Annotated in this window: 37 protein-coding genes and 1 pseudogene (1 of these 38 running past the window's edge); 18 read left to right on the top strand and 20 right to left on the bottom strand. The window is 47.2% G+C overall.

Annotated features, from left to right (window positions below):
• On the bottom strand, nucleotides 1-1073 hold the 5' portion of the coding sequence (locus ABIO93_RS09075; protein WP_348066730.1) for a thioredoxin fold domain-containing protein. 121 nt of this gene lie to the left of the window's left edge; only the first 1073 of its 1194 coding nucleotides appear in the window; it begins with the start codon at nucleotides 1071-1073; its stop codon lies beyond the left edge, outside the window.
• Between the two features lie 359 nt (nucleotides 1074-1432).
• Here ABIO93_RS09075 and ABIO93_RS09070 point away from each other — a divergent pair, with 359 nt between their 5' ends.
• Nucleotides 1433-3925 (top strand): glycoside hydrolase family 95 protein, encoded by a 2493-nt coding sequence (locus ABIO93_RS09070; protein ID WP_348066728.1) that lies wholly within the window; start codon nucleotides 1433-1435, stop codon nucleotides 3923-3925.
• 32 nt (nucleotides 3926-3957) lie between these two features.
• On the opposite strand, the gene ABIO93_RS09065 is transcribed toward ABIO93_RS09070, so the two are convergent.
• From ABIO93_RS09065 to ABIO93_RS09050, 4 genes are all read right to left on the bottom strand, one after another.
• On the bottom strand, nucleotides 3958-5085 hold the full coding sequence (locus ABIO93_RS09065) for a metallophosphoesterase (protein WP_348066726.1): 1128 nt from the start codon (nucleotides 5083-5085) through the stop codon (nucleotides 3958-3960).
• Nucleotides 5082-8837 carry an ATP-binding protein gene (locus ABIO93_RS09060; RefSeq protein ID WP_348066724.1) on the bottom strand — a complete coding sequence of 1252 codons (3756 nt, stop codon included), beginning with the start codon at nucleotides 8835-8837 and terminating at the stop codon, nucleotides 5082-5084. Before ABIO93_RS09060 ends, ABIO93_RS09065 begins: the two co-directional genes overlap by 4 nt.
• Nucleotides 8834-9226, bottom strand: coding sequence for a response regulator (locus ABIO93_RS09055; RefSeq protein WP_348066722.1), 393 nt, complete (start codon nucleotides 9224-9226; stop codon nucleotides 8834-8836). Before ABIO93_RS09055 ends, ABIO93_RS09060 begins: the two co-directional genes overlap by 4 nt.
• 161 nt (nucleotides 9227-9387) lie before the next feature.
• Entirely contained in the window at nucleotides 9388-11595 is a 2208-nt protein-coding gene (locus ABIO93_RS09050; protein ID WP_348066720.1) for a phospholipase C, phosphocholine-specific, read from the bottom strand.
• 175 nt (nucleotides 11596-11770) lie between these two features.
• Here ABIO93_RS09050 and ABIO93_RS09045 point away from each other — a divergent pair, with 175 nt between their 5' ends.
• The 12 genes from ABIO93_RS09045 to ABIO93_RS08990 all read left to right on the top strand — a co-directional run bounded on the left by ABIO93_RS09045 (nucleotide 11771) and on the right by ABIO93_RS08990 (nucleotide 32656).
• A complete protein-coding gene (locus tag ABIO93_RS09045) occupies nucleotides 11771-12145 on the top strand; it encodes a hypothetical protein (RefSeq protein WP_348066718.1) in 375 nt (124 codons plus the stop codon).
• 215 nt (nucleotides 12146-12360) lie between these two features.
• The gene (locus ABIO93_RS09040) at nucleotides 12361-12738 is read left to right on the top strand and encodes a hypothetical protein (protein ID WP_348066716.1); all 378 of its coding nucleotides are present in this window, start codon (nucleotides 12361-12363) and stop codon (nucleotides 12736-12738) included.
• Between the two features lie 99 nt (nucleotides 12739-12837).
• The gene (locus tag ABIO93_RS09035) at nucleotides 12838-17193 is read left to right on the top strand and encodes a CusA/CzcA family heavy metal efflux RND transporter (RefSeq protein WP_348066714.1); all 4356 of its coding nucleotides are present in this window, start codon (nucleotides 12838-12840) and stop codon (nucleotides 17191-17193) included.
• Nucleotides 17194-17205: 12 nt separating this feature from the next.
• Nucleotides 17206-18354, top strand: coding sequence for an efflux RND transporter periplasmic adaptor subunit (locus tag ABIO93_RS09030; RefSeq protein WP_348066712.1), 1149 nt, complete (start codon nucleotides 17206-17208; stop codon nucleotides 18352-18354).
• A 105-nt stretch (nucleotides 18355-18459) separates the two neighbouring features.
• The gene (locus tag ABIO93_RS09025; RefSeq protein ID WP_348066710.1) at nucleotides 18460-19332 is read left to right on the top strand and encodes an AraC family transcriptional regulator; all 873 of its coding nucleotides are present in this window, start codon (nucleotides 18460-18462) and stop codon (nucleotides 19330-19332) included.
• Between the two features lie 310 nt (nucleotides 19333-19642).
• Nucleotides 19643-21955, top strand: coding sequence for a DPP IV N-terminal domain-containing protein (locus ABIO93_RS09020; protein ID WP_348066708.1), 2313 nt, complete (start codon nucleotides 19643-19645; stop codon nucleotides 21953-21955).
• A 386-nt stretch (nucleotides 21956-22341) separates the two neighbouring features.
• Entirely contained in the window at nucleotides 22342-25857 is a 3516-nt protein-coding gene (locus ABIO93_RS09015; protein ID WP_348066706.1) for a PVC-type heme-binding CxxCH protein, read from the top strand.
• A 51-nt stretch (nucleotides 25858-25908) separates the two neighbouring features.
• Nucleotides 25909-28902, top strand: coding sequence for a TonB-dependent receptor (locus ABIO93_RS09010; RefSeq protein ID WP_348066704.1), 2994 nt, complete (start codon nucleotides 25909-25911; stop codon nucleotides 28900-28902).
• Between the two features lie 19 nt (nucleotides 28903-28921).
• Nucleotides 28922-30508, top strand: a complete 1587-nt coding sequence (locus tag ABIO93_RS09005; RefSeq protein ID WP_348066702.1) for a RagB/SusD family nutrient uptake outer membrane protein — start codon at nucleotides 28922-28924, stop codon at nucleotides 30506-30508.
• Nucleotides 30509-30619: 111 nt separating this feature from the next.
• Nucleotides 30620-32002 (top strand): aminopeptidase P family protein, encoded by a 1383-nt coding sequence (locus ABIO93_RS09000; RefSeq protein WP_348066700.1) that lies wholly within the window; start codon nucleotides 30620-30622, stop codon nucleotides 32000-32002.
• Nucleotides 32003-32045: 43 nt separating this feature from the next.
• Nucleotides 32046-32507, top strand: coding sequence for a hypothetical protein (locus ABIO93_RS08995; RefSeq protein WP_348066698.1), 462 nt, complete (start codon nucleotides 32046-32048; stop codon nucleotides 32505-32507).
• Nucleotides 32504-32656 (top strand): hypothetical protein, encoded by a 153-nt coding sequence (locus tag ABIO93_RS08990; RefSeq protein ID WP_348066696.1) that lies wholly within the window; start codon nucleotides 32504-32506, stop codon nucleotides 32654-32656. Before ABIO93_RS08995 ends, ABIO93_RS08990 begins: the two co-directional genes overlap by 4 nt.
• Nucleotides 32657-32796: 140 nt before the next feature.
• Here the strand turns inward: ABIO93_RS08990 and ABIO93_RS08985 are convergent, their stop codons facing one another.
• Entirely contained in the window at nucleotides 32797-34269 is a 1473-nt protein-coding gene (locus tag ABIO93_RS08985; RefSeq protein ID WP_348066694.1) for a TlpA disulfide reductase family protein, read from the bottom strand.
• Between the two features lie 307 nt (nucleotides 34270-34576).
• On the opposite strand from ABIO93_RS08985, the gene ABIO93_RS08980 reads away from it, so the two are divergent.
• Nucleotides 34577-34807: a hypothetical protein gene (locus ABIO93_RS08980; RefSeq protein WP_348066692.1), complete on the top strand. Its 231-nt coding sequence runs from the start codon at nucleotides 34577-34579 to the stop codon at nucleotides 34805-34807.
• Nucleotides 34789-35178 (top strand): type II toxin-antitoxin system VapC family toxin, encoded by a 390-nt coding sequence (locus tag ABIO93_RS08975; protein WP_348066690.1) that lies wholly within the window; start codon nucleotides 34789-34791, stop codon nucleotides 35176-35178. Before ABIO93_RS08980 ends, ABIO93_RS08975 begins: the two co-directional genes overlap by 19 nt.
• 26 nt (nucleotides 35179-35204) lie before the next feature.
• Here ABIO93_RS08975 and ABIO93_RS08970 read toward each other — a convergent pair whose 3' ends face one another.
• The 7 genes from ABIO93_RS08970 to ABIO93_RS08940 all read right to left on the bottom strand — a co-directional run bounded on the left by ABIO93_RS08970 (nucleotide 35205) and on the right by ABIO93_RS08940 (nucleotide 43117).
• Nucleotides 35205-36752, bottom strand: a complete 1548-nt coding sequence (locus ABIO93_RS08970) for a M61 family peptidase (protein ID WP_348066688.1) — start codon at nucleotides 36750-36752, stop codon at nucleotides 35205-35207.
• 8 nt (nucleotides 36753-36760) lie between these two features.
• Entirely contained in the window at nucleotides 36761-38533 is a 1773-nt protein-coding gene (locus tag ABIO93_RS08965; protein ID WP_348066686.1) for a DUF885 family protein, read from the bottom strand.
• A gap of 140 nt (nucleotides 38534-38673) precedes the next feature.
• The gene (locus tag ABIO93_RS08960; protein WP_348066684.1) at nucleotides 38674-39933 is read right to left on the bottom strand and encodes an FAD-dependent oxidoreductase; all 1260 of its coding nucleotides are present in this window, start codon (nucleotides 39931-39933) and stop codon (nucleotides 38674-38676) included.
• 31 nt (nucleotides 39934-39964) lie between these two features.
• Nucleotides 39965-40903 (bottom strand): dihydrodipicolinate synthase family protein, encoded by a 939-nt coding sequence (locus tag ABIO93_RS08955; protein WP_348066682.1) that lies wholly within the window; start codon nucleotides 40901-40903, stop codon nucleotides 39965-39967.
• Between the two features lie 161 nt (nucleotides 40904-41064).
• Nucleotides 41065-41799 carry a LytTR family DNA-binding domain-containing protein gene (locus ABIO93_RS08950; RefSeq protein WP_348066750.1) on the bottom strand — a complete coding sequence of 245 codons (735 nt, stop codon included), beginning with the start codon at nucleotides 41797-41799 and terminating at the stop codon, nucleotides 41065-41067.
• 41 nt (nucleotides 41800-41840) lie between these two features.
• On the bottom strand, nucleotides 41841-42896 hold the full coding sequence (locus ABIO93_RS08945; RefSeq protein ID WP_348066680.1) for a sensor histidine kinase: 1056 nt from the start codon (nucleotides 42894-42896) through the stop codon (nucleotides 41841-41843).
• A gap of 38 nt (nucleotides 42897-42934) precedes the next feature.
• Entirely contained in the window at nucleotides 42935-43117 is a 183-nt protein-coding gene (locus ABIO93_RS08940) for a hypothetical protein (RefSeq protein ID WP_348066679.1), read from the bottom strand.
• 82 nt (nucleotides 43118-43199) lie between these two features.
• On the opposite strand from ABIO93_RS08940, the gene ABIO93_RS08935 reads away from it, so the two are divergent.
• Complete coding sequence (locus tag ABIO93_RS08935) at nucleotides 43200-44243, top strand: substrate-binding domain-containing protein (RefSeq protein WP_348066677.1); 1044 nt, start codon at nucleotides 43200-43202, stop codon at nucleotides 44241-44243.
• A 181-nt stretch (nucleotides 44244-44424) separates the two neighbouring features.
• Here the strand turns inward: ABIO93_RS08935 and ABIO93_RS08930 are convergent, their stop codons facing one another.
• Both ABIO93_RS08930 and ABIO93_RS08925 read right to left on the bottom strand, forming a co-directional pair.
• Nucleotides 44425-44823, bottom strand: a complete 399-nt coding sequence (locus ABIO93_RS08930) for a nuclear transport factor 2 family protein (RefSeq protein WP_348066675.1) — start codon at nucleotides 44821-44823, stop codon at nucleotides 44425-44427.
• Nucleotides 44824-45149: 326 nt separating this feature from the next.
• On the bottom strand, nucleotides 45150-46871 hold the full coding sequence (locus ABIO93_RS08925) for a phospholipase D-like domain-containing protein (RefSeq protein ID WP_348066673.1): 1722 nt from the start codon (nucleotides 46869-46871) through the stop codon (nucleotides 45150-45152).
• 365 nt (nucleotides 46872-47236) lie between these two features.
• Between ABIO93_RS08925 and ABIO93_RS08920 the strand changes: the two genes are divergently transcribed.
• Nucleotides 47237-48736, top strand: coding sequence for a choice-of-anchor I family protein (locus tag ABIO93_RS08920; RefSeq protein ID WP_348066671.1), 1500 nt, complete (start codon nucleotides 47237-47239; stop codon nucleotides 48734-48736).
• A 181-nt stretch (nucleotides 48737-48917) separates the two neighbouring features.
• Here the strand turns inward: ABIO93_RS08920 and ABIO93_RS08915 are convergent, their stop codons facing one another.
• From ABIO93_RS08915 to ABIO93_RS08895, 5 genes are all read right to left on the bottom strand, one after another.
• Nucleotides 48918-50762, bottom strand: a complete 1845-nt coding sequence (locus ABIO93_RS08915; protein ID WP_348066669.1) for an alkaline phosphatase — start codon at nucleotides 50760-50762, stop codon at nucleotides 48918-48920.
• A gap of 105 nt (nucleotides 50763-50867) precedes the next feature.
• Nucleotides 50868-53051, bottom strand: a complete 2184-nt coding sequence (locus ABIO93_RS08910) for a xanthine dehydrogenase family protein molybdopterin-binding subunit (RefSeq protein WP_348066667.1) — start codon at nucleotides 53049-53051, stop codon at nucleotides 50868-50870.
• The gene (locus tag ABIO93_RS08905; RefSeq protein ID WP_348066665.1) at nucleotides 53052-54050 is read right to left on the bottom strand and encodes a xanthine dehydrogenase family protein subunit M; all 999 of its coding nucleotides are present in this window, start codon (nucleotides 54048-54050) and stop codon (nucleotides 53052-53054) included.
• Complete coding sequence (locus ABIO93_RS08900) at nucleotides 54047-54691, bottom strand: (2Fe-2S)-binding protein (protein WP_348066663.1); 645 nt, start codon at nucleotides 54689-54691, stop codon at nucleotides 54047-54049. Before ABIO93_RS08900 ends, ABIO93_RS08905 begins: the two co-directional genes overlap by 4 nt.
• A 109-nt stretch (nucleotides 54692-54800) precedes the next feature.
• Nucleotides 54801-57047, bottom strand: coding sequence for a GH92 family glycosyl hydrolase (locus ABIO93_RS08895; RefSeq protein ID WP_348066658.1), 2247 nt, complete (start codon nucleotides 57045-57047; stop codon nucleotides 54801-54803).
• Nucleotides 57048-57239: 192 nt separating this feature from the next.
• On the opposite strand from ABIO93_RS08895, the pseudogene ABIO93_RS08890 reads away from it, so the two are divergent.
• A pseudogene (locus ABIO93_RS08890) lies at nucleotides 57240-57671 on the top strand (galactose oxidase); the annotation flags it as partial.

Genomic DNA, 57671 nt, shown 5'->3' with positions numbered 1-57671 from the left:
GTTTTACGTTGGAGTTGCGCCAGGAGGAAGAGGTTTTCGTAGCTTCTTTCGGTCATGATGACTTTCTCCATCAACTGGATGCCGATCACCAAAGCTTCCTTTTCCTTCGCGAAATGTTTGAGATACACGGCAGTATCATGCAACGTCCTCCAATCATTTCCTGCCAGCTCGTCGCTGTATTTCTTTGTTGCCCTGGCGTATTGGATCCAGTCTCGCCGGCCGCCATAGAAGTGAATATCCGTTAATAAAGAAAATCGGGCATTACCTTCGAATTCCCTGGTAATCATATTTTTAACATCTTTCAAGAGGATAGTATCCTTAGCGCCTCCTGCCCTGTTTGCTGTTTGCGTCAGGATACCCACCGCCCTGCTTTCTACCTCGTCTGCACTGAAAATGGTTGTAAACTTCTCATGGTTTTGCAAAAAATATTGTGTCGTCGGAGACTGGTAGGCCAGGTATTTTGTAAAAATAAAACGAAGGTTCTTCTCAGATTCCAATTCACTAGCGGACTGCGTCGCCAGGTACTCGCCAGCCACTTTCTCCTGGGGATTGCTGGCATCTGCATAAAAGTCGAGTGCGGTGCTGTAATTGTAAAGAAATGCAGCAGACCGGTCGCCTCCGTCGTATTTTTCTTTCAATGTAAAGAGTGCCGTCTCGGGGTTGTGCGCGTTTTTGCCATCCATAATAAATCCGTCAGCAGGTTTCATACCACTGCTCTGGTGAACCCGCTTACCGGCGTTATCGAAGTACATATAGGTAGGAAAACCGACGATGCCATATTGCTCGGAAAGTGCCTGCCCGCCTGCTCCGTCCTCAATATTGATTTTATAACTCACAAAACCGGAGTTATAGTAATCAATGACCTCCGGTTTGGGGAAAGTCTCTTTCTCCATTTGCCGACAAAAACGACAGGATTTGGTATAGGCATACAAAAAGACATATTTGTTTTCCCGACTGGCTTTTTGCCGCACTTCTTTCCAGGATATGTCCTGAAAATCAATTCCTTGCTTTTCCTGGGCCTGACCAGCCAGAAATGTGAAGACTAGCAGAATACTGAGTAAAATCCATTTCATTGGAAAAGTATTAGTTGTTGATTTTGAAGGTAATAATATCAAAAATATCATTTTCTGTCATTCGGTCAAACAGTGGAGCGCGATATGAATTAGTACTCCCAAATTCAGTCATTTTATGTCTTTATGAAAATGATATTTTATCTCAATCAATAATGGAAACACCAATTTTACATTAAACAATACGAAGGAATAATAGATTTTTATAAAGATATGCGCTGATTTTACCAAAACAGTAAGCTATTTTAACATCAGCTGTTATTTGCAAATTCAAATGGCGTACTTGAAACGCCGGTTCGATTTCAGCCTTTTACCGGCAAACAAAATGATCCTGAACAAGCATTTTCAGCTTAGTAAAATCAATGAAAAAAACGCTACTGTTTTCCGTTTTCTGTTGCCTGGTCTCACAGGTTTTTGCACAAAAACAAAATCTTAAACTCTGGTATAACAAGCCAGCCACGCAATGGGTAGAGGCCCTGCCCGTCGGCAATGGCCGCATCGGAGCAATGGTGTTCGGTGGTGTGGAACAGGAGCTTTTACAGCTCAATGAAAGCACATTATGGTCGGGCGGACCTGTTAAAACGAAGGTGAACCCTGAGTCTCCCTCCTACCTCCCCCAGCTCCGCGAAGCATTATTAAAAGAGGAGGACTATCAGAAAGCCAACCAGCTGGCCAAAAAAATGCAAGGGCTTTTCACCGAATCCTACATGCCGATGGGCGACGTCAAAATCGTACATGATTTGCAGGGTGCCAAGCCTACTGCCTACTACCGTGACCTCAACATTGACAATGCGATCGCATCTACCCGATTTACGGTCAATGGCGTGGAGTACAAAAGGGAGGTGTTCACATCGGCACCTGACAATATCCTGATCGTTAAGATCAGTGCCTCTCAGCCTAAAAAGCTCAATTTTGTGGTATCAGCGAGTAGTCAGTTGAAATACTCGCTCTCTACCTCTGCTACCAGGGAGCTGATCGTGAGTGGGAAGGCGCCTTCGCATGTCAATCCCAATTATTACAATCCAAAAGGCCAGCAGCCGATCATTTATGACGATCCGGCGGGTTGCGGCGGCCCCAGGTTTCAGTTCAGGATCAAAGCGGTGAGCAAAGACGGGCAGATCGCGACGGACACGGCTGGTATTCAGGTAAAAAACGCGACGGAAGTGACTATTTATCTGTCCGCAGCGTCCAGTTTCAATGGTTTTGACAAATGTCCTGACAAGGATGGCAAAGATGAAAAAGCATTGGCCCAAAACTATCTGAACAAAGCGTTAGCCAAACCTTACGCGACATTACTGAGTGCCCATACCGCCGACTACCAAACTTATTTTAACAGGTTGGTACTGAATGTAAAAGACACCACGATTAACAACCCGAATATCAAACTGCCCGCCGACGAGCGCTTAATGAGCTATTCCAAAGGTACTTATGATCCCGGACTGGAAATGCTCTATTTTCAGTTTGGTCGGTATTTGCTCATTTCTTCTTCTCGTCCGGCTCAAAAAGGTGTTCCAGCCGGGCCACCAGCCAATCTTCAGGGAATCTGGAATAAAGAAATGAGACCGCCTTGGAGCTCTAATTATACGATCAACATTAACACGGAGATGAATTATTGGCCGGCAGAAGTCGCCAACCTTTCCGAAATGCACGTGCCGCTGCTCGATTGGATCAAGGATCTTTCTGAAACGGGCAAAGTAACAGCCAAGGAATTTTACGGCGCGCGCGGCTGGGTAGCGCATCATAATGCAGACATCTGGGGCATGTCCAATCCCGTGGGTAATGTGGGGGACGGCGATCCCGTGTGGGCCAACTGGTACATGGGCGGAAACTGGCTTTGTCAGCATTTGTGGGAACATTACCGCTTTACCGGCGACAAAACCTTCCTGCGCGAAAAGGCTTATCCGATCATGAAAGAAGCCGCTCTTTTCAGTCTCGACTGGCTGGTTGAAGGCAAAAACGGCTACCTGGTAACAGCGCCGTCCACCTCTCCTGAAAATAAGTTCAAGCAGGAAAATGGCGAGGAAGCGGCTGTCTCCATCGGTACTACCATGGATATGTCGATTATTTATGATCTTTTTTCAAACCTCATCGATGCGGGTAAGGACCTGGGCGATGATGCTGAGTTCACCAAACTTCTGACCGAAAAACGCGCCAAATTGCTTCCATTGCAAATCGGCAGCAAAGGCCAGTTGCAGGAATGGTACAAGGATTTTCCGGAAACAGATCCGCAGCACCGCCACGTTTCGCACCTTTTCGGCCTTCATCCCGGACGCCAGATTTCTCCGACATTAACACCCAAGTTTTTTGAAGCGGCCAAGAAAACACTCGAAATCCGTGGTGACGTGGGCACCGGTTGGAGTAAAGGTTGGAAAATCAATTTTTGGGCGAGGTTATTGGACGGCGACCATGCCTACAAGCTCATCCGCCAGCTGATGCAGTATACCAATAATGTCGAAGGCAGTGTACTCGGTGGTGGTACCTATCCCAATTTCTTCGATGCGCACCCTCCGTTTCAAATCGATGGTAATTTTGCTGGGACCGCCGGAATGTCAGAAATGCTGATCCAGAGCCATTTGGATGAAATCAGCCTGCTACCCGCATTGCCTTCCGTTTGGAAAGAGGGTCATGTGAAAGGATTAAGGGCCAGAGGTGGTTTTGAAGTGGGTATGGATTGGAAAAACAACAAACTTGCCAAATCTTCCATCAAGTCTATCAATGGTGCGAAATGTGTCCTAAGAACGTCTGTTCCGGTTACTATTCAAGGTGTTGTGACTAAAAATGAAAAGACGGCACTGGGTTATGTCAATGCATTTGCGACCGAAAAAGGCAAGGTTTATCAGGTGACAGCGAAGTAGGCTATCATTATTCTTGTTAATAACCGTACCTGCTATTTTATTTCCCGAAAAGGTAATGTAAAATCGAAAACAGTGCCCATTACCTTCCTGGAAAGCGCATAATAGGTGATCCGCAGCTCCTTTTTGCCTAACAGATCAATGGTAACAAAGCCCTGTCTCGTGTCAGAAAACAGCGAATGTTTGCCCATTTTGGCAAAAGAACGCTTTGAACCTGAGCCGCTCACTACCTGCAAACGCTTGTCGCGGATCAGTTGAAGGCCATGCTCGTGACCTGCCACAAAAACGACATTAGGATCATCCTCAAAAACACCGCCTACTTTACTGATCATATCTTTGTACAAAGTATGGCCCAGGTCCTCAGGATTTCTGAAAATCGTTCGCAAGGCAGGATACAATGATCCGATCACGGGCAATGGAATGTATAGCCATTTTTTGACAGCTGTCAACGGAAAAATATGATCTTTCAGACTGTATTTCCCGCCATGCGTGCCGTAGCTCTGGAACGGATGGTGAGATGCGAGCAAAATAAATTTTCCGGCGTTCCGGGTTTTCAGTTCCTGCATACGGGACAGTACTTCTTCTTTCGTATGGCAAGAGCAAGCGTCCGCAGTATCAGTTTTTAAGTATGGAAATAACCACCATTCACTGTCGAATGCAATCACTACTACGCTATCACCGAGGTTAATTGCAACCGGATCAGGGCATCCGTTGGGCGGTACCAATGTAAGTCCGGGATCTTGCTGGTTGCGCAGAAATTCACCCATTTGCCTGATCCTGGCAAGCCCGTCCCGGCCGGAACGGTCCCAATCGTGGTTACCTGGAACAAAATAAACCGGAGCTCCTTTTGCCCTCATCGGTTCAAACTGAGCACGCAGTATCTGCTGTGTAACCGATTCATCAGCGCTACCCGGCAGACCTATTCCGTGGGGATATACATTGTCGCCGAGAAACATCACCGTGGTTTTTCCGGCAATAACATTTCCCGCTGCATCATGTAGCGCGTAAGATTGTTTTGGATTGATTTCCCCGGCATCGCCGATCAGGATAATCCGTCGCCGAACGCTGTCCTGCTGTGCAACCGAAAAAGACACAGCGACCAACACAAGGGCAATGACTGTCAGGTATTTCACAAAAATCAGGTGGCAATTACAATGCATCATTCTAAAACCGGTAGCCAAATATTAAAAACCGCGCCCTCTCCCGGCTTCGATTCTGCCACAATAAATCCATCATGCTGCTCTACGATTTTTTTAACAATGCTAAGCCCGATACCCGTTCCCGAATACTCATGCTTGCCATGCAGCCGCTGAAAAAGGCTGAATATCTTTTCGCTGAACTCCTGCTCAAAACCAATACCATTATCCGAAAAAGTAAGCCTTACAAATCGTTCGGATGGATCAACAGCGTTGCTAACGGTTATGTCACGAGCAGTGGTCAATTCAGCAGCAATGTGTATGTGCGGTTTGTTCTTTGAAAATTTCAGCGAGTTGCTGATCAGGTTTGAGAATAGCTGGTTGATCTGAAATCCGTTGGCGCGGATCACCGGCAAATCATCGCTGGTAATGGTAGCGTCTTTCTCTGCCAGCAAGAGTTCAAAATCAATTTTAATATCATTCAAAATCTTGTTCAGGTCTGTATCCGTATACTCCTCCCCGGTTTTAGCAAGTCGGCTGTAACTCAGTACGGACTGGATCAGGTCGCTCATGCGCTGGGCCGAAGCGTATATTTTGTGATAGTACCGCTGCACAGCCTCCGTATCATTGCTGTTCTTTTCAATGAGATTGATGAAAGTCTGTATCTTACGCAACGGCTCTTGCAAATCATGGCTAGCAATGTAATTGAACGATTCCAACTCCTTATTCGCCTTCACCAAGTCCTCGGTTCGCTGCTCTACCTTTCTTTCCAGCTGATCGGTAAAGATCCGCTGGTCGTGGATATCGGTAAATGCCCCAATCCAGTTGATAATGTCCCCTGCCTCGTTACGGATAGGCTCACCTCGCCCGGAATGCCATCGATACTCGCCTTTTTTATTCTTCAATCTGACTTCGACCCTGTAGGTTTCACCCGTTTTCAGGCTTTTCCCCCACGCCAGTACAATGTTTTGAATGTCGCTTTCGTACACGATTTTCATCCACGAATCCTCGTCAGTAGGTACAATGCCCGTGTACTCCGTCCAACGACGCGACGCAAAAAGCTGCACGCCATTTTCGTCTGTCATCCATACCAGCTGCGGTAGTGTTTCCGTGAGGGTACGGAATTTCTTTTCACTTTCTTCAATATTTTTTCGTGCCAAAACCTGCCCGGTCGATTCCACTGCATGTAACAGTAATTCCGTCAACTCTTCTTTTTCATCTTTGATCGGATAAATCACCATATCAAAGTAACCAGTCCGGATTTTATTCTCATACCGCCAGGAAATCGGCAATTCATATCTGGTCACCGGCTTGCCGGATCGATATACCTCATCATACATTTGCATCAGTTCCTGTCCGGACAATTCCGGGAACGACTGCTCAATGGTACTTCCTATCAATTCAGCACTGGTCTTGCCAGCGAGCTTCTGAAACATCGAATTGACAAGCGTAAACCGGTAAGTCGGCCCTTCTACGACCGATACAGCCGCAGGCATTTGCATTAAAAATCCTTGCAGCCGCTGCTCGACCTGCTTCCGCGCTTTTGCAATTCTGATCTGCGCTTTAATCCTGGCCAGCAGCTCATTGGTTGAAAACGGCTTGACGAGGTAATCGTCCGCCCCAATCTCATAACCTTCTATCTTCGATTCCTCTCCGGCCCTGGCGGTGATGAGGATCACGGGAATCCGGGCGGTTTCCTCTCCTTCTTTCACATGCCGGAGCAGCTCGATACCGTCCATTTCAGGCATCATAATATCACTCAGGATCAGCGAAGGCTTGTATGCTGCTATTTTAGGTAAAGCATCCAGGCCGTTGGAAGCAGTAATTATGTCGTATTTAGTTCCAAGCAGCGACTTGATGTGTTGGCGCATATCCGCATTGTCGTCGACGACGAGTACCAGCTCGCGCCCCGCTCCATCCGAAACAAGGAAATGATTATTCTGATCCAGATCGTCATTCCCGATTTCCAGGAGCGTCGATGCCTCCTCCACAAAAACATTGGAAATAATATCTTCAAAATCGGTCTGGTCTGTATGGACCTGAGCTGATGGTAAATGCTCTTTACCAAAAGGAATGGCGACTGTAAAAATGCTTCCTTTTCCTTCCATACTCTGCACCTCAATAGTGCCCTGATGCAGCAGAACCAGTTCTTTGATCAGCGATAGCCCAATTCCGGTACCTTCATAGGTTCGTCCGGCGGTGTTCTGCACCCGATGAAACCGATCAAACATGCGCGGCAATTCCTTTTGCGGAATACCCACGCCGGTGTCTTCCACCGATAGTACCAGCTGACCGTTCTGCGAAGTAAGTGTGAGCGTGATCGTACCTTCCAATGTATATTTAAATGCATTGGACAAAAGATTGAAAACGATCTTTTCCCACATTTGCCTGTCCACATACACCGGCTCGCTGATTTGCTCCACGTTCAGTTTGAGCTGTAAATCAGCCTTTTCAATCACCGAACGGAAATTAGAAGCCAGGTTTTTCGTGAATGCACTAATTTCGGTCGACACAAACCGAGCCTCGTTCCTGCCACTCTCAATCCGGCTGAAGTCCAGCAGGGTATTGACCAGCTTTAACAACCGCAGCGCATTCCGATGGGTAACTTCCAGGTTTTGTTTTTCCAACAAACTCAAATTGATGCCTGTCTTGTTCAGCAGCTCTTCGAGCGGGCCTAATATGAGCATCAAAGGCGTACGGAACTCATGGCTGATATTGGTAAAAAATAGCGTTTTCGCCTTGTCAAGCTCTTCCAATGCTTTCGCCCGCATCCGCTCCTCTTCGTAGGCGAGTGCATTGTTCACGCCCAGCGAGATCTGATCCGCAATGAGCTGGATAAAATTCCGGTAAGCATCATCAAACTTTCGGTAAGGGTTCAGCGCGACGGTCAGTACCGCTAGTGGGTACTTCTTATTGGCTGACTTGATAGGCACATCCAGAAAATTTCTGGGTGCCACATCCCAGGCTCCCTGAGGCAGTTGCTGCCATCTGCCATCACTTCCTGACTCTACGATCCTGTTTTCTGATACCGCCGTCGAAATGGTATCAGCCTCTTCGCCAGGCACCTGTAAATCGATAGTTTGAGAAAGTCCGGGGTGGTCTTCGGTAATGCCGGTGGTAGCGACCATCTTCGCTTTTTGCCCGTCATCCGTAATTTTGTATATGATCGCAAAAGGGAAATCCCTCGTGTTGACCGATAGCGCTTTGGCAGCCTGTCGGTATACGTCCTCTTCCGTTTTCTTTTGCCCCAGCGTATCCAGCTGCTGCATGGTTTTCAGCGACCGTTCATTGATGATACGAGCGGTATCCGCAGTATTGTAGCAAATTATCCCCGCAGGCCGCCCGTCGTCCCCCAGTACCGGTGTATAAGAAAATGTATAATAAGTCTCTTCCGGGAACCCACTCCGCTCCATAATGAGCAGCTGCGACTCCACATAAGTACCTTCGTCCCTGTCCATTGCCCGCGTAAGCAATGGCTCAATATCCTTCCAGATATCCTTCCAAACCACAGACGCAGGCTGGCCCAGCGCGACGGGATGTTTACCGCGGACAATGTCAATGTAGGCGTCGTTATAAAGTTTAATGAGCCCATGTCCCCATCCGATCCAAATCGGTTGTTTGGAACTAAGCATGATCCTGACACAGGTTTTAAGGCTTTGCGGCCAATGCTGCGGGTCCCCGAGCGTGTTTTGTTGCCAGTCGAAATGGCGGATCCGCTCTCCCATTTCCCCGCCTCCGGCAAGAAATTCAAGGGTCTTATTCAAGCCGGCTTCCATCATCCGTGTGCGTTCAGGTTGCTGAAAATCTGCAGAAACTCTCTCTTAACCTCATCCGTATCAGCATATTTTTTTACAAAACCCGTGGCGCCAAGGTTTTTACACCGGGCTACAATTTCCTGTTCGTAGGAAGTGGAATACATAAAAACTGGTGTGTTTGATAGCCTGGACATTTTTTTCAGCTCCAAAAGAAATTCCGTGCCATTCATCCGGGGCATGTTAATGTCAACGAAAATAATATCGGGGAGAAATGAGGTATCCCTCAACTTTTCGAGTGCCTGTATGCCGTCCTGCGCCAATATACATTCAGCCTGAGAATAGGCTTCCTTCATGACAAAGAGAAAAATTTCCTGATCATCGATGTCATCATCAACCAGAAAAACGGTAAGCATACTCGGCATTGTCAATCAGTTAGGGGGGTGTCAAACAATTGTAAAAATACAGCAGATTTAGAATTTACTTCCTCCACTCCCAATAAAAATCATGAATTAAATGCCACACATGTGGATTTAACATTTATATATAAAATCGCGCCTGACTCTCACCTCCTCAACTATACCGCAGGATCGCTGATGCTATGCTTGCCGGTTTCGACCCTACCCGCGATCCTGCGCACAAAGCCATTCTCCTCCGAAGCCCTCACCGAGAAATCATACCAGTTACCCGATTTAGCCAGCGGCCATGCTTTTGTCACATGACCATGAGCCGGCACCAGCAGCGACCACGGTCCGCCATGATCATAAGCATTGGAAGTAACGGTGAGGCTTATGGGTGTGTTGCCGGCATTTCGCAGTTCCAGATTCAGTATGCCTTTTTGATGATCATAACGCACGGCGATTTCAGGTCCCACATGCTTTCTGCTGCCTGCAAACTTGCGAAAGTATCCATTCGGACCGTAAACTTCGAGATCGTAATCGCCACCATCCAGCGAAACGTCCCATTCATCGACGAGTTCCTTACCTGCTTCCACCGTGTACCGTTTTGGAATACGGTCCAGATGTTTGAGGTCATAAACATGAAACACAGCTCCCGCGGATCCTGAATTTTCAAATTTCAACCGGATTTCGTTTGAATGGGTTGTCAGTTCCAAATGCGTGTGCAAACGGTAGGGTAATGCGCGTGAGAACCGCGTCCCTTTTTCGTAAAACAAGGGCGCAGACGACTCCGGCGCGGCAGCTTTCGGTAGCAACTTCGACGATGCTTCCAGATCAGCGTAATTCGCAGTGTCAGGTAGTTTTGGAAAAACAGGATCATTCGGATTTACAAAATCAAATGCAGAAGAAAGGTCGCTGCTGACCGCTCGGTGCCATGGACTGATCGCCGGAATGTTGACTTTAAAACGCTTTTCAAGAAACTGCCCGACAGAAGTGTGATCGGCCACCTGGGAATCGACCCAGCCGCCTTTGCTCCAAGGTGATATGATGTACATAGGTACCCTCGGCCCCATTCCCCACGGCCGGATGTTTCCGCTGATCGTGTCCCTTTTGTCCTGATAAATCCTTTTTTTTACTTCCCCACCCTTTTTCATGCTGGCTTCCAGGAAAGGACTGGGAAACGGCGTGGTACCTTTATCATTGTTGAAATACATGCCCGCCAGGTCGCGTGTGGCCTTGCCTGCAAGCGTACCGTCGATATTAAATGATGGCACCGCGGGTGCTGGCAAATGATCAAACAGTCCGTCGTTTTCATCAAATGTGAGAAAGAAAACCGTTTTGCTCCAAACCTCGGGATTGGAGGTAATGGCCGTCAGTACCTGGTGCGTAAAATCTCCGCCCCGGTTGGGGCTCGACGGCCCGCTCGGATGCTCGGAATTGCTCTTAGAAGGCAAAATCCAGCTTACCTGTGGCAATGTACCATCCGTTACTTGTTGGGTCAAATCGTCGAGCGACCAGTGTTTCATTCCATTTTCGTAGATCGGCGATCCGGGTTTTGCGGTGCGAAAACTCTCAAAAGCCAGACAGCCGTGCATCGCACCCTCCCAGTTATCATTCGGGTCCTGATAAATCCGCCAGCTGACACCTGCTTTTTGCAAAACATCAGGAATGGTATCCCATTTGAAGGACGAACCGCGGTACACGTAGCCGGGCTCGGGCATCAAATGGGGCTTGTCAGTACCGTCGGCATGTTCCGGCCAGCAACGCAGGTTAACAGGCTCAGAGTCAGCATCGGTACAATTGATACCAGCCGCTCTTTTTTCAGGATCAAAATTAGAACCAGACCAGAAAACAATGCGGTTCGGATCAGTGCCTGTCGCTACGGAGCAATGATAGGCATCTGATATCGTGAAAGATTCCGCCAACGCATACTGGAATGGGATCTCTTCGCGGGTGTAGTAAGCCATCGAGTAAGGCGTCTTGAACAACGGCCAGCAGCCATATTTCCCCTGGTTCCATGCGGCCTGCGTATCCGGGAAATCATGCGGTGTGCCATTTACCAGGGCAGCATTCATGGTCTTTTTATCCGCCCGGTAAGGAGCCACCTCCCGCTTTCCGTCTGATTGAAAAAATACATTTTTCCCACTTTCCAGCGGAATAGGGAACCGGTCGCCGAAGCCTCTTACCCCGCGCATTGTTCCAAAATAATGATCAAAAGAGCGGTTCTCCTGCATCAGGATCACCACATGCTGCACATCCTGAATACTCTTCGTAGGATTGTAAGCGTCCACTGCAAGTGCTTTTCTGATCAATGGAGGCAATAAATTCAATGCAGCACCCGCACCTGCGGACATTTTGATAAACTTTCGGCGGTTAATTTCGGTCATAACGGGTTTAGTAACGTGCGAAAAAGTAGTCAACCAATTGATTTATAGTATTGTAATTTATTTATCAAAAATATAACATAGTTGGGTTTGTTTCATAAACCCAATTCTCTAATTTGGCCTCCGATGCGGTGACTTATGTTGCATCAAACAAAAACATTTAATCCAATCTATTAACATGAAAAAGGTAAATTATTTATTAATTCTGCTCGTGACCATTAGCATGTTCTCCGTAGCAGCTCGAAAGGCCATCGTTGCTAACGATCTGCTGGGAACCTGGAAATACACGGTGACCAATGTACCGCCGGAATACGAGACAGGGGTTATGACATTTGAACAAAAGGATGACAAGACCATTGGTTACCTGGGATCAACTGAAAAAATGGAAATGAAGGAGTTGACCATTGATCAGAGCAAAGTCACATTTAAACTGGATTTCCAGGGTGGCTTACTGACTTTTACATTGACTCAGGATGGCGAAAAACTAAGCGGTACCATCGTGTCCCAGGATGGCGAATTCCCGATTTCGGCCGTGAAGGAGGCAAAGAAATAACGGCACCTCGCTGGCAGAGATCGGCCTGCGACTGTAAACTGTTGAATCACAAACAAAAACTCCCTGGGTCATGCGAAACCGCATTAGCCCGGGGAGTTTTTGTTTAAAGGTACTATTCTGTCAATGATGTAACCATCTAGCCACAGTAGTTTACATTGTCAAAAAACTACCAGGTAATACTTGCAAAGACAACTGTCCGGACGTATTTTAGGGCCGTGAAAAGGTTTATCCTACATATTATGCTGACGATCCTGATACTTGACACCACGTCATTGTACCAGGTGTTCAAGGTACCTTCTCTCATCAGTCATTTTGTGGAGCATAAGGCATTAAACCACGATATCAGTTTCATGGATTTCCTTTCCATGCATTATTGGGGCGATGATCTCAATGATAATGACGACGATAAAGACATGCAACTGCCTTTCAAGAAGTTTGAAATACAACACACCAGCTTCCTTTTTACTCCCTTTTCTACCAGCTTTACCTTCAAGAATACCACCTGGCCCGTCAAGGCCGACTATGGCCCTCATAAGCCTCAGTTGCACTATCACGCTGCTTTGCGCTCACTCTTCCGGCCCCCGCAAGTTTAAATACATACGCAGTACAGGATTTGAATGCCTGTAAATCTATGTGCGCATCCATTTATGCGTCCATAGCCCTTTTGCTATGTATTTATATTTCAATTCGTTATGCTAAACAGAATTATCAGGTTCTCTGTGGAGAACAAGCTGGTAATCGGCATATTCATGTTGCTGTGGATTATCTACGGCAGTTATGAAGTGAGCCGGTTACCCATAGATGCAGTGCCCGATATCACCAATAATCAGGTCCAGATCATTACCACGGCGCCTTCGCTCGGGGCAGAAGACGTCGAACGCCTTATTACTTTCCCGATCGAGCAGGCAATCAGCAACATTCCGGGGCTCAAAGAAAGCCGCAGTCTGTCCCGCTTTGGCCTCTCGCTGATCACCATTGTGTTTGAAGACGGCTCTGATGTATACTGGGCCAGGCAGCAGGTGACCGAACGTCTTTCCCAGGTGGAAATCGATGAAAATGCGAACAAACCAGAACTGGCGCCCGTCACGACCGGACTGGGAGAGATTTACCAGTATGTGATCAAGCCGCGTGACGGTTTTGAGAAGAAATACTCGCTCTCCGACCTGCGTACTACTCAGGATTGGATCGTGCGCAGGCAGCTGCTCGGTACCCCTGGCGTGGCCGACGTTTCCACATTCGGCGGGGAAGTGAAGCAGTATGAAGTTGCCGTAAACCCGTCGAGCCTCAAAGCCGCCAACCTGACGATCAGCGACGTATTCACTGCATTGAGCAAAAATAACCAGAATACCGGCGGCGCGTACATTGAAAAAGGCCCGACGGTGATGTACATCCGCAGCGTCGGCCTGGCTCGTACTACCGACGACATTCAAAATATTGTGGTCAAAAACAACAGTGGCGGCACGCCGGTTCTGATCAGCCACATTGCAGAAGTCCGCATGGGCTCGGCGATCCGATATGGTGCCTTGACGATGGCTGGAAAAGGTGAACTCGCCGGCGGAATCGTGATGATGCTCAAAGGCGGTAATTCCTCGGAAGTGATTGAGAATGTAAAAAACCGCATCGCCGAAATCCAGAAGACATTGCCGGAAGGTCTTGAAATAGAGCCTTTTCTGGATCGTACCAAAATGGTCAACAATGCCATTGGTACTGTGCAAAGTAACCTGCTGGAAGGTGCGCTCATTGTGGTTTTGATCCTGGTACTCTTTCTTGGAAACCTGCGTGCAGGGCTCATTGTGGCGTCTGTGATCCCCCTTTCCATGCTCTTCGCCATTGCTATGATGAACATTTTCGGTGTCAGCGGTAACCTCATGAGCCTTGGTGCGCTGGACTTTGGACTGATTGTCGATGGGGCCGTCATCATTGTGGAAGCGATTTTACACCATATGCATTTTTCCAAAAAATACCGAACTGTTGATACTGTTTCGCAGGAAGAAATGGACGCCGAGGTAACCGGTTCGGCGTCGCGCATGATGAATGCCGCTGTGTTCGGGCAGATCATTATCCTGATCGTGTACCTGCCGATCCTTTCATTATCCGGCATAGAGGGTAAAATGTTTAAACCGATGGCGCAAACGGTGGCGTTTGCGATTCTCGGCGCATTCATTCTTTCGCTCACTTATGTACCGATGATCAGCGCGATGTTTATCAGTAAAAAAATCTCGCACAAGCCTAACCTGTCCGACCGCATCATGTTAAGACTGGAAATTGGCTATCACAAAATGCTGACCAGGGCATTAATGGTCAAGAAAACATTGGTAATGATCGCTTTTGGCTTATTTGGAGGTGCTGTTTTTTTGTTTTCCCAAATGGGCGGCGAGTTTATCCCGCAGCTGGAAGAAGGTGATTTTGCAACGGAAACCAGGCTGCTTGTGGGTACCAACCTGAGTACCACCATTGAGGCGATCAATCGTATTTCGAAAAGCTTAAAAGACCATTATCCCGAAGTTGAAAAGGTCGTTTCCAGAATAGGAAGCGCTGAAATACCGACCGATCCAATGCCGATCGAAGGCGGCGATATGATCATTGTTTTGAAAGATAAATCGGAATGGACCAGCGCGAAAACTTTCCCGGAACTGGCGGGCAAAATGGCCGCCACAGCCCAGGAAGTCATGCCCGGCGTCACGACCGGTTTCCAGTACCCGGTTCAAATGCGGTTCAACGAACTGATGACGGGAGCCAAGCAGGATGTGGTTTGCAAGATCTTCGGGGAGGACTTGGATAAACTGGCCACCTACGCTGAACAACTGGGCGCTATTTCCAAAACGGTGGACGGTACTGCCGACTGGTACATTGAAAAAGTGACCGGTATGCCGCAGATCGTCATTGAATTCAACAGAAGCGAAATCGCGAAGTACGGCCTGAACATTGATGACGTCAACCGTACCATTAATGCCGCATTTGCAGGCGCGGCCGCTGGCCAGATCTACGAAGGAGAGAAGAAATTTGACCTCGTAGTACGCGTTGGTAATGAAGGAAGGAAGAACATCAATGATGTACAAAACCTACCTATTTCAACACCTTCCGGCATTCAAATCCCACTTTATCAAGTGGCTTCCATTAAAGAAATTGAGGGCCCGAACCAGATCCAGCGCGAAAATACCAGACGGAGGATCATTGTCGGGTTCAATGTGCGGGGCCGCGATGTGCAGTCCATTGTGGAGGAGCTGCAACGAAAAGTAGATGCCAAAATCAAGTTTGAAGCAGGTTATACCATCACTTACGGTGGCGCTTTTGAAAATCTGCAACAGGCCAAGGCCAGACTGATTGTTGCCGTTCCGGTGGCGCTGCTGCTGATTTTTATCATGCTGTATTTCGCATTTTCATCGGTCAAAGAAGGTGCGCTCATTTACACGGCCATTCCTTTGTCAGCGATTGGGGGCGTTTTTGCGCTGGCTTTGCGGGGCATGCCATTCAGCATTTCGGCGGGAGTTGGTTTTATCGCGCTGTTTGGCGTGGCGGTACTCAATGGTATCGTGCTCATTTCTGAATTTAACCGGATCAAACTGGAAGGCGTCATCACCGATTCGCTTGAACTGGTGTTGACAGGCACACGTAACCGGCTGCGCCCTGTGCTCATGACTGCCGCTGTGGCATCGCTGGGATTCCTGCCGATGGCGCTCAGCAATGGAGCCGGGGCCGAAGTACAGCGACCGCTCGCGACCGTGGTCATCGGCGGACTAATCACCGCTACCCTACTGACTTTGTTTGTGTTACCGGCGCTTTACCTGCTTTTTGAAACAAAGATCAAGGTTCAAATCCCGAAAAAAGTGGTGGCCATAATCCTCGCACTGTTGATTGCGAATGTGGGTTACGCGCAAAATGCTGAGAAAACAATTGATCTCGATCAGGTCATTCAAATTGCTTTACAAAAAAACCTTCGGGCGCAAACTTCCAGACTGAATGAAAAGGCCAGCGATCGTTTGCAGTCCACTGCATTTGACCTGGCCAAGACGAGCATTACAGCAGATTTTGGCAAAGTCAATAGCATTAACAACGATAATCGCATTGGTATCAGTCAGACATTCAGTTTTCCGGCTGTGTATTCCAATCAACGTAAAATGCTGGAAGCTAACCTTTTGGTCTCCCGTGCGCAAACCCGCATGACCGAGCAGGACATACGCGCCGGTGTGCGGCAGTTGTTTTATGAGTACGCCGCATTGACGGAACGTAAAAAGTTGCTGATGTTTGCGGATAGCATTTACGGTCTTTTTGAATCTAAATCCAATCTGCGTTTTGAGAAAGGGGAAGCCAATGTATTGGAAAAAACCGCCGCCCAAACACATCGCCAGCAGATCACTAATCAGCTGAATTTGCTTCATAAAGACCTGATTATTACTGTTAAACAATTCAATCTGTTTGTACAGGATTCCTTGCAATATGTGCCGCTAACCAGTCGCCCTAAGATTGAAAACGTGTCGGTTTTATCGTCCACGGATCAGTTACCGGCCGTTGAACTGGCAAAGTCTCAGCAGGAAGCAGAATGGTTTCGCTGGAAGACCGAAAAATCCAAGCAGTTGCCGGACCTGATGGTTGGATATAGTAACCAAAGTCTGATCGGGTCGCAGCTAGTGAATGGTAGTGAGCTATACTATGATGGTAAGGACCGGTTCAGTTATGTCAGCGCGGGAGTGAGTGTGCCATTGTTTTTTAAGGCACAATCCGCCCGCGCCGCTGCTGCGAAAATCGATTGGGAGCGCAGTCGGAAACAAACTGAGTACATTCAATTAGTATCGCAAACAGGACTGCAAACCGCAACTGATCAGGCTCAAAAATACCTTGAAAGTTTGCAGTACTACGAAACCCAGGCCCTTCAAAACGCTGATCTGATCATTACCACAGCGGATTCGCAATTCCAGGCCGGCGATATCAATTACCTGCAATGGGTGATGCTGGTTGACCAGGCCATCACCATTAAGAGCGAACACATCCAGGCGCTGGCCAGCTACAATGCGGCTGTGATCGAATTATTGAAGTTAAACAATCTGTAAAAAAACATTAAAATGAAACGATACAGCATCATTTGTCTCACTTTCTGGTTGTTAATTTCCTGCGGAAGTGACCCCAAAACTGGTACCGCCGACGAACCAGAAAACGTCGATTCGACTGGCTCCGGCCAAACTGTTTCCTTCAATGCGCAACAACTCAAAAGCGTCGGCGTGGAAGTAGGAACGCCGCAACTTGAAAAGATCAGCGGTACATTAAGCTTACAGGGAAAAATCGACGTGCCGCCGCAGAGCACGGTGAGTCTCAGCTTTCCACTGGGCGGATACCTGAGATCGACCACGATGTTACCCGGAATGCATGTCAAAAAAGGACAGATTCTGGCTCAGTTGGAGGATATGCAATTTATCCAGCTACAACAGGATTACCTGACAGCGAAGGAAAAATTCATGCTGGCAGAAACTGAGTTCAGTCGTCAAAAAGACCTGAATGCGAGCAAAGCCGCTAGTGACAAAGTGTTTCAGCAAGCCCGCGCCGAAATGGAAACGCAACGGATCCTGACGAGTGCTTTGGCCCAAAAGCTGGAAGTGATCGGTATTGATCCGGCGCGCCTCAAATCGGATAACATTTCAAAAAGCGTCGCCATTGTTTCCCCGATCAATGGTTTTGTTTCCAAAGTCAATGTGAACGTAGGCAAGTACACGTCACCCACGGACATGCTTTTCGAGCTCGTGGACCCACGCGACATTCATTTGGCATTGAATGTATTTGAAAAGGATTTGAATACATTATCGGTCGGCCAGCATGTGGTGGCTTACTCCAATAGTGAGCCCGGTAAAAAGTTTCGTGCAGAAATTATCCTGATCAGTAAAAATCTTGATCAGGACAGAATGGCCGAAGTACATTGTCATTTCGAAAAATATAATCCTGCTCTCGTTCCTGGCATGTACATGAATGGCGAGGTTTCTGTCGATAACAAAAAGGCGTTAACCGTGCCGGAAGAGGCCGTCGTGCGCTGGGAAAATAAATTTTACGTCTTTACTGATGTAGGCAGCGGCACATTTGAAATGATGGAAGTTACCCCCGGCGTGATCAGCCAGGGTAAGCAGCAGATCGAAGCAAAAGGCGTGAACGGTGACACGCGGCTGGTGGTCAAAAATGCTTATGCATTGCTCATGAAAATCAAAAATACGGAGAAAGAAGGCTAGCGACCGGAGCTACAATTTGTTGGGTGATGTGAACAAATTGTAGCTCCTTCCTTATATTGGCCCCCTCAATTCCACTTTGATCCTCGGAATTACATTTCGGTTAATATGAAAGTCGTACAGTTTACTATTCCTGTTTCTAAGGAGCATACCATTGTGGTACAGGAAGATGTGTTGCCGCATTACTACAATCACCTCCATCGGCACCGCGAAGTGCAGATCGAGTGGGTGGTGGAAGGCACCGGAATCCTGATCGCCGGAAACTACATGCAGCGCTTCGAATCGGGTGATGTGTACATTATCGGGGCCAATCAGTCGCACATTTTTAAAAGTGACGAGGTATATTTTCAATCCGAAGAAGACAAAAAGATCCATTCGATTTCCATTTTTTTCGATCCCCGCCAACTTTCCGAAAACCTGTTACGACTGCCGGAAATGACCGGCATCAGAAAATTCGTCGATAGCCTGCACAATGGCATGCAGCTACCGGAATCCGATGTGATCAAAAAAACCATTACCGAGATCGTACACAGCAAGGAAAGTATGCGGGTAGCTTCATTTATCAGGCTGCTCCACCAGGTTTCCACGGTCCGGAATATCAAGCCGCTGGCGACGAACAACAGTGAACAGATCATTTCGGAGGTAGAAGGTATCCGTATGGACCAGATCTTTCAGTACCTGGTCGCGAATTACAAAAAACACATTTCCCTCACCGAAATTTCCGAGATCGCCAGCCTTACCCCACAGGCATTTTGCCGGTATTTCAAAAAACATACGGATAAAACCTTTGTGAGTTTCCTCAATGAGCTGCGAGTGAATGAAGCCTGTAAAATGATCGTTTCGGGTAAATTCGACAGTTTCTCGGACGTTTCCTACCAGACAGGATTCGATAATGTGACGAATTTTAACCGTGTGTTCAAAAAAACGATGAGCCAGTCGCCGAGAGAATATCTCAAAGATTTCCGCGAAAGGCTGATTTAATGCCAATTTTGTGAAGTTTCAGCCTCATTTTCACCTACTCATTATTCTACTATTCGGGCAAATAGCCGAATAAAATCCTTCAAATTAACCTTTGAGCCAAATTCCTGAGACAAATAAGTTAATATCGGTAAAAAAGCCGCTAAATAACACCAAGTTTTTAGTTTTGGTTAATGCTAATTTTACAAATAGATAACAGAAATGTTATCGGAGCGTCAAACAGAAATACTTATTAAGCATTCAAAAACTGCCGGAAATGGCGGGAGGAATTCTATTGCTTATGATTTCCGTAATGTCCACATAAACCCATGCCATGAAGATTTTTACATTGAAACAAAAGACATTATTATACCTTCAAACCCTCACGCTTTCAGCGCTTTGCCTGACCGGCATGGCGCAAAAATCCGCATTGCCCGCCTACCACCCTACCTCAGCCGAAATCGCTGATTCCTATAAAAGAATGGAGCTCATGGACTCGCTGACAAAGGGCACCGTGCTGAAAGCGACCATCCAGGCCAACTGGGCAGCAGACGGTCAATCGTTCTGGTATCGTAATTTTTTGACAGACAGTCTCGCAGAGTACATTTATGTAAACACGGTACAGGGTAAGAAAAGCAAGGCATTCGATCACGAAAAATTGGCCGCGGCACTATCCAAAGCTTCGGATTCGACATTTTCAGCCGCAAAGCTGTCTGTTCATGACCTTCATTTTGACCTGGAAAAACATACTGTGGTCATGCAGGCCAAAGGAAAGTGGTACTCCTATGATACGGAAAGCAATGTGGCGCAGAAGATCGAAAAACCTACATTTCCAAAAGCCAAGGAAATCGGCTGGACGCGGCAGGTAAGCCGCTGGCAACCGTTCCGCGCAGACAGTGTTTCGCCCGATAAAAAGACCAGGGCATTCGTCAAAAACGGTAACATTTACATTGGTAACAAAGAAGGAAAAGACGCCAAACAGCTTACCTACGACGGAAACCCGCTGAAACCTTATGGCGAACTGAGCTGGTCGCCGGATGGAAAATACCTGGTATGCTATCGCATTACACCGCAGGATGAACGGCAGGTGAGCATTATTTTTTCCTCGCTGCCCAACACTACTCGCGGCGAGGTCAAAACCAGAGGTTATGCGCAGCCTGGCGACGAATTCACGAGTTATGAAATGCATGTGATCAATGTGGGCACACGTGAGATCGTGAAAGTACAATCGGAAGTCATTGATTTTTTCGATGCGCCTGTGATTCGCTGGCGGAATGGTGATGACAAGCATTTTACCTACGAAAAGGCAGACCGCGGCCACCAGCGATTCAGAGTAATCGAAGTAGACGCTACGAATGGGCATACCAAAAATATCATTGACGAAAAAACGGATACATTCATTTACCAAAACCTGATCTACACCCACTACCAGCCCGAAAAGCACGAAATTATATGGTCTTCCGAAAAAGACGGCTGGCGGCATTTGTACCTGGTCGATGAGCAAACGGGCAAGATCAAAAACCAGATTACCAAAGGCGAATGGGTCGTAAGGGAGATTGACAGCATTGATACCGAGAAAAGGGAAGTATGGTTTCGGGCCAATGGTATGAACGCGAACGAAGACCCGTACCACATTCATTACTACCGCATTAAGTTCGACGGAACCGGTCTGGTGAAGCTTACGGATCACGCCAAAGCACACCATAACCTAGCGTTTTCTCCGGACCGGACTTACTACATTGATACTTATTCGACGATGACTAGCCCGCCTGTCTCGGAACTCAGAAAAACGGCCGACGGCTCGCTGGTAACGACATTAGAACAGGCTGATATTTCGCAATATCTCGCGCTAGGCTTCAAATTGCCCGAGATTTTCAAAGCGAAAGGCCGCGACGGTAAAACGGATATTTGGGGAATTGTGTACCGTCCGAGCAAATTTGACCCGAAAAAGAAATACCCGATCATTGAAAACATTTATGCTGGCCCGCACGACTCATTCGTACCGAAAGCGTTCCGGTATTACGGCGAAATGCAGAGCATCGCTGAACTGGGGTTTATCGTAGTTCAAATGGACGGAATGGGCACTGCTAATCGCTCGAAGGCATTTCACGACGTTTGCTGGAAAAATATCGCCGACGCCGGCTTTCCCGACCGCATCGCCTGGATGAAGTCGCTTGCTACCAAATACCCACAGGTTGATTCCACCAAAGTGGGCGTTTATGGCACATCAGCAGGTGGGCAAAACTCGCTGGGTGCATTACTATTTCACCCCGGATTTTACGATGCGGCAGTATCTGCCTGCGGCTGCCATGACAACCGCGTCGACAAGCAATGGTGGAATGAGCAATGGATGGGCTACCCGGTCGGTAAGCATTACGACGAACAATCGAATGTGACCAATGCTGCCAAACTAAAAGGAGACTTGCTGCTGATCGTCGGGGAGGTTGACACGAATGTGCCGCCGGAGTCAACCTATCGGGTTGCCGATGCGCTGATCAAGGCCAATAAGGATTTCGAACTGCTTGTGGTGCCCGGAATGGGACATAGTGACGGCGGGCCTTACGGTCGCCGGAAGAAAAGGGACTTTTTTGTAAACAAACTATTGGGGGTAACTCCTCCGAACAGGAATAAAATTGCATTGAAATAGTAACCTAACCTCCTCTGGAAAAAGTCTGAAATAGGTTTTGGACGGCATTGCGGGCGCAATTGCTGGGTGGGAGAGGTATGGCTTTTCTTGACGACTGACGAAGCATTGTCACCTTGAGCGCAGTCGAAGGGAATATGCACTGTGCAAAACCCTTCGACTGCGCTCAGGATGACAAAAGCGACTGCGCTCAGTGTGACAAAGTAATACTAAAGTTGGGCGTAGTTTATAACTACGTCCGAGCGATAGCCGGTCTCCGACCGGCACGAGTAGGGCGTACCGAAATCGGTCGGAGACCGACATCACCCAGACGTATCGGGCCGCCGGGCGGTCGCAGACTACGCCAAACGCCTAACTTAAAGATATGCATCAGTTTTAATAATAGTTGTATGAAAAAGCTTTTACTCAATCTACTCTGTTTCCTGATCATCGCCAGTTGTGCCAAAAAGTCCGGCCCGGCAACTGCGGTGGTTACCGCTACTACATCCACCGAAGGCCGCCGCCTGGAAATCCTGTTCCTCGGCCACGACAGTAAGCACCACGACTCTGAGAAATACTTTCCATCACTTGCATTCCCTCTTTTCCAGAAAGGCATCAACCTGACCTATACTTCCGATCCCAATGCATTAAATGCTGAAAACCTCAGCCAATACGACGGGTTGGTCATTTATGCAAATCATAACACCATTACCCCGTCGCAGGAAACTGCATTAAAAGATTTTGTAGAAGGAGGTAAAGCGCTCATTCCTTTACATGCTGCTTCTTTCTGTTTTCAAAATTCCGAATGGTATATCAAAGCCGTCGGCGGGCAATTTGAAACACATCAATATGGGACTTTCACAGCTCCTATCATCAAGCTTGAACATCCGGTCATGGCTGGTTTGAAGACGTTTGAAACCTGGGACGAAACCTATGTGCATACCAAGCTAAATCCCGACATAATCGTTTTACAAGAACGCATTGAAGGAACCCATCATGAGCCCTGGACCTGGGTGCGGACGCAGGGAAAAGGGCGGGTTTTCTACACGGCTTATGGCCACGACGAGCGTACCTGGAAACAAAAAGGCTTTCAGGATCTGGTCACGAATGGTATTCTCTGGGCTGTGAATGATGAGGCCAAAGAACAGTTTGCAAGATTGAAATTACCGGTTCCCGAGTTCAAAGATGCCGAGGTTCCCAACTACGAAAAACGTGATCCTGCCCCCAAATTCCAGCTTCCCCTCTCCCCTGGCGAATCTCAGAAACTGATCCAGGTACCCGTTGATTTTGAACTGCAACTGTTTGCATCAGAGCCTGATATCGTGAAACCCATCGCGATGGCGTGGGATGAAAAGGGGCGGTTATGGGTCATTGAAACAGAAGATTATCCGAATGAGATCCGTACCGAAGATGGTACCGGCAAAGACAGGATCAAAATATGTGAGGACACGAATGGAGATGGGAAAGCGGATAAATTCACCGTGTTTGCGGACAAGCTGAACATTCCTACCAGCCTCACCTTTGCCAATGGCGGTGTGATTGTTTCGCAGGCACCGCATTTCATTTTTCTCAAAGACACCAATGGTGATGACAAAGCCGATGTCCGTGAAAATATCATCAGCGGCTGGGGCAAAAGTGATACCCACGCCGGGCCATCGAACCTGAAATACGGATTGGACAATAAGGTCTGGGGTGTACTCGGCTATGCCGGTTTCAGAGGTACAGTGAATGGGAAGGCTACTAATTTCAGTCAGGGTATTTACCGGTTTGACCAGGACGGAAAAAATCTGGAATACATTGGAAGAACCTCCAATAATACCTGGGGACTGGGCTTTTCCGAAGACTTCGAGGTTTTTATTTCTACGGCCAATGGTAATTACAGCGGCCATTTCGCAATGCCGCTCGAATATCTGAAACGCACGGTGGCCGACGGTTCTGGTAACAGCGTGTATCAGCTGGATTCGCATTATGACATGAACTACCTTACGCCAGGCCTGCGCCAGGTTGACTTTCATGGTGGTTTTACGGCAGCGGCGGGACACAATTTGTATACAGCCCGAAACTTCCCGAAAAAGTACTGGAACGCGGCGGCATTTGTCTGCGAACCGACGGGCCGACTTTTATACCAGGCAATGCTCAAACCAAAAGGTGCAGGTTATTCAGAGAAAAACGGTTTCAACCTGCTGGCAAGCTCCGACGAGTGGTTCTCCCCCGTACACGCGGAGGTAGGCCCGGACGGGGCCGTGTGGGTGGCCGATTGGTACAGCTTCATCATTCAGCATAACCCTACCCCGCGTGGATATGAAAACGGAAAAGGCAATGCGTACATCAATCCGTTGAGGGACAACAAGCATGGACGTATATACAGGGTCGTTTACAAAAAGGCAAAACCATACACACCACTCAAACTCGACAAAAATGATGCAGTCGGATTATTGGCCGCGCTGAAAAATGATAACATGTTCTGGCGCACTACGGCACAGCGTTTGATCGTGGAATCGCAGAACAAAACGTTGATACCCGAGTTGATCAAATTGGTGAATGATCCTGCGGTGGACGAGATCGGGCTGAATAGTGCCGCAGTACATGCGCTATGGACATTACAAGGCCTAGGAGCGCTGGACGGATCGAATGAGAATGCGTATCATACTGTGGTACGCGCCATGCGTCACCCGGCGGCGGGTGTTCGCAAGAATGCGGTAAAACTGCTACCTCGTAATGAAAAGACGCTTTCTGCATTGAAGTGGACGAATTCGATCAACGATCCGGATCTGAAAGTAAGGCTTGCGACCATTCAGGCACTGAATGATTTGCCTGCGTCGGAAGAAATTGGCAAAATGTTGTATCTGGCCGGCCAGGACTCAGAGAATGCTGCTGACGAATATTTGTCGCAGGCTATATTTTCAGGGGTGATCAAACATGAGATTGGGTTTAAAAATGCAGCTGCCAAACTGAAAGACAGCACATTAACTGCCCGCATTGAACGCGGCCTCGTGCAGGAAACCTACATACTCAATCTCTGGTCGCCACCGATCTATCATCCTGAGATAACGGCCAAGGAATTGAAAATCAATGCGATTGTAACCAAAGCAGACAAAGAACTGGCCGGTGTGATCGTATCGCAGGGTAACAAGCAGAATGGTTACAGCTTGTACATGCAGGATGGAAAATTGTATTGGCTGGTTAAGCAAAACGGTACTGCTTACCAGATCCGCTCGGAGCAAAAGTTGCCGGACGACCGGTTCAACATCGTGGCGACATTAGCCGACGGTGGTAAAATGACATTGGCTATCGATGATGAAAAACCTGTTGCAGGCCAGGCGGCGGCACTATTTACCATACCGTTTGACCCGGAAGAAATACGGCTGGGCCGCGACCTGAGAGATGAAAACCGGGTGGGTGATTATCCTGAAAATGCAAGGCTACAAGGCTGGCTGGACGTCAAAAGTACATTACACCTCAACCAGGTCGTGAAAGACAAAAATGATATCAAAGTCTCTGTGACGACAACGGAGGAAAAACCAGCGGTAGTCAAAAAAGGCATCGGGACGCCGGTTACCATTAACCTCAAAGTGATTGAGCATGAAATGAAATTTGACAAAAAGACTTTTACGGTCAAAGCAGGGCAAAAAGTAACGATACGCTTCACTAACCCTGATTTTATGCAACATAACCTGCTCATTGCTGCGCCAGGAACACTGGAAAAAGTGGGTGCAGCAGCGGATTTGCTCGCCAGGGAATCCAATGCGATCGCCATGAACTATGTACCGAAAATGAATGAGATCCTGCATTCAACGGAACTGGTGAGCCCGGAAGCCAGTGCTACCATCGTGTTCATAGCGCCCGACAAACCAGGCGATTACCCGTTTCTGTGCACCGTACCGGGACATTGGAGGATCATGAACGGAATTATGAAAGTGCAATAATATTACCCAATAAGCTCAACTAAAATTTACCACCAACTAACGCAATTTTACATGAAAAGAACATTATCCAGATTGATCCGGGAAATACCTCAGCTCCTGCTTTGCAGCATGGCATTGGTACTGTTCCTGTCGGAAAATGCCCTGGCTTTTGCTGACCGCCAGATTACAGGTACCGTAGTATCTGCCGAGGACAAAAATCCCCTGCCCGGTGTGACCATTATTGTGAAGGGAAATAATACGATTGGAACTGCGACTGACACCGAAGGAAAATTCAAACTGACCGTTCCGGAAGAAGCTACATTGATACTGAGCTACATTGGTTATGTGAGCCAGGAGGTTGTGATTGGAAGCCAGAATGACTTTAACATTGAACTTTCATCTGATCAAAAGCAGCTATCCGAAGTGGTCGTGATCGGTTACGGAACTCAGAAAAAGGGTGATATCACCAGTTCGGTGGCTAGTATAAAACGCGAGGACTTTATTAAAGGAACCGTTCGTGACGCTGCCCAGCTGGTGCAGGGAAAAGTGGCGGGTTTGCGCATTACCACGCCCAGCGGCTCGCCTGCGGCTAATACGCAGATCAACCTGCGCGGTATCAATTCGATCAACGGAACGTCGGACCCGCTCATTCTGGTGGACGGTATTCCCGGTGGCCTGAACACGGTCGCTCCTGAGGACATTGAGTCTGTGGACGTGCTGAAGGATGGTTCTGCGGCGGCAATTTATGGAACCAGGGCAACGGGAGGGGTGATTTTGATCACGACCCGCAAAAATAAGGCAGGTTCAAAATCGACGATTGAGTATTCCAATTACGTGAATATTCAAACGATTGCCAGACGTCCCAAACTTCTAACCGGGGATGACTATCGCCAGAAAATCAAGGAAGGCATCGACTACCAGGATTACGGCGGCAACACCGACTGGCTTTCCGAGATCATGCAAAAACCAGTGAGCCATAATCATAACCTGACGCTCTTCGGAGGTAATAGCACCACCAATTTCACGGGTTCTATCAACTACCGTGACTGGGAAGGTATTTTCCTGAGATCAGGGCAAAACAGGTTTACAGGCCGCGCCGACCTGAACCATTCAATGTTTAATAACAAACTAAAAACCAACCTGCAACTGATCAACCGGGTTACCCGTTCCAAAGGGCCTGTAAACCCTACGGACAATGGTGCCTGGGGTTACATATTCCGCCAGGCGATCATTCGCAACCCGACTGACCGCGTCAGAACGGATACCGGCGCATGGCAGGAAAGGGATGGTTATTTTTACGAAAACCCGGTTTCACGTATTTATGAGTCCGATTTTGAAGGTACTTATAAAGAAATGAGAATGAGCGGAAGCCTCGATTACGCACCGATCAATGACCTGAATTTCAAGCTATTAGTTTCAAGCGTGCAGAATAATGGTTTGGAAGGTAGCTCTACTACATTCAAACATACGAACACCAGGCTGAGTAACCAGAATGCGACCGCTGGACGGTTCACTTCCGCAAACGATGAGAAGCTTTTGGAGCTAACCGGTAATTATGCCAAATCATTCGGGAAACATCGCTTGACGTTACTCGGCGGATATAGCTGGCAGGATGCTACTTACGAATCGTTTTCAGCAAGCAACTGGGACTTCCCCACCGATGCTTACGACTGGAACAACCTGGGTGCCGGCGGCGCTTTGCAAAAAGGACAGGCTTCGATGGGTAGTACCAAAAACAAATGGCAGCTGGCGGGTTTCTTCGGTCGCTTCACATATAGTTTTGACGAAAAATACCTGTTCATGGCCAGCGTTCGCCGTGAGGGTTCTTCACGATTTGGTGTAAATAATCAATGGGGTACGTTTCCAGCTGCCTCAGTGGGTTGGAGGATCAGCAAAGAAAGCTTTTTGGAGAACATCGTTGGTAGCGCAGAGATCAAGCTGCGTGCAGGTTTCGGGGTAACGGGTACCATTGCGAATTCACCGTACCTGTCGCAGATCAGCTATAATTTCAGTCGTGACCAGGGTGCATTCATTGGTGGCAAATGGGTACCAGGCTTTGTTCCGGCCCGTAACTTCAACCCGGATTTGCGTTGGGAGAAAAAAGAAGAGATCAATGCAGGTGTTGATTTTGGCTTCCTGAAAAACCGCGTCAGCGGCTCTGTAGACTTTTATAGCAGAAAAGTGAAGGACCTTCTTTACGACTTCCCGGTTCCGGTACCACCTTACCTGACCGGTTCCATGTTCCTCAATGCAGGTACGATGAAAAACGAAGGTCTTGAAATCCTGCTAAACCTGGTACCTGTGCAAACAGCCTCATTCCAGTGGAATTCGGGCTTCACCTACTCTACCAATCGCAACAAACTGGTGAGTCTTTCCAATGATCAGTTTCAGGCTGCCAACGACTTTTTTGACGCTGGATATACCGGCGAGCCGATTCAAATCAGCACGCACCGTGTGAAAGTAGGCGAACCGATCGGACGTTTTTTTGTATGGAAAAGCGTTGGTGTGGACGAAAAAGGCGGCTGGCTGATCGAAAACAAAGATGGCGAGGTCATACCCATTGCGGATGCGCAGCCAGAAGATCGCCAGTACTACGGAAACGGTATTCCGAAACACAATCTGGGCTGGAACAACTCGGTGCGCTACAAAAACTTTGACCTGGCGGTGAATATGCGCGGCGCATTCGGATACGACGTGCTGAATTTCCAAAGCATGTTCTATAATAACCCAAAAAACAAGGCATATAACATGCTGAACACAGCCTACGACCCTATCGACGGCAAGGTTTTGAACAATGACCTGGTATACGTGTCGCATTACATTGAAAATGGCAATTACTGGAAAATTGACAATGTGACGCTGGGTTATACCCTTCCTCAGAACCTGATCAAAGGCATGAAAAACGCCCGCATCTTTGTATCAGGACTAAACCTGGCCACCATCACAGGCTACACCGGAATTGATCCGGAAGGTGTTTCGATGACCGGTTTCGATCCCGGAAGCGACCAACGCGACAAATATGCAACTACCCGCACATTCACTGCCGGACTTAGCGTAACATTCTGATCCACAACAAACATTTGAAATGATGAAAAACAGAAACACCAAATATATTTTGCTTGCATCGGTGCTGGGTGTCACCGCCATGTATTCCTGCACAGACCTGAAAGAAGAGGTGTACTCCGAAGTACTGGCCAGCAGTTACCAGCCTACCGAAAAGGACCTTCCTGCAATCGTAGCGCCAGTTTACTCGTCACTTCGCAGCCTGATGGCGGGTTGGCAGGGCTACTTTGACCTGCAAGAGGAAGCGGCGGATGCCATTATCACACCTTCGCGGCCCAATGGCTGGGATGATGCCGGTACCTACAAAAGGATGCATTACCACACCTGGACGTCGCTGCAGGACCAACCTGCCAACACCTGGTTCAGCTCATTCAGTAGCATTACCACGGCCAACCGGGTTATTTCTCAGATTGAAAGTGGCGAAATTCCGATCACGACCGGCAAGGAAAATACAGTAGCGGAACTGAAAGCTGTACGCGCACTGGCATACTATCTGCTGCTCGACAACCACGGTAATGTGCCGGTAGTGACGGATTTCAAGGATATCAGCCTGCCGAAACAAAGTAACCGTAAGGACGTTTACGATTTCATTATCAAGGAATTGAACGATGCGATCCCGAATCTGAGCGAGAATGCGGCGACTACTTATGGTCAGCTGAACAAATGGGGAGCAAAAGCGCTGCTGGCGAAAATTTACCTGAATGCAGAAGTTTACACGGGTACGCCGCAATGGGCGAAGGCCATTGAGACAGCCGACGAAGTAATCAAAAGTGGTAAATATGTCCTGGATGCTAATTATTCGGACATTTTCACCTGGACGAATTTTAATTCCAAAGAGATCATTTTCGCGATTCCTTACGACGAGATTTACGGAACAGGAAACATCATTCACATGAAAACGCTCGACCCATTGAGCCGCACCGTGTACCCGATGAATGCCGGTCCATGGGGTGGAAACTGTGCAGTACCGCAGTTTATCGATACTTATGACGCCGACGACAGCCGCCTGGCGGATACCTGGATCATGGGACCGCAGAAGAACGCAACGACAGGAGCAGTGGTGATCACTTACGGAAAAGCCGTACCTACCATGGAAAAAACGGCATCTTCGGATGGTTTCCGTATTGGTAAATTCAAAATCAAACCCAATGCAACCGGAAGTCTTGACAACGACTTTCCATTACTTCGCTACGCTGATGTGCTAATGATCAAAGCCGAGGCACTTTTGAGAACAGGAAAAGCCGACGAAGCTGCGGTAATCGTAACGGATGTGCGTAAACGTGCATTCAAAAACGCCCCGGCCAAAGCCACCGTTACCGGTGCCGATCTGGCCAAGGGAAGCAAATATAACTACGGATACCAGGCAGTTGACGGATCCATTACAGAGCGCCAGGGTGGTGACGACATTAAGTTCGGCCGCTTTTTCGACGAGCTGGGCTGGGAGTTTGCAGCGGAGGCACACCGTCGTCAGGATATGATCCGTTTCGGGGTTTTTGGAACAAAAAAATGGTTTAACCACCGTCCACAGGCCGGACAACGCGCATTGTTCCCGATACCACAAAGCGAGCTGGACAAAAACACCAACCTGAAACAAAACCCGGGTTACTGATTTCATCTAGTTAAATTGGTTATGTAATGCAATCTTGCTCGCTAACACATCATGTTTGGCGAGCAAGATTTTTTATTTATAAATTGAAAGCGATTCACAAAACTAAAAGCCATGTTTTCCAAACAAACTTATATTGAAAGACGCAAGACACTGAAAAACAAAGTCGGTAGCGGCTTGATCCTTTTCCTTGGCAACGACGATACAGGTATGAATTACCATGACAATGTGTATCCGTTCAGGCAGGACAGCAGTTTTCTGTATTATTTCGGGCTGGACATTGCGTCGATTCACGCGGTCATTGACATTGATAATGACCAGGAAATCATTTTTGGCGACGAACTGACGATCGACGATATCGTGTGGACGGGGCCAAAAGAGCCGCTTCGTGAAAAAGCCGCTAAAATAGGAGTTACCCAGGTAAAGCCACTTTCTGCTGTTTCGGGTTATTTGCATGATGTATTGTCAAGAAAGCAACATGTACATTTCCTGCCTCCCTATCGCGCCGAGCATCATTTGAAATTGCAGGAATGGCTTCATATAGCTCCGGCCGAAGCGTCACAACTTGCCTCTGTGACGTTGATCAAAGCCATTGTGTCCATGCGTTCTTACAAAACTGCGGAAGAGATCGCTGAGATCGAAAAAGCGGTGGATACTTCGGTAGATATGCATCTGGAATTCATGAAAATCGCCCGACCCGGCATGACCGAAAAAGAGCTGGCCGGAAAGCTACAAAGCATTGCCATCGGACAAGGCGGCGACATTTCCTACCCTATCATCCTGACTGTCAACGGAGAAATCCTCCATACCCACGCACGCGACCTGGCCATTCAGGATGGACAGCTTGGTCTTTGTGATGCCGGAGCTGAAACGGCGATGCGCTACTGCGGCGACCTTACCCGGACCATTCCGGTTGGCAAACGGTTCACTACCATTCAGAAAGAGATGTATGAAATCGTACTACATTCACAAAAATCAGCCATAGCAGCCTGTAAACCGGGCGTATTGTTCAAAGACGTGCATACATTGGCATGTACCAAATTACTGGAAGGATTGAAACAGGTGGGAGTAGTGAAGGGTGACCCGGAAGAAGCCGTCGCGCATGACGTGCACACGCTATTTTTCCAATGCGGACTTGGCCACATGATGGGTATGGACGTACACGACATGGAAAACCTGGGCGAGCAGCACGTAGGTTACACCGAAGATTTGAAAAAAGGAACGGCTTTCGGCTGGAAATCGCTGCGTCTGGGCCGTGCGCTGGAACCCGGTTTTGTGTTCACGGTTGAACCTGGTCTTTACCTGATCCCAACATTAATCGACCGCTGGAAAGCAGAAAACAAACTTTCACAATTTATCGACTACAACAAACTGGAACAATTCCGCGATTTCACGGGTGTTCGTATTGAGGATAATATTGTGATGACGGAAGATGGGAATCGGGTGCTGGGGAAGGAATTGGTGAAGGAGGTAGCGGATGTGGAGGCTTTACGTTGAGGAAATTGACAAATAATTACTGCACACACTATTTAATTTAAAAATGAAACAGGCGAAATACATGTATCGCTCCGAGGGACAGTTACGTTTGTATGAATTTACAAGTGAAGGCCCGAGGGGATCAGTAAAGAAAATAGTAGAATATACAGAAACCAACACTGTGAATGTTTATAACCTTGCCTTTGGAGACTATGACCAGGTAACTCGAAGTTTTAATGATCTGTCAATTACGGACAACGGCGACAGCTCGAAAGTTTTGGCAACTGTCGCATCCACTATTTTTGCGTTTGTCGAAAAATATCCTGACGCATGGATTACGGCTACCGGGAGCACCGTCGTAAGAACACGATTGTACAGGATGGGGATTACTAATAATTTGGCTGAAATTTCAGAGGAATTTGTTATTTTTGGTTATAACAGTCAAGGACAATGGGAAGAATTCGTTGTTGATAAAGACTATCAAGCATTCTTGTTGACAAAGAAAAATAACTGGCTAGCAATATGAAAATGAAGGAATTGAGCAATTCAAAGGTTCCGGCAATTGTCTTCGACAAAAAGCTGGACAAGTTCAGAGGCAAAGTATTGTTTCCTGAAAAGCTGGAAAAAGCAAACGAAATACTATCGAAATCCGGCCTTCCGCAGGTAAAGAAGTGAGTTCTATTGGATTGGTCATATCATTTGAGCCGCACGCTACCCATGTTACGTCCCTAGCGGGAGTGGTTTTACTTCAAGGAAAATAGGTACAGTTCCAACATAAAAGTAGGCGTCGAATTTTAATTCAGAAACCAAAGAACTTATCGCGGAATTAACTTATTCAAACGATTCCTGATCACACTTCCCGATGAGGGCCTGGGGGCTTCCCTGTCACTTATTTGACCGTCTTTGTCGAGAATCATATAGGTAGGGAAGCCTCCAATTTTGAGTTTACTTTTTAACAATTCAGACTGGTCCCGATCAAAAAAATAGTTTTCCCCTGCAATTTTCTGTTTGTCAATTGCCTTTTTCCATGCCGGGCGATCTGAAAATAAGCAAAGGTTTACAAATACAACAGGCTGATCCTTAAAGTATTCGTGCAAATCCATTGCAAAAGGAACCTCTGCCTTGCATGGCCCGCACCAGGTTGCCCAAAAATCAATGTAAATAACCTTTCCCTTGTGCGTTGCCACCAGGTTCTCGATTAGATCTCCTGCCATCTCCGCTTCCTGGCCGGATGCCGCTTTAAAAAACGATATTTGATGATTGGACTGACTTTCCAGCTGCAACATCTGTTCTTCCAACACAGCGGACAGCACTTCATTAGCGACATATCGCTCAACGTCTTTCATTAACTCTTGAAAGTCTGCAAAAGCCCGTTCGGAAAGCGAAAACAGGATCTGATAGCAAATCAAATCACGACCCGTTCCAGCCGTCTCAACTGCCAGAATCTTTTTGAGCGCTGCGGTATAAGCCTGTCCGTATTTTTGCTCTTCCAACAACCTGCTTATCGAAGAATCTGCCTGGATATACTTATCCTGCGCGTATTGCCACACATGGTACTGATACCAGGACGAGGTAGCAGCCCCGCTATCGTTGATCGGGAATAATGCGGTGTCATAAAGGTTTCCCTCAAAGGTGGTTTTGTGGATGTAATGATAGTATTCAAAGTCCACAAGAAAGTTAGCATTCCTATAAACAATATCCTTTTGAGCCCACTTTCGAAATTCTTCCGTCGGATGATATTTTTTATTGAAAACGGACAACACTGAGTCCTCGGAGGTTATCCGTTTTTTCAAATCTGATAAGTACTCGCTCACCGATTTGTTTTCAGGACCCGGTGTGAATTTATTCAGCTTATTGAACAAATGGAATTTCAATATGTCTTTGCTAGCCTCGGCCCCAGTCCCGGTAACCTGGTATTCGGGGTACCTAAGTTTTTGAAATTCTACATCAGACAATTTCACGAATAGGCTATCCAAAGGTCTTACGAATAGTTGCGCTTCTCCTTTTTCATACCATAATGACACATCGTGTGCCTGTAAAATGTCAAATTCAAACTGGAAACGGCCTGTGGAGTCAAGGAGCAACGACAATCGTGTCGGTTTTCCCGATAGTTGCGAGTAAGTCAGCGAAATGACTTTGGAGGAACCCGTGGATCTCTGGACGTGGCCACTAATGATCACCTTGCCCTTTTTAAAATCGGAATCAACTTTTGCAAAGACGGCAGAAGAAATTAAGACGAATACGATAAGCGCTAGAAAACTATTGATAAGCCAATTTGTGATACTCATCTTTACGAAATTACGTTATCAAATTGGATTATATATAAGAATATTATATATAAGACTGATAGACACTTCATATACTTGTTCCTACGTTATCTAGGGGCTGTGGTGAGGTTTCTTAAAAAACGCTATTGCACAGGTTATATGATTCCGACATGTGGTGCGTGTTGAGATAATCAGCTACACGGATAAAATCTCAGAAGAATTTGCTATTTTTGATTGAAACAAATCCGGCATTGATGAGGTAAGAAATAGGCTATAAATAGGAGATTTACGAAATCACTAGACCTACAACTAACAACACATTTGTATTATGCATTTACAAATAGACATATCATTTAAACAGTTAGTAGATGTTGTCAAAACATTGCCAACTAGCCAATTGAAGCAATTAAAGGCTGTAATTGAAAAAGAGGAAAATATAGGATCGCCCAAAGTCAATTTAGAGAAGTTACTCCTAGATGGCCCTACGGCCACAGAGGACGAATTAAAAACCATTCGAAATAATAGAAAAGCAATCAATCAATGGCGGCAAACACTATAATGGTCGACACTTCCATTTTGATTGATTATTATCGAAAAACAGACAAAAATAAATCGGTTTGGATTTCGCTGGTCAGAAGAGGCTTTGGTTTTGCGATCTCCGCCATTACTAAATATGAGATATACTCTGGCGCGACTCCAAATCAATTGGAATTTTGGGATAATATTCTATTAGCAATAGAAAATATACCGCTTGACGAGGCATCAATAGATGTTGCAGTTGTTGTAAACACACGTTTAAAGCAAGGCCGGCAACAGATAGCACTGGCAGATCTTCTGATTGCCGCGAGTGCCATTTCGAACCAAATGCCACTTGCCACTTTAAACAAAAAGCACTTCGAGCGAATTGATACCTTACAAATGGTCGACTAAGGTACTTTCCAACCTTGGGAAAAGCTCTACTTCCCCCGACTCCAACCCTCAAAAATCGCCCGCTGCATAGTACTAGGATTAGACATTGGCTTAATCTCAAAAGTCCCTAAATGGCTTTCAGTGGTAACATCAATGTCCAGTCCCGCGTAGGCCAAATACTTTTTATAATCAGGCTCCGCGGTGGTGTAAATGTAGCTAAACAGTTCGTCGAGTGGCTTTCCGGCAGTGGATTCAATGGTTTGTCTCAATTCTGCTTCCGTGAAACCGCGTTTCTTTTTGATGTAAAAATCATTGTATAACTGCCGCATGACATCGTCCAGCGACTTTTTATTACCTGTTTCATGACGTATCGCCAGGTCAAACAGCAGCCCGACTACCGGACCTTTTTGATAATAGGAAATGGTCTTATTGACAGCGTCGCCGGTGCGGCCAAATGGCCCGTCGGACCAAGTTTCCGCGCTGGCTTGCGCCAATGTCTGAAACAGGCGGCCTGGCTTGGTTTCTACACCGGCAATGTGCTTTTTGAAAAAATCTAAAAATTTCTCCTGACTCAGCATTCCCCCGGCCTTCATGATCAACGGTTCATAGTATACGGTCAGCCCTTCCGAAACCCACAACATATTAGTCTTACTGCCTTTGTCATAGTCAAATGGCCCCAGCTCCACCGGCCGGATGCGTTTGACATTATAATGATGAAAATATTCGTGCGTGATAAAACCCATCATTCCCTCCCAGCCCCTGGAATTGAGCTGATCGCCGCTAAAACTGATCGTGGTAGAATTCAAATGCTCGATGCCACCTTGCCCCGGCCCAATCGCAATGAATGTATAATGCTTGTAAGGAATGTCGCCGATCAATGCAGATGCGTTTTCTACAATTTTCTGAATGTCGGCCATGAATTTTACCTTGTCGAAATTACCCAGCTTGTAACCGATAAACCGATGCGGAATGCCCTTTACGTTAAATGAAGGCAGTTCTTCCAGGTTACCAATCAACATTGGGCTGTCATAGAGCACATCAAAATCCGGTGCTGCGTAGGTGAATTTCATTCCTGAAACCAAGTCCAGACCAGTAGCAACCTGCTTCCAGTTTTTAAAAGGCTTAATGGTAATTTCCAAAGGCAGATCCAGTTTCCCGGACACGTACATGAATGCGCTGGCGGGTGTAATGTAGCCGTGTTCTTCGTCCAGATAACTCGTCGCTACGAATTTCCGTTTGGTCAGTACGTCGTATTCTATCCGAATTTCTTTGCTGTTTTTAATGCTAATATTCCAGCCTGTTTTACCAGACCTGATCCATTTCAATGCATTGCCTTTTTCATTTTTTGGAGAAAAATTCTGAATACCAGAGGCATAGTCCATTAATTGGTAATACCCTGGTGTCCAATCCGGTAACTTCAATAAAATACTATCAGCAGGCTGTGCTTTGTAGGTCAGGGCGACATGGAAGGTATGACTTGCCGGGTCATCCATCGATACCGTAAATTTCAACGGTTCACTCGCTTTGGCGAAAGCGTTCAGTGAAGTAATGAGCAGGAAAATTAATGTTAAGTAACGTTGAGTAAGGGTAGCCATTTTAGCTATCATTTAAAATTATAAAACTTCCATTTCGTCTTAAAATCAGGTTTCAGAGATTGATTGGTCAATGTTGCGCGCAACATTTCGATCGGCATGTTATTCTCCTTCATCACCGTGTCGTGAAATTGCTTGAAGGACATTTTGCCGGAGTCTACCAATTCATTTTTTAAACTAAACAATTGCAAGCCCCCGATCAGATACGCAACCTGGTACAACGGACTGTAACCACCTTCAAATGATCTCCTTACTTCACCTTCTGCATTTGCCCGCTCGTGCCCTACCCGGTCCACGAGGAAATCGATACATTCCTGCGGCGTCCATTTGCCTAAATGATAATTCAATGAGAAAATAATGCGTGCGCAACGGTGCATCCGCCAGAAAAGCATTCCAATTCTTTCCTCCGGTGTTTTGGCAAAACCTTTGTCGTACAGCAACAACTCCCAGTACAATGCCCAGCCTTCGGTCCAGAAAGGGGTCCTGAAATCATTTCTGTATGATTTGTAGCGGCTACTCATGTAGTATTGCAAATGATGCCCTGGTACCAGTTCGTGATGCACCGTCGATCTTGAAAAATAGGGATTATTGCCCCGCATACTCATCAATTTATCATCATGCGCCATCGTGTTGGTCGGGTAGGAAATGATAATGTCGCGGCCACCGAGAAAAAATGGGTTTATCAGCTGCCTTTCCGGCGTCATCATTTGCATGCCCCAGGTTTCATCGGCGATCTCAGGGTAGTCAAGCAGGTTATTTTTGAGAATAAATTCCTTGGCATCATTATACAGTTTCATGATCAGCTCGGGCTGTGCTCCTGCTTTGACATAACTGTTTTTAACCTTTTCCTGCGCCTTTTTCCATTCCTTTCCAAAGCCCATTTCAGCCGAAGCTTTCAACAATTCCTTATCACACCAGGCAAATTCCTTATTAGCCAGCTCGATCAGTTCGTCGGGTGTGTAACTGATCATTTCCGTTCCCAGCTGCCGGATCAGTTCTTCCCGACCAATCGGAACACCTTTGATTCCGCTGATATCGTCTTTCTGAGTGGTATTCAGCTTACCCTTTCCTTTGATGATCTTCGCATAAGCCAGCAGTGTACTGTCCAGCATTTTGTACGGTTTGGGGACCCACCAGGTAAACAATGGATCGTAGCCGTTGTAAAACTCGTAAGTACCTTTCAATCTCGCCTGAATTCCGTTCACCGCCTCTTCACCCATTGTCGCCAGCGGCATATCAATGGATTCCAGCTTTTTAAATGCCTCTGCGGAAGCTTTTACTTCTTTCAAAATATCATTCAAATCTCCTGCTACTTTTTGTCCGTCTAGGGTAGCACCGCGGCGGCGGCTTTTTTCCAGATCATAAATCTTTCCTGCGAAAGGAATGTACTTCTCAATCTGTGCATATTCCTTTGCTTCCTGCGACAGCGTCAGCAAATGGTCATCAATGTTTCTTTTGAGCAAAATGTAATCCACTTTGCCATAAATACTCATCGCATTGAAATCCATTCCCACCAGCCTTTTCAGATAGTCCTGGTCAATGTCGTTTAGCCTTTTCCGCTGTTCCGGTGAGTCCAGTACGTTGGCAGGAGACGCAAAACCGCGGCCTCCGCCAGCCATAGGCGAGTAAAACCCACGCACCGCCCTGATATCCTGTGCATACCGGATCACCAAGCCCGCTGTTTCGCTGGTTTGTTCATAAAGGTTGAATTTGTCCTTGGAGGTCTGAGCGAATGCAGTGGCATTTGCGAGGAAGATTAAGAAAAGAATGGGAAAAATTCTCATAGGGTTCAGGATTTCAAAGTGGGGGGTGAACAAATTGTCATCCTGAGCGCAGTCGAAGGAATTTTTGCACTGTGCATGTGCACTTCGACTGCGCTCAATATGACAAGTCAAGTATCTAACAATGAACTAATTAAGCTAGCTCAATTATATCGTTCAGGATCATAAAGTTTAATGTCAGCGGACAATGTCGTTCTATCAGCAAGCTCGGCTACCATCTTACCGGTAGCAGGCCCGAGGCTGATTCCCATCATGCCGTGGCCCCCTGCCACGATCAGGTTTTTGAGTTTTTTGCTGTAACCCAGGTATGGTAGCCCATCCGGGGAGCAAGGCCTGAACCCGTACCAGATTTTGTCGGTCTGCGGCACTTCTACCTGCAATTCGGGGTAGTACTGCGGAATTGAATGTACGATTCCCTCAACCCTGTTCATATTGACCTTGTTATTCAATGCAGCCAGTTCCATCGTTCCACCAAAGCGTACTTGTCCATTCATAGGCGTTACCGCCACGCGGGCTTCGATCAGCAAAGCTGGATGAATGATCGGGTGTGCTGCATTGGGTTCCATAAAAGAATAGCCTTTTCCAGGCATTACCGGAATCGAAAGTCCGGCCAATTTGGAAAGCTGTGGTAGCCAGGAGCCTCCTGTCATGACCACCAGATCGCCGGAAATAGCCCCATTGCTCGTTTCCACCGATTTGATCTCCCCTACTTGAATGTTGTAACCCGTTACTTCCGAGCTGGTTATCACTTCCGCTCCCTTTTCCTTGATGTATTTCAAAAGCTGGGAAACCAATGCGTACGGATACAAATGTGCATCGCAATGATAATGCACCGCCCCTTTTACATCCAGTTTTATACCAGGTTCCAATTCCTGTACCTGCTCCCTTGTAAGCATTTCAACATCCAGCCCGAGTTTCTGAGCGTCTTTACCTACATGTATTTCCTCTTCCCCTGCTTTTTCCGTTTTGTAAAGCATCAGGATGCCTTTTTTCTCCAAACCAAAGTCAAAACCTTCTTCATTGGCCAGATCCTCGTAAAGTTGCTTGCTCAACAAATGATAATCCCTCAGGTAAGGCGCGGCACGCTCGACATTGGCTTGCGTGGCGCTTTTCATGAATTTAAGCCCCCATGAAATCAACGAAAAATCCAGCGAAGGTTTTACGTAGAACGGACTACGGCTGTTGAACATCCATTTAATGCCTTTTGAAACCATACCCGGAGCCGCCAACGGAATGAAATGGCTGGGGACGATCATCCCCGCATTACCGTGTGAGCAGTTGTCCGACAGGTCGCCTTTGTCGATCAGCGTCACTTTCCACCCGCTTTTCAGCAGGTAGTAAGCTGACGTTAATCCCATAATTCCTCCGCCGATGATGACGGCCTTGCCTTTATTAGAATTCATTTTTTATCAAATGACTAGCCATATCAAAACACTAAGCTACGGTTTCGTCTGCGGCAATATTGAGATATTCCGGCAAAACCGGCTGCGTTTCAATCGCTTTATTGATAATGCTCAGTACGCTTTCTCTTTCATCACCTTTCAGCACCAAACGCGGCGCACGGACGTATTCCGATCCGATACCCATTTGAGCAGCAGCCAATTTAATGTTCTGAACGAGTTTTGGGTGAATGTCCAGTTCAAGCAACGGCAGGTACCAGCGGTAAATGCTGAGTGCTTCTTTATAATTACCAGCTTTGACAAGATTAAAAATCGCTACGGTTTCTTTTGGGAAAGCATCAACCAAACCGCCCACAACTCCGTCAGCGCCTAGCATCACTTCTTCCATGATCAGCGTATCCACGCCGCAGAAGACCTTGAAACGATCGCCAAACCGGTTGAAAATACGGGTCACATTGCTCACATCACGGGTCGATTCCTTGATCGCATGAATGTTCGGCACTTTTGCCAGCTCTTCAAACATGGCAAGGGTAACCTCGATCTTATAATCTACCGGATTGTTGTAGATCATCAATGGCAAAGCAGTACTGTTCGCGATCGTCGTGAAATACGCAACCGTTTCGTCATCATCAGCCTTGTAACGCATTGGAGGCAACACCATCAGTCCGTCCGCACCGATCGACTCAGCTTCCTTTGCAATGTTCACCGCTTCCGCAGTGGATTGCTCGGCGATACACAATACTACGGGCATACCTGCTGGTAATGCTTTCTTAGCCGATTTTACCAGTTCATACTTTTCAGTTTTGGACAATGTGCTGGCCTCGCCCAACGATCCCGCCACGATCACCCCGGAAATCCCTGCTTCCACCTGTGCATTCAAGTTTTTGACAAAAAGATCGAAATCGATGGTATCCTCAGCTGTAAACGGTGTCAAAAGGGCAGGAAAAATGCCTTGCCATAGTTCTTTGTTCATATATGTTTTGTATTAAGATAAAATATCCAAATGTTTTATCAAAAGTAGTGCAACGATCGACAGGAAACATTTCACGTTTTAATCAATAATATACAGATATTAACATGAATATAACTGCGACACGGAAGTTGGGTGAAATTTGCTCGGTCGCGGGACAAAAACTATAACCAGCGTGCTACCATTGCCTTGAAAGCATCTTTATAAAGATCGCCTACCGCAATTTCAACATGACCGATTTGTACCGCGTTTTTGGTAACAGAATCCACTTTGTCGATGGCGACGATAAATGAGCGATGGATCCGCATAAACCGGGAAACGGGCAATTTATCCTCAATGGATTTGAGGCTGCTCAATGTGATGACCGCGCCCAGCGGCTCGGTCAAATGTATTTTCACGTAATCCTTCACTGATTCAATGTAAGAAATCGTATCATAGTCGACCCGGACGAGCTTATAGTCGGATTTAACGAACATATAACGGTCAGAAACTTGCGGCTCCTCACCTACCGCGTTTTCGCCGATGATTTCAAAATACTTCAAACCCTTTAAGCAAGACTTTAAAAACTCGTCATAACCGAATGGTTTAAGCAGATAATCGAGCGCGTCGACCTTGTAGCCTTCCACCGCGAACTGGTTATAGGCTGTTGTAAAAATGATCCTGGTATTCATCGAAGCATTGGTCTGGCTCAATGCCTTTGCCAGCTCCATTCCACTCAGGTCGGGCATTTGAATATCCAGAAAAATGAGCTGAATACTTTGCTCATGCAATGCCTTTAATGCTTCCACCGCATTCCCAAACCTGCCTTTCAGGCTCAGAAAAGGTGTTTGCTCCACAAATGCACTGATCAGGTTCAGCGCCAGCGGCTCATCGTCTACCGTGATGCAATTCAGTTTCATGCGTGGGTCGGGCATTGCTCCTATCATACATTAAAGTAAGTTTAAAGATCTATAGTTAACAATATATGATAGGTTCTGTTTTCGAGATCTTCCTTGATGATCAGGTGATGCCGGTCTGGGTACAGCAGGTTCAGCCGTTTTTTTGTGTTCACCAATCCTATGCCTCCCTTGTCAAAATGGTATTCGTCTTTTTGATGTGATATGTGGTTAAATACCGCAAGTGTCAGCACCTTATTTCGGACAGCCAACTCAATGACAATGTTGGCCTGTGACATGGTACTGGTGCCATGCTTGAATGCATTTTCGATAAATGGCAGCAGCAGCATCGGCGCGATCATATAGTCACCGTCGACGGCAGGTTCTTCAAATTCCAGCCGCGTGTAATCATGCAGGCGCAGGCGCATCAGCGAAATGTAATCTTTCAAAAACAGGATCTCCTGACTCACCGGCGCTACGTCCTGGATCGTGTCATACAATACATATCGCATCATCCGTGAGAGTTTGAGCAACGCCTCGCGGGACACCGGCACATCCGAGAATGTGAGCGAGTAGATGTTATTGAGGGTATTGAAAAAAAAATGCGGGTTAATCTGTGCTTTCAGAAGCGCCAATTCAGAGGTAATGTGCTGTTTTTCAATCCGCTCGTGTGCCTGCGCATCTGCCCGCCAGCGTTCCAGCACAGCCAGTGTGGTACTGACCACCATCACCAGCAGGCATATCATAAACAAATGATAGTCAAGACTATAATTGCTTTTGAGCGGTTTATTATTCAACAATGACATATCTCTGAGCACACCCAGCTGCACCTCAACAATGCGCGCCAGTACCAGGATCAGGACAGTTGCTAACACCATCCAGCCAACATAAGCCGCTGTTTTGTTTTTTTGAAGCAATAAAACAGGAGCGGCATAATACGCATTCAAATAAAAAACGATCGCATAAAGAATGAGATTGAAGGTCTGCTTGACCCAGAAATAAGTCGGTGGTGTGATACTCCAGGCGAAAGGCGGATAAAAAAGCAATGCAAAACCAAGGAGCAACCAAATGATCACATGAACAAAGGTGGTCAGACTGCTTTTTGATTTCTCGGGGGTCATGCTCGGTAGGGAAATGTACAAGATTAGGGTAATTGGCATCAACAACAAACAAAATCGGCAGATGGCCACTTTTTACCGTCCTGCACCCAATTATTAACCGCAAAACCTTTTCCGAATGTATTCTCAGGCAAAGGGTTGACTTTCCCGGTTTCACCCGAAAATTTCAACTCTCCAACCAGGAAAAGCCCTTTTCTGTCATACAGCCCACACAATTCTTGCATTCTACACGTAACTTATTACCCAACATAACCACATTCACCCATTCACTAATTCACTCATTCACTCATTTCAAACTAACGCAGGATGCGTTGCAAGATGGAGAAATACCGGTTTGAAGACCATTTTACGATAAACAAAAATTCGCCGGTACCCGCCTACCAGCAGGTCACCGAGGCTGTGCTGGAAGCGATCAAAACCGAAATGCTTTCGGTGGACGACAAATTGCCTTCGATCAACATGCTTAGTAAGCTTAACCACGTTTCCCGCGCTACCGTCGAGAAAAGTTATGCCGACCTGTGCGAACTGGGAATCCTGGGCGCGCATCATGGAAAAGGATTTTTTATCAACAGTATGATTCCCGCTCCCGAAATCAGGGTTTTATTATTGTTCAATCAGCTCAATTCCTACAACAGGCTCATATACGACTCGCTGATCAACCACCTGGGAACGCATGTGGTCATTGACTTTGACATTTACCATAACAGCGCGGCGCATTTAGGACATATATTAAAAAAGAGGTCGGCCAATTACGCGTTTTACCTCATCATACCCAACTTCCAGGATGATGCCGACCACGGTTACAGGCTTATTAACCGACTCCCCAAAAGCAAGCTGATCCTGCTCGATAAGAACATCAGGGACATTTCCGGGGACTTTGGGATTGTGTACGAAAATTTTGCGGGTGACATTTACAAGGCGCTCGTCCAGCTATTTCAGCAGCTCAGGAAGTACCACACCGTTTGTCTTATTTATGAAGAATCAGGCTACTTCCCGGAAGATATTGTCCAGGGTTTTGTGAGATTTTGTAAGTCTTATAATGTCAGTTACCGGGTTCGCTACGATTTGACTGCCGGTAATGTCCGTGAAGGCGAAGCGTACATTGTGGTTTCCGACGACCGTATGATGGCTTTGCTCAAAGAAATCCATGAACGCGAGCTGGTGATCGGTAAAGAGGTGGGTATCATCAGCTACAATGACAATGGTGCCAAAAAAGTAATGCAAAACGGCCTCACGACGATTTCTACTGACTTTTTCAAAATGGGCAAACTGGCAGCGGAAATGATCAGGAGCGGCTCCATGACCAAAATAGAAAACACATTCAACATTCATTTGCGATCATCGGTCTGACATTTACTGTTGCTACGTCGACCAACTTTCTACCCCAACCCGGGAATGTAGCCCTCAGAAGGCACAGTGTGGTGGTATCGCTGGCTGCTACCATTTGAAATCCAGACTTTTATATAAACAAATGTCCTGTCACTTCTTGGCGACAGGACATTTGCGCCATGCATGATCCCAAAAAACCATTTTACCGGATACCCGAAACCACGCATTCCATCACGGGCATGGCACTGCTGGAAAAGGCAGCTATTTTCCAGCTCCCTTCCTTTCTTTTCCAGACGCGCATGTGTAAGTACCTGCCTTCAACACGCATACTCTTTCTTTTAGCCCTGATTTTTTCAATCACCAAAACCATCGCCGTATTCCCCGTCGTATTAATTTGCCTGTCACAAATATTCGTTTGGTCGAGGTGCAAGTTGCCGAACCGGTAGGTGTAAGGGTCTTTCGGGTCCGTTACGACCTGGCCCCGATGGTCGAGGAAGACCATTTCCTGGTGGAGCAATTGATAGAGGGCATATTTGTTTTCATTCATCACAGCCGCCCATAAGCTTTCCTCCGCCGCCGCGATTTGTTCCTGATCAGTCATTTTATCCTTATCGTTGAGTATTTTACAAACATCGCGTAAAACCGCGACTAATGCATATGACCAGGAGGAAAAAATACTGGGGATCTAGCGAAAAAAGAAAAGGAATATTGTAGCAAAAAGTTGGGCGTAGAATCGTTGGGCGCAGAGTAGTTGGGCGTAGACTCCGTCTACGCCTGAGCGTATTCCGGTCTCCGACCGGAGAATGTAGCATAAAAAAGCAAATTTGTTGGCGCCGTTTTACCGGTCGGAGACCGGTGATCACTCGGACGTAGACGTAGTCTACGCCCAATGATTCTACGCCAATTAGTCTACGCCCAACCGGTACCTTACTTTGAAAACAACACCCGGTCCTTCATCTTTCTGGCATCGGAATAATCGTCCGCCCACCACGCCACCTCACCTGCCGCACGTGGCGGCTTAGCCAGTTCCAGCTTCTTGTGGGCCTCTTTTGCCTCATTTTGCGCTACACGAAAATGGTAATGATCAAAAATCCGGAGTGCCTCAATAGTGTAGGAAACCGCGATCTTGCGGTCTTTGATGAGTAACAGATTCTCTCCGTTTGTTTTGTCAGCAGCACCCGAAAAATTATACGAACCCAGATAGACCCTGGCTGTGGGCTTGTCGAAATCGATGACTACAAATTTGTGATGCATTCTTGTTCCGCCACCACCAGTTACCTCCGATTTGAATGGCTCAGGGACATTCTTTTTAAGTGCCGATGGAAATACCGGGGCCAGGTTACCATCTGGTTTCAGCAAATCCATACCGCCCACCCGTTTGTCGGAAATCCCGTAAACAAACAAATTTGCGTCGGCGGTGACCTTTGTCACCGCATCGCGCACGGCACCCTGTGTTTGGTACAAAAATGCCAGCGAAAAAAACAGACTGGAAGTAACGTGATCGTGAATGTCGCTGGCAATGGAAGCAAGCACTGCATTATCCGCCGAATGCGGTGAAAAGGTAACTTTCGCGTTAATGTTTGTCAGCCCGAGGTCATTCCATTCCGCAGACGGTGTGGCGCCGAAGTCAGAAGAAGCCGAAGACAACCAATATTGCTCAAATGCCTTTTTAAATGGTTCAATGGCCGCTGCACCGCTTAGCACGACCGCATTATTGGCCTGCACGTAAAATCCCCGCCACGAAAAATTGGTAGAACCGCCGATAGCAACCTTCACATTGTCCCCATCGACTACGATCATTTTGTTATGCTGCAACTTACCCATATGCTGGCGCTTGACCTGATCTCTTCCCGCACTGATCACGAGTTTTTCCTCTGCCATATTTTCACCGGAGCCTGCCGCTCCGTGAGCACCGTCGTCGTCAATGATGATCCGCAGCCTGGTTTTGAGCTTTTCCAGTCGGCTGACCATCTCCGGCTCGTTGAGATCATATGCCACTATCAGTACCTTCGCGGTAACGTCCGCAATCGCCTTGTCGAGGACGTCCAGGATTTCAGCCCTCGCCTCAAACCCCATCCAGGTCAATGCTTCTTTTGTTTTGGGATGTGTCGGAATAAAAGTCAACCCCTCGTCCGCTTTTGCGGGTAGTAGCGTGGAAATAGGCCCGGCCGAATCATAAAAATCGACGAACGCTTGTGATGATACGAAACCACGCGTAAAAGTCACATTTAACTGACTGGGATAGGTTTCCCGCATTAGCGCAATGTCTGCCTCCTGAAATTCCCCGTAACTCAGTTCATCCAGCTGGTTCATAAATACCGGCGTGACGCGGTAGGAAAACTTGCCAGGAATGTCCGCATTTCTCGGAAAATGCACCCACCTGAATTTCTGGATCGGCGAAAGCCTGGTGGACAGGCTATTACTGGTAGTACGACCGGCAAATGAAAGACGATTTTTGAGCGCAAAAAACCGGTCCCCGCCGGGCTCACGATATTCAATGGCGAAACCGACAAAGTCCTCCGGCGGCGTGCCGTTTTTCCAGTTCATGGCTAGCAGGCACATACCCTCGCCACGGTGTATTTTCAAACTGAATGATGCAGCTGTATTCTGTCCCCGGACTTCAAATTCGGAATGATCGACGTTTGGCATATGGCTTTTTTTAAATGGTTAAACGGAAGTGTTTTAGAATTTAAAAACTGAAAGCAATGATATTGCAAGTGCCATTATGCCGCCCGTAGTATACTGATTAATAAGTAATTGAGAAGAACTAGATTGGTTCAATAAGTGGGTGGGCAGGCTACAATGGCATTTAAAGGTCTTTAAATTTGATAAAACAGTTGTTACCGTTTAATAATATTCCGGGCACATAAGTGATTCTTAACATTGGGTTAAACTCGGGTTGCGTGTGCGCCTATCCCCTCACGTTAATTTATTGTTAAGCTTTCCCTGGTGCTAGTCACAATTTTTGAGCGGTGAGTACATTTAACTTTTCAAATCTACTCCCAACGCTCATTATGAAGAAAAAAGTTTTACTCGTACTCACGCTGTCGGCAGCATTGCTGAACGCCTGTACGGACCACGTTCCGCAAAATCCTGACCCCGAAAATCCTGCATCATTTAAAGAAGTGGCTTCGACGGACCTGGGCGGTACAGCCGCTTCCGAAATCTCTGCTTATGATCCGGCATCACGCCGTCTTTTTACGGTCAACAATGAGTCTGCCGCCAAAGTAGAGGTGCTCGATCTTTCCGCATTTCCGATGATCACCAAGTTGCAACCGATTGATGTATCTGCACTTGGCGGCGTAGCTAACAGTGTTTCGGTACACGACGGGAAGCTCGCGATTGCGCTGGAAGCGACTAACAAGCAGGCGAATGGCAGCATCATCGTAATCAACACCAGCACATTGGCGACCATTAAACAAGTGACGGTAGGTGCCCTGCCAGATATGGTTACGTTCAGTCCCGACGGCAAATACATTGTATCCGCCAACGAGGGTGAGCCTAATACGGATTACACCAGCGACCCCGACGGATCCGTGTCTATTATCGATGTTACAGATAATTACAGTGTTAAAACATTGAATTTTAGCTCATTTGCAGCAGTTTACAATCTTTTAGCCTTGGATGGTTTCAGGGTTTACGGACCGGGCGCAAGCTTCCAGCAGGACATTGAACCGGAATATGTTGCGATTTCTACGGATTCAAAAAAGGCGTTCGTGACATTACAGGAAAATAATGGTATCGCCGAAATAGATCTGGTAAGTGGTACCATTGTCAAAATAAACCCTCTGGGAACCAAGGACATCAGTCAACTGATCAATGCCATGGATGCGAGTGATAAGGATAGCAAGATTTCGATCGGTACCTGGCCCGTAAAATCGTTTTATCTGCCTGATGCGATCTCCTATTTCAATGTCAACGGATCATCGTACCTCATTACCGCCAATGAAGGCGATGCGCGCGAGTACACTGCTTTTGATGAACAGAAAAGGGTGAGTACGCTTAAACTGGATGCCACCACTTTCCCTAATGCTGCTACTTTGCAAAAGCCTGAAAACCTCGGAAGGCTACGCGTTACAAGTACACGGGGAGACATTGATAATGATGGTGATTATGATGTTTTGTATGGTTTTGGAGGTCGTGGTTTCAGTATTTTCAATGCGGCAAATGTGCAGTTGGTGCATGATTCGGGCAATGGTCTGGAACAAGAAGCGATCAATGCAGGTATTTATGACGACGATCGATCGGATGACAAAGGCGTGGAGCCGGAAGGTGTGACCGTCGGCGTGATCGACAATAAACCGGTAGCTTTCATCGCTCTGGAACGTGCAGACGCCATCGCAGTATACGACCTGAGCAACCCGGCAGCACCGAAATTTCTGCAAATCATCAAAACCGGTGATGCACCCGAAGGCGTATTATTCATCGCATCGGACAAAAGCCCGAACGGAAAAAGCCTGCTGATTACGAGCAACGAAGGTGACGGAACAGTTAAGTTTTTCCAGACGAATTAGTGGCGGGAGGTTAATGTTATAGAAGAAAGTTGGAATGACGCACGCTTTGTCACATTGATTTCTATGATAAAACCAAGTGATCGTTATAGGTTGCTTGGTTTTTTATTAGAGCGCAGTCGAAGTGCATGCACTTCGACTGCGCTCAATGTGACAAAGTAATGTCCGACTGCTCGATACTTAGTTACTCAACTCCTTTCCCACTATATTTCTTAAACACATCAAGAATCTTCGAATAAATCTCCGTGTTTTCATATACCCCTCTAAAATCAAGCGAATGAGGGCCGTAGGCAAATACCGGCACCATCACGGCTGTATGATCATTGGTACTGAAATGCCCGTCGACATACCCTTGCTTTATATTTCCATCTAGCAGCGTAAGTCCACCGGTTTCGTGGTCGGCGGTGACGATCACCAATGTTTGTCCGTCGGCATCAGCCAATCGCATCGCCTCTCCTACCAATTTGTCAAAATCCAGCATTTCCGTTACCACGTAGGAAACGATATTGGCATGACCGCCGTAGTCGATTTGTGCACCTTCGGCCATGATAAAGCTGCCTGCCTTGTTTTGGGTAAGCGATTGATGCGTTTTTTGCAAAGCCGGAATCAAAAATGCCCCTCTGCCCTTTTCAACCGACACGATTTTTGAGTTGTCCAAAAGCACGAATGGTGCTTTCATATTGTTTAGATCTGCCCATTTGTCAGAGAACTGCACCCCTTTCAATCGCAGTGAATCTGCTACTTTACCTTTTGTAAAACGTTCAGTACCGCCGCCAATGAGTATTTTGACAGAAGAACGCAGGTAATCGTGCGCAATTTCGTCTTCAAAATCACGGTAAGGCTGATGCGCGTAAAAAGCAGCTGGGGTGGCATCGGTAATGCTTCCTGCCGAAATCAATCCCGACTGTACACCAAACTTTTTCAGTTGATCGGGCAGGTTGGGCAAGGCCACAAAATTACTATCGACACCGATGGCGCGGTTTCTGGTCTTTTTTCCGGTTGCCATTGCAGTAGCCCCGGCGGCAGAATCGGTAATGTAAGTGTCCGATGCGCTGGTTTTTGAAAAACCAATGTTCAGCATTTTGGTCAGGTTCAGGTCTCCGCGGTTGGCAGTAATACCCGAATAAATTTGCGTCAGTCCCATTCCGTCGCCGATCAGCAGGATCACATTTTTCACTTGTGTCCTGCTGTCGTTATTCCGGTAAGTCGGCTGATAGGGCGTATACTGCTCTTTGGAAAGATATTCGGCATGGGGACGGTTGCGCAAATAAGCCCCCAGATCCTCCACATGATCCGTATTGATAAAATCGATGCCCAGGTTCATCAGCATTTTCCAGGTATTGACCTGATCCGGCGTGGCCCAGAAACGGATTTTTTTGCCCTGGCTATGCACCTGGTTAATCACATTTTGAATTGCCTTTTTATCTTTTTCAATCAGTACTCCCTTGCCATTCCAGCGCGTGTAATTGTAAAACGACTGACTGATCAGACCGACTCTCGCGAGCTGCGCAGGTGTGTACTGTACTTCCGGACGGCCATCGTAATATACATATGCCGGAAATTTTTCAAAGTCTGCCGGAGATGGCGTGTTACCGCTCAGCACCACTTTTACCGGACCTTTGGGTGCTAAAATGGATTCGTATTGCTGCAATACTTTCACCAGCGCAGGCATGGTTTGCACGCTCGGCGTTTTCAGGTCAATCAGTAACTGCATGGATTGATCGCCATCCTTAAAAAGCTGTCCGTTATTCTTTTTGATCATCGAAGCCAGCGGAGCCAGGTAGAGACTTTCCAATGTCCGGTCACCATGCATGTCAGATGCCTGATGTGCCACGAAAAGCGTATCGTTTCTCAGTATCACATCTGCCTCAACAGAACCAAAATGCTGATAGTAAGCCGAATAGAAAGGAATTCTTTGCTCATAATCATTGTGCGAATGAGCATTGGACGTGGTATAGGAGCCGGGGCTCTGTCCTTTTGTACAAAAAGATAACAGGGTAAAGATTGTAACGTAGTAAATCGATTTCATTGGGTAAGCATCAAGACGGATTGCGGGAAAACCACAAATGTATACCAACCCGACCACTCGGCACCAGAACGATTGTTAAGCTATTGTAAACAAATCCTGAACCGCTTACACCAGCTTGTCCGGCGTGATGGGCAACTCCCTGATCCTCTTTCCCGTGGCATGAAATACGGCATTGGCTACTGCTGCGGCCACACCTACGATTGCTATTTCTCCCAGCCCTTTTGAACCGATTGGATTCACGTAAACATCAGGTTTGTCAATGTAATGAACCTCAATCTGCGGAATATCGGCATGGACAGGAATATGGTAACTGGCAAAGTCACTGGTCACATAACGCCCGTAGCGATGGTCCATCACGGATTCCTCCATCAATGCCATACCGATACCGCCAACTACACCACCAATGGATTGGCTGCGCGCTGTTTTATAATTGATGATCTTGCCCACATCCGCACAGGTAACCACCCGCTTGACGCGCACCTCACCCGTCACGGGACTTACGTGTACCTCCACAAAATGACAGCCAAAAGAATACATCGAATACTGGTCACGCTCCGGCCCTGACTTCGATTCCTCCATTACTTCCACCTGAGGCAGTTTATGAAATTTCAAAATATCTGCGTAGGAAACGCCGGAACCAGAATCCGGCATGGCAGCGGCCAGTTCAGCCAGTTTCTTTTTCAATGATTCGCAGGCCACATGAACCGCCGATCCAACACTGGGAATTGTGGAAGAACCATTTTGCCCAGGCGCATCGGGCAGACTGGAATCGCCAAGATCAAACCGCACTTTTTTAGGACTAATTCCCAAGATCTTGCTGGCGATTTGGGTCATTGCCGTGCCGGTGCCAGGCCCAATATCCATTGTCGCACTTTGAACAATGACCGATCCATTGGCCAGCATCACGGCTTTGGCAACAGAAGGGTGGCGATGAAAACCGTACAGGCTCGAAGCCATGCCATAGCCTACAAGCATACCATTCGATTGTATGGAGCGAGGTTGGAGCTGTCTTTTGTTCCAACCAAATTTCTCCGCGCCCAGCTGATAACATTCCTTCAGTGACTTTTCCGACCATTCCAAATTTTGCTCAGGATCTGAATCCGCGTGGTTTCTGATCCTGAATACCAATGGATCCACGTTCAATGCGAAAGCCATTTCATCCAATGCGGATTCCAACGCGAACATCCCCGTAGCATCACCCGGACCGCGCATCCACGTAGGTGTATTCACGTCCAGGCTCAGCAGGCGATAGCGCGTGGCTACATTCGGGCAGGCGTACATGGCACGTGACGCTAGTATGGTGCGTTCGAGATGTTCTTCATAGGCGGAAGTCTGGCCGGTTCCATCGTGCACAATGGCTTTCAGTAATCCGTCCTTTCCGGCTCCCACGCTCACTTTCTGAACCGTGTAAGGCCGGTAACCTACTGACGTAAACATCAGTTCACGGCCCAGTACCAGCTTCACCGGCCGGTTTACTATCTTGGCTGCCAGCACAGCTGCCGTGGTATGCGGCCAAACCCGGATACCCGAGCCAAAAGCACCTCCGATAAACTTTGAAATCACTTTTACATTTTCTCGCGGCAATTTAAACGCCTGTGCCAGATTACCTTGTGCAGATTTCACACCCTGGTTTTTATCGTAAATCGTGAGCTTATCTACCGCCTCCCAAACGGCAATGATCGCGTGTGGCTCCAATGGTTGATGATGTTGGGTCGGAATCGTATAGGTCGCCTCTATTTTTACCTCAGCGATTTTGATCGCCTCCGCGTCTCCCCTGTTGTAGTCCTGAAATGGCGAGTTCTTGTTCTTTTGCACATTCAGCGGCACCATTGCTTTGGCCAGATTCGCATTGAAATCGGTCTGGTGCGTTTCTGACTCATATTTTATCTGTATCAATGAAGCCGCGTACCTGGCCTGCTCAAAAGAACCAGCCACAACCATTGCCACCGGCTGACCGTCAAAGTAGATCAGTTCATCATAAAATACCCGGAATGAAGTGCCCACCGGAACACGTTCGGCTGGTTTCTTAGCCGGAGCATAACCTGGGATACCGGGTGAGTTCAAATGACTGATCACTGCCAGCACGCCCGGGGCAGCTTCCGCCTGCCTGATATCCATGTCCAGAATTTCCCCTCTCGCAATGGTACTGGTGACCAGCACGGCGTGAGCGAGGTTTTCAAACTGATATTCTGCCGAGTAAGTAGCCGCGCCAGTCACTTTGGAACGGCCGTCGACCCGGTCGAGCGAAACGTCTGTTTCTAATTTATCAGGAAATGGTTTTGTCATCATTCAGGAAATTTGCGCGGCGATTTTCAATGCTTCCACCATTGCATTCGGTGCCAGTTTCAATTTATAAGCATTGTGCTCGCTCGCTACGGCTCCGATCATGCCCGCTTCGGCGGCTTGTCGGAACAGGTTTTCAGATACAGTTTGACCTAACAATACCTTTTCGGCATCATGCATTCGCCAGGGCTTATGAGCCACACCGCCCATCACCAGCCGCGCCGTTTTGATCCGGTTTTGGTCAATTTCCAATGCCACAGCTACCGACACCAGCGCGAATGCGTAGGATGCGCGGTCGCGTACTTTCAAATAATGAATATGCTTGGTAAATGGCGAGTCGGGTATTTCCACGGCAAGGATCAGTTCGTTGCTTTCCAGGTTGGCATTCAAATCCGGCCTGTCGCCTGGTAATCTATGAAAATCAGCGAAATGAATGCGTCTTTCACCCGCGGGGCCCATTACCAGCACGGTAGCGTCCAAGGCCAGCAGAGCGACACACATATCACTCGGATGCACCGCAATACATGATTTGTGATCTATTTTTTCACCAATACCAAAAATCGCGTGGTTTCTGTTAATGCCTCCCAATGCACTGCAACCACTTTCCGGCTTCCGTTTGTTGCAGGGAAGTGCGGTATCGTAAAAGTAAGTACAGCGGGTTTGCTGTAATATATTTCCGCCTACCGTCGCCATGTTCCGTAGCTGCCCGGATGCGCCGGCATTCAATGCTTGCGCTAGTAGCGGATGTTTTTCGAGCACCAGCTTATGTTGCGCCACGTCGCTGTTCAATGCAAGCGCACCGATTCGTAGCATACCTTCCCTTTTTTCAATTTTTTTAAGGGGCAAATGATTGATATCTACCAACTTCTCGGGCGCAGCAATGCCACGCTTCATGAGGTCTATCAGGTTGGTACCTCCTGCGATAAAGCGTGCGTTCGGATAGGAAGCGACTGCGTCAACGGCCTCTTTGAGCTTGGTCGGGCGGAAGTATTGGAATGGTTTCATACCTTTTGACCATTGGTTTTAACCTCCATAATCGCATTCACAATATTCGGATAAGCACCGCAGCGACACAAATTCCCGCTCATATATTCCTGAATTTCAGTTTCAGAATTGGCACGTCCCTCCCGAATGCAGCTTACCGCCGACATGATTTGGCCAGGCGTGCAGTACCCGCATTGAAAACCGTCATGTTTGATAAATGCTTCCTGCATGGGATGTAGCTGTTCGTTACTCGCCAGCCCTTCAATGGTAATCACTTTTCTGCCGTGCTGCATTACCGCGAATGTGAGACAGGAAAGAACACGCTGTCCATCAACATGAACGGTACAAGCACCGCATTGACCAAAATCACAGCCTTTTTTCGTACCGGTCAGTCCTGATTTTTCACGAAGCAAATCCAGCAATGTTACCCTCGGATCAATGGTCAATCGTCTTTTGGCGCCGTTAATGGTCAATGTGAGTTTAACTTTTTCGGCATTTCCGACCGGTACCTCGTCTTGTTCACCGGCTTGCAGAAAACCGCCCGGCACGAAGGTAAGGCCAGCGAGCGCGATCGACTGTTTCAGGAAAAACCGGCGATCTTCCTGATGGCCTACATCATCGTTTTCAGGAGTTTCTCCATTCAATGGCTTTTCTTCGAACATCAGATTAAAGGTTAGGAAGCATATTGCATTGCACCGGCTCAATGGCCTTAAAACAAAACAAAGTACAAAACCGGTGTTTTGTACTTTGTTTCAATGCTTAAAAAAACGACTATTCTGCTATCCCCCAGGTTTTATTAGCTTTCGGCCCCATTTCAAGTTCCAATGTGCCGCCTGCTACCAGCTGCGCGTGCGTAAAAACGGGTGTGTTAATCACCTTTCCGTCAAACTTTGCGCTCTGAATGTACTTATTCACAACAGACGCATTGTGGGCTTCCACTGTGAATTTCTTGCCATTTGGAAGATCAATGGTACTTTTTTCAAATAGCGGGCTGCCGATCGTGTACTCCGGTTTTCCTGGCGTGATCGGGTAAAAACCCATCGATGAAAACACTACAAATGCCGTCATGCCACCACCGTCCTCGTCTCCTGGTATCCCGAAAATATTATCCTTAAACCACACATCCAGCAAAAACCGGATCTGCTTTTGAGTTTTCCAGGGCGCTGTATAATTGTACAGATAAGGAATGTGAAAGCTCGGCTCGTTACCCATTGAAAACTGCCCTACCAGACCAGTAGCATCCGGAAATTTCGCCCAGAATTCGTATTTGCTTCTGCCCAGGCCTTCTCTGTAAAGCTGGTCGAGCTCTGCTTCGAACTGCTTTTTGCCCCCCATTAAGCTGATCAATCCCGGAATGTCGTGCTGCACTTGCCACTTGTAGGTGTAGCCATTGTTTTCATCGTAATACTCGCGACCGCCCATTCCGCCGTCAAATTTCGGGTCAATTTTGATCCAGTTTCCTTTGCTATCCTTTGGAATGAACATGTTCTCGTCTTTATTCCAAAGGTTTTTATAGTTGAGCGCACGCGCCGTAAACGTCTTGTAATCATCGTTTTTACCGAGATCATGCGCCATTTCTGCCACCGCCCAGTCATCATATGCGCCTCCCAAAGTCACCGCGACAGACTGGCGTTTTTCAAAAGGTGTCACCAGTTTGACGGTTTCGTTCTCTCCTTTTGCCAGCGCAGGAAAATAGCCTTTGGTATGATAAAAATCGTCCAGCTCGCATTTCGCACCATTCACCCAGGGTAGCATAGTGGCTTCGTTCGCGTTTTTCAGCATTCCTTCATAGGCCGTAGCCACATCGAAATTCTTCAATCCTTTACGATAAGCGTCCAGCAGAACTATCGAAGAATGGAATCCATTCATACAAGGATTGTCACCAAAAAGCACCGGAAACGTAGGTATCCAGCCGCTTTGCTTGTACATATCTACAAACGATTGGAGCATATCTTCCTCCTGCGCCGGGTTCAGGATCGTACGCAGCGGGTGATGCGCGAGGTAGGTGTCCCACATCCAGTCGTCTACGTAAAACGGGCGGGTGGTATTGTGAATTTTCTTATCGTATCCACTGTAATACTGGCCATCTCCGGTAATGTCCACCATTCGCTCATAAGTTCGGTAAAAAGCAGTGTAAAAACTCCTTTTCTGCGCCTCAGTACCGCCTTTGACATTAATCTGGTCCATCACGGCCGACCATGCTTTTTGTCCGTTTTTCTTCTGGTTTTCAAAATCCGATTGGCGCAGTTCATTCTCGAAATTTTTCCGTGCCTGTGCAGCTGAAACGAATGAAATGGCATATTTGAATTCAATGTCGCCCGTCTTGTTGTCTGGAAAAGAAATATATGCTTTTGCTCCTTTGCCCGACACTTTTGCGCCTTCCGACAGCTTTCCGGCCTGGCTAATTCCGGTTGTTCCTTTCTCGCTGAAAATGCCGTACAGATGTATTTTAATGTCGCCGTGATAGGTTTCGGTCGCGATAATTTCCTGCCCATTCACAAACTCCCAGCTTCCTTCTCCATTGAAAAGACCGAAAAGGATGCTTTTGGAAGCTTTTTGAGGGAAATTGAACTTGAATATCCCCGTTTTCTTACCCGGCACGAATGATACATTCACCTCATCGTCGATCAGGTAGGCGGAATAGTACCATGGCTGAATGGTTTCCAAATCGTGGTCGTAAGCCAATTTATGCGCCCAGCTTTCTGTTTTGACCGGTTCCACCGATGGTTTGATCGAAAATGCTTCGCCCAGGCGGTGCGATACAATGGTGAGCGGAAAACTGGAAATCTGATCATCGAGGTAATTGGCCCTGATCGGAGCCATGCGGATCATTTGATTGGGAAGCTGGACCGTAGGCCTGGTCGGTTCCAGCAGCTGCCCCACCGTTCCAATCTTCGGGTCAATGTATTTCAGGTTGCCTGGCGGCTCTGCGGCCTTCCCGAAATCGTTCTGCGCCCGGGAGGAAGACAGCGCCATAATAGAACCAAACAATGCAAGATAAAACTGTTTAATCAACATAAATTGAGTTAATTTTAGAAGAAAGGCTCCGTTGAGCATTTGGTACCGGTAATAAAGAAATGACGAATTAAGTAAATCCACCTTAAAAAAAGCTTAATATTTAGTTAATGAGCTGTAAAACGATTTTTTTAAAACAATTTGATTACCTCCCTGCATCACTTCCAACAAACCCTTTCTTCATTTAAACCCGGCATGCTTTTTCGCTTCTCGATCATATCCATCTTACTTACAGCTTTCGCGGGTTATTTCAATCCGGGTCAGGCTCAGTCGTATGGTCTGGCTTTCGAAAGTTTTGAGGCGGTGCAGGATAAAAGGACCGGGCTTGATCTTACCTCTGAAAAGACCGTCTGTTTTGAACAGGATTTCGAGATTGCGTTTGACATTGCTTTTTTACCCGACAAGAAAAATTATTTCGGCTACACCGTCCGCCTCATTGAAAACGATACCCGGAATGTGGACATACTTTACGATAATTCGGACGCTACCACCCAGCATTTCAAGGTCGTGACCGGTGACCGCTTTTCCAGCATTGCATTCGACATCCCCAGGCCGGAGCTGTACCAATGGAACCGTATCAAACTGATTTTTAACAAAAAACAAAAGAACATTACGCTCGTTTCGGGA

The organism is Dyadobacter sp. (assembly GCF_039919315.1).
Lineage (GTDB): Bacteria > Bacteroidota > Bacteroidia > Cytophagales > Spirosomataceae > Dyadobacter.
This window is presented reverse-complemented; position numbering and strand designations above follow the sequence as displayed.

Coding starts and splice junctions, on each gene's coding strand:
- ABIO93_RS09070 (WP_348066728.1), top strand. CDS start 1,433: ATGAAAAAAACGCTACTGTTTTCCGTTTTCTGTTGCCTGGTCTCACAG.
- ABIO93_RS09065 (WP_348066726.1), bottom strand. CDS start 5,085: ATGATGCATTGTAATTGCCACCTGATTTTTGTGAAATACCTGACAGTC.
- ABIO93_RS09060 (WP_348066724.1), bottom strand. CDS start 8,837: ATGATGGAAGCCGGCTTGAATAAGACCCTTGAATTTCTTGCCGGAGGC.
- ABIO93_RS09055 (WP_348066722.1), bottom strand. CDS start 9,226: ATGCTTACCGTTTTTCTGGTTGATGATGACATCGATGATCAGGAAATT.
- ABIO93_RS09050 (WP_348066720.1), bottom strand. CDS start 11,595: ATGACCGAAATTAACCGCCGAAAGTTTATCAAAATGTCCGCAGGTGCG.
- ABIO93_RS09045 (WP_348066718.1), top strand. CDS start 11,771: ATGAAAAAGGTAAATTATTTATTAATTCTGCTCGTGACCATTAGCATG.
- ABIO93_RS09035 (WP_348066714.1), top strand. CDS start 12,838: ATGCTAAACAGAATTATCAGGTTCTCTGTGGAGAACAAGCTGGTAATC.
- ABIO93_RS09030 (WP_348066712.1), top strand. CDS start 17,206: ATGAAACGATACAGCATCATTTGTCTCACTTTCTGGTTGTTAATTTCC.
- ABIO93_RS09025 (WP_348066710.1), top strand. CDS start 18,460: ATGAAAGTCGTACAGTTTACTATTCCTGTTTCTAAGGAGCATACCATT.
- ABIO93_RS09020 (WP_348066708.1), top strand. CDS start 19,643: ATGAAGATTTTTACATTGAAACAAAAGACATTATTATACCTTCAAACC.
- ABIO93_RS09015 (WP_348066706.1), top strand. CDS start 22,342: ATGAAAAAGCTTTTACTCAATCTACTCTGTTTCCTGATCATCGCCAGT.
- ABIO93_RS09010 (WP_348066704.1), top strand. CDS start 25,909: ATGAAAAGAACATTATCCAGATTGATCCGGGAAATACCTCAGCTCCTG.
- ABIO93_RS09005 (WP_348066702.1), top strand. CDS start 28,922: ATGATGAAAAACAGAAACACCAAATATATTTTGCTTGCATCGGTGCTG.
- ABIO93_RS09000 (WP_348066700.1), top strand. CDS start 30,620: ATGTTTTCCAAACAAACTTATATTGAAAGACGCAAGACACTGAAAAAC.
- ABIO93_RS08995 (WP_348066698.1), top strand. CDS start 32,046: ATGAAACAGGCGAAATACATGTATCGCTCCGAGGGACAGTTACGTTTG.
- ABIO93_RS08990 (WP_348066696.1), top strand. CDS start 32,504: ATGAAAATGAAGGAATTGAGCAATTCAAAGGTTCCGGCAATTGTCTTC.
- ABIO93_RS08985 (WP_348066694.1), bottom strand. CDS start 34,269: ATGAGTATCACAAATTGGCTTATCAATAGTTTTCTAGCGCTTATCGTA.
- ABIO93_RS08980 (WP_348066692.1), top strand. CDS start 34,577: ATGCATTTACAAATAGACATATCATTTAAACAGTTAGTAGATGTTGTC.
- ABIO93_RS08975 (WP_348066690.1), top strand. CDS start 34,789: ATGGCGGCAAACACTATAATGGTCGACACTTCCATTTTGATTGATTAT.
- ABIO93_RS08970 (WP_348066688.1), bottom strand. CDS start 36,752: ATGGCTACCCTTACTCAACGTTACTTAACATTAATTTTCCTGCTCATT.
- ABIO93_RS08965 (WP_348066686.1), bottom strand. CDS start 38,533: ATGAGAATTTTTCCCATTCTTTTCTTAATCTTCCTCGCAAATGCCACT.
- ABIO93_RS08960 (WP_348066684.1), bottom strand. CDS start 39,933: ATGAATTCTAATAAAGGCAAGGCCGTCATCATCGGCGGAGGAATTATG.
- ABIO93_RS08955 (WP_348066682.1), bottom strand. CDS start 40,903: ATGAACAAAGAACTATGGCAAGGCATTTTTCCTGCCCTTTTGACACCG.
- ABIO93_RS08950 (WP_348066750.1), bottom strand. CDS start 41,799: ATGAAACTGAATTGCATCACGGTAGACGATGAGCCGCTGGCGCTGAAC.
- ABIO93_RS08945 (WP_348066680.1), bottom strand. CDS start 42,896: ATGACCCCCGAGAAATCAAAAAGCAGTCTGACCACCTTTGTTCATGTG.
- ABIO93_RS08940 (WP_348066679.1), bottom strand. CDS start 43,117: ATGCAAGAATTGTGTGGGCTGTATGACAGAAAAGGGCTTTTCCTGGTT.
- ABIO93_RS08935 (WP_348066677.1), top strand. CDS start 43,200: ATGCGTTGCAAGATGGAGAAATACCGGTTTGAAGACCATTTTACGATA.
- ABIO93_RS08930 (WP_348066675.1), bottom strand. CDS start 44,823: ATGACTGATCAGGAACAAATCGCGGCGGCGGAGGAAAGCTTATGGGCG.
- ABIO93_RS08925 (WP_348066673.1), bottom strand. CDS start 46,871: ATGCCAAACGTCGATCATTCCGAATTTGAAGTCCGGGGACAGAATACA.
- ABIO93_RS08920 (WP_348066671.1), top strand. CDS start 47,237: ATGAAGAAAAAAGTTTTACTCGTACTCACGCTGTCGGCAGCATTGCTG.
- ABIO93_RS08915 (WP_348066669.1), bottom strand. CDS start 50,762: ATGAAATCGATTTACTACGTTACAATCTTTACCCTGTTATCTTTTTGT.
- ABIO93_RS08910 (WP_348066667.1), bottom strand. CDS start 53,051: ATGATGACAAAACCATTTCCTGATAAATTAGAAACAGACGTTTCGCTC.
- ABIO93_RS08905 (WP_348066665.1), bottom strand. CDS start 54,050: ATGAAACCATTCCAATACTTCCGCCCGACCAAGCTCAAAGAGGCCGTT.
- ABIO93_RS08900 (WP_348066663.1), bottom strand. CDS start 54,691: ATGTTCGAAGAAAAGCCATTGAATGGAGAAACTCCTGAAAACGATGAT.
- ABIO93_RS08895 (WP_348066658.1), bottom strand. CDS start 57,047: ATGTTGATTAAACAGTTTTATCTTGCATTGTTTGGTTCTATTATGGCG.